A 54,442-nucleotide genomic window follows, 5' to 3' on the forward strand; every position below is an offset into this window, starting at 1 on the left:
TTTTTTTTCTTTTTTAAGGGGGGGGGGGGGGGGGGCCCCCCGGGGGGGGGGGCCCCCCCCGAGGCTTTACAGCGTGCATGAAAAAAAGTTCCCTCGTGAAACACTTGCGCCGGCGCCGGCTGGCGCTTGGCGAACCCCCATTCCAGAGCCCTTCGTTCACCTGGGTATGCTTTGGATATATCACCAATATCCGGTTGTGACCTGGCCTCCCCGCAACTAGCCTCACAGCTCGTCACCCATACTTTTAACACCCGCAGCGCATCTGGGAGGGAGCCCGGCGCTCATCAAGGGGTTTTGCCATCATGCCGTTCAGTACCGACGCATTGAATGTCCTGGTACGAGAAATCTCCCCCACGCTGCGCTTCGCAACACTCCACCAATTGGTGCAGCAGTTGGGCTTCGACTTTTTCGGCTTCACCTGCTGGACCAGCTTCGACCACCGCCCGTTGCTCTTCAGTACCTTTCCGGTGGGCTGGATCCAGAACTACAAGCGCAGGCAATACATCGACACCGATCCGCGGATCGAGCATTGTCGACGCTCGATCATGCCGATCTTCTGGACCGAGGAGTTCTTTCGCCCGGTGTCCGGCATGTGGGAGGACGCCCAGGCGTTCGGCCTGTGCAACGGCTGGTCGCAGGGGGCTCATTCGGAAGGGGTGTTCAGCATCCTCGACGTAGCCCGTGAAAAGGGCAGCATCTCCGATGAGGAGTGGTACGAGAAGGCTGGACAGGTCTTGCTGCTGTGCAACCTGATCCACATGAACCAGGCCGAGGAACTCAAGCGCAAGATCGGCACCCTGCACTTGAGCGAACGCGAGATTGAAGTGCTGCGCTGGTCCGCCACCGGCAAGACGGCCGAGGAAGTGGCCGACATCCTCAATCTGTCGGAGTCGACGGTGAATTTCCATGCGCGCAACACCATCGTCAAGCTCGGCGTGCAGAACAAAGTGGCGGCCATCGCCCGTGCCGCCCGATTGGGTTTGTTCATGACCCGGGAAACCCACCCGAGCGCGGAAGTGACCGACTACGGACGCCGGGCAACGGACTGGCCGCTGGCTGCCGGAGCTTGAGCCAGAGCCTTTTATTGCACCTTTATGACGACTGGCGATAACCATATGCCCCGGTTTGGGGCATTTGTTTTAAGTCTGCTCAAGAGTCACTCTCATCTACGAGCGCTGCGATAGCATAAAGCCAGCCTTAAACCATTCAGTTAGTTAGCAAGCTTTCAGTTGGCCTGGTAGTTGCCTCTCAAAATCCATTGGGATGTCGTCATTGGAGAGGTCTATGTCGCTTACAAGCAACTCCATGCATTTATCAGGGGAAGAGCGCCGCTGGCTGCCGTGGTTCGGCAAGACCGGCAAACTGGCCATGGGTTGGGCTTGCCGGGTCAACCGTTCGGCCTATCCGGTCATCGAGCAGACGTTCGAAGCCATTGCTGAAACCCGGGTCAAGCTGCTCAACAGTTGGGCCCTGGAACAATGGGAACACCTGGCCGAACTGGCCCAGGGGCTGGGCGACCTGAGCGGCATCGACCCTCACGCCCTGCAGGAAAAACTGCAACAGGCCGAGGATTTTTCCGAACTGTTCGTCGTCGATCCAGCGGGCAAGCTGCTGGCTTCGACCTGGAACAGTCAGGACCGCCGCAGCGTCAACCCGGCAGCCCTTGCCGAAGGCCTGAAAGCGCCGTTCCTGCACGGGCCTTACAGCGATCCGCTGACCCAGGCCATCGGCCCGTCCTCGTCGCGCTTCCATGACGAAGTGACGCTGATGTTCTACCAGCCGGTGAAAGTGGCGGGCAAAGTGCTCGGCTGCCTCTGCGGGCGGGTGCCCAACGACGTGCTCGGCGACCTGATCCAGCGCGAGGCCGGGCATATCTTCGCCGAGTCCGGCGACAACTACCTGTTCATGGTCCAGTCGCGCTTCGACCCCAGCCTGCAGCCGGGCGTGGCGCTGTCGCGCTCGCGCTTCGAAGACGGCACCTTCAGCCATGGCGAGAACCTCAAAAGCGGGGTGCACACCGCCTGGAAGACCGTGCAGGTACAGCGCCACACCGAACTGGAACTGCGCTTCACCGATCCTGCGACCCAGCAACTGCACCCCGGCGTGCGTGAAACCATCCGCAACGGTTCGAACCTGTTCGTCACCTACCCGGGCTATTCCGACTACCGCCATATCCCGGTGGTGGGCAAGGGCGTGACCTTCCAGATGCCGGGCTCGCCGGACCGCTGGGGCATGATGTGCGAGGCCGACCTGGAAGAAGTCTATCGCCGCCGCTCGCTCAGCTACGGCCTGATGAAACCGTACCTGGCGACCATGCTCGGCCTGTTCGCCTGCAACTACCTGGTCCAGCACTACAGTGGGCTGTCGCAACACCTGATCGATCTCTGCGAGGCCGGCAGCCTGGTGGTCGCCGCCGTGATCTTCAGCACCCTGGGCCCGAAACGCCTGGCCGTGCGCATCAACGAAATGACCGGGGTCATCCGCACCATCGCCGAGGGCGAGGGCAATTTGCGCCAGCGCCTGGACACCTCGCGCATGGCCAACGACGAAACCGGCGACATGGGGCGCTGGATCAACAGCTTTATCGACCATCTGGACTCGGTGGTCGGGCAAGTGGTCAAGGCCAGCCACAGCGTTGGCACCACCAACCAGATGATGCTCGGCCGCAGCCGAGAGGCCAGCAGCACCTCGATGGAAGTGGCTGACGCCATCCACCGCATGATGGTCATCGTCGAAGAGCAACTGGGCGAGATCCAGCAGGCGTCCGCCGGTGCCGAACAAATGAAGCAGGCCATGGACGAAGTGGTTGAGCGCGCCCGCAAACAGTTCCACACCGTGCAGGAGGGCACCCAATCGATCCGCGATGTGGTCGAGCGCTCGGCGTCCAGCGTGCAACTGCTCGACAGCCGCATGGCCGAGATCGGCAAGATCAGCGGCCTGATCAGTGACATCACCAACCAGACCAACCTGCTGGCCCTCAACGCCGCCATCGAAGCGGCGCGGGCGGGGGAACATGGCCGTGGCTTCGCCGTGGTCGCCGATGAAGTCCGCAGCCTTGCCGCCCGCACCTCCAGCGCCGCCGAAGAAATCCGCCTGACCGTGGAGAGCCTGCAAGGCGAAACCCAAAAGGCCGTGGGCTTTATGGAAGATGGCGTAAAGAACGTCGACCAGAGCCTCGGCCTGGCCGAGCAAGCGTCCTCGGAAAACGTGCAACTGCACCAGGCCGTGGAAAACATGTTCAGCATCATCCAGCAGCTCAACCAGCGCAGCCTGGATTACGGACGGACCATCAAGGAAGTCGACCAGTCCTCGGTGGAAATGCACCAGACCGTCAGCGTCCTGCACGCCAGCGCCGAGACCGTGCGCCTCAACGCCAATAAACTGCAAAAACTGGTGGGCCTGTTCGAAGTCACCCGCGCCAGCAGCGGCCAGCGTGCCGCCGCCTGAAACGAACCCTTGGAGCAGGGCGGTTACGTAGGAAAAACCGCCCGCTTCCAGGACGAAAACTTTTTTAAATCAGGGGGTTGCCAGCATGGGTGAATGCACGCATAATTGCGTCCATCGAAAGCGACGAGAAATAAAATTCTCAACGTTTTCAAAGAGTTAGAGAAATCAACGATTTCCGAAACTCATCAGAGGCCGAGTAGCAAAGTGGTTATGCTCCGGATTGCAAATCCGTCTACGCCGGTTCGATTCCGACCTCGGCCTCCATATTCGAAAGCCCCGCAGATTAACGTCTGCGGGGTTTTTTCTTGTGGGCGGGAAAAGTGCGATCGTTTCCGCATTATTAGGCATCGTTTCCGCCTCAGGCGTTTATTTGGAATTGTAGGTAATGAGGCGCGAATTGCGGGCACCTTGAATCTTTCGCCTCTCAAGTAGTGCATCTATAAATAGGCCCAAACCCGGGGGCGTGGTTCATAGCACCGCGCGAGACGAACTTTACCCAGTGGCTGCTCAACGAGTTATCAGAATCACCGGTGACGGCGACCAAGGACTGATCGCACCGGCTGCATGCCAGGATTACATCCAGGCTCTAAAGCATTAATAAACCTCAGGATTTTAAAGTAGGGCCATTCCTGTACAGGACAAACGCCCTGTGCTTGCTTGATCAGAGAAACCTTACTGTCTATAGTGGCTTTCGCGCTCGACCGTCACGGTGCGTACGAGGCTTGTCCTTACTTATGGAAGATTCAAAAACATGGAGTTGTCATGAAAAAACTATTCTCAAGTGCTGCGCTTGTTTCATTTGTCATGCTTGCTTCTTCGCAAGTTATGGCGTCGCAAGACTATACGGTGCACTTCAAGAATTCGAGTAATACGACAAAGTACGTGAGGCAAATTAGCAGCCAGTGCATGTACAGTCCGAAGAGCGGTAACTATACCGTTCCGCCTCGGGGAGATGTGTCAGTCGGAATGACCGACTCAAATAACATTTTTAGCCTTTGCACGAATGGTCCAAAGGAAGTCAGCTGGGCTGTAGAAGACGATAAAGGCAACAGGTTTGGCAATTTGACTTTTAGGCATATAAAGGACGGTGGCACGTGGTATACGAAAGTTGTCCCTTCTCTTGGGTTGTCCGCGACTATCACTTGCAATAATGGAGGCTGTTCAACGTCTGGCACTCCTGGTATGCCTGGTGAGCCTTCCCCTATTGTTGTTACGTTTAACTAATAATCTTTCGCTCTGTCCCTGGACATGTTCAAGTGTCTGGGGGTGGTTCTGGTTTTATCTGGAATCATCTTGTTGAGTCTAGCAGGTGGGCATCTTGGTTTTGCGTGTTGCCCACAGCAACTTCAATACGGACGGAAAAGGCGGAAAAGCAGGCGGAAAAGAAGGTGCTCAGCGCTTTTTCCAGCAGTCCAGCGCTGAGCAGTAAACGAACTGCCTCGGATATTTGGGTCGCCGCATCTACGGGATTTGCTTCGTATGCTGGATTCCCGTACATCCTGGCGATACGCACAGTTATCGAAACGCCAACATTCCAGAAAAGTGCCTCCAGACTGTGGTCTGACGACGAGCGCGTTGCATTCATTGACTCGATTGCACTCAACCCGCTGGCTGGCGATGTGATACCCGGTGCAGAGGGCGCTGTTGGAGTGGCACTCATCGCAGCATGGTTCTGCGCGCTGCAACGTTGGCCTGACGTGAACCTGAGTCCTGTTGGATTTGTCGGATTCTTTCTGGCATGGCCTTACTTGATAGCTCCGCCCAAGAAGAAGCAGTGACGTACTGACGGTGGGATATATGCTTGGTCATCCATTATTCCGGCGTTACTGCCGCACAAGTGACGCCTCCTTTGGGGACAGACTTGCACGGATACTTTTTATTGTGTTGACGGAGAACAAAGGAGTACGTCATGGAAAAAACAATCAGGCTCGCCGACCTGTCCGATATCGATGCCATTTTTGATATTCGGACGAGTGTTCAGGAAAATCATCTATCCCATGATCAGTTAGCTGAAATGGGTATTACTCCCGAAGCTATCCAGCAGGCAATTTTAGAGACCCCGTGCGCGTGGGTCGCTGAGGTCGATGGTGTCCCAGTAGGTTTCTCCATGGCTGATATCGAGGATGGCTGCGTGTTTGCCGCTTTCGTCCTCCCTGAGTTCGAGGGGCGCGGATTGGGGCGCAGTTTGATGGATAGAGCAGAGACTTTCCTGTTTCAACACCACCAGACGATATGGCTGGAAACCGCTGAAGCCAGTCGTGCGAGTGGTTTTTATAGAAAGCTCGGCTGGAAGCCCGTGCAGCATTTACCCGAAGGTGATATTCGCTTCGAAAAGTGCCTTGATCGTCACTAGGGCAGGAGAAGGGGGGCCGAATAGGCGACAAATTTAAGATGGTTGGAGCGACTGAAAAATCAATCCCTCGCCTTTTTCATCAGTCACCTTTTCCGTGGACTAATTCTGAAGCCGCTTTTCCATAACGACGGTACGCTCAGCCCCATGAAACGCGTCGCGAATTTTCTGATAACCCAACGCGGCATAAAACGCTTCGGCTGTAATCGAGGCGGGCACACGCACCGCTTTAACGCCGGCGCGGGCAGCAGTTGCATGAATGACATCCATTAAATGCCGGCCGATACCGCCTTTTTGATGCCCAGGGTCAACGAAAACACTTCTGACGACGTCGCGGTCGAGACTGGCCGTGCCGATAATATTTCCGTCCAGTAAGGCTACGAAAACCTTGCGCTTATGGAGTTGTGCGGTAATGGCTTCAGGAGTAAAGCTCTGCCCAACCTGAGCGATAACGTCAGCCGGGTAGTCCTGTGAATTTGACTCACGCAGGGCAGCAAGAACTACACGGCTAATCGCGGCTGCATCGTTGCTCGTGGCGGGACGAACGTGACATTCCATGCTGAGCCCTCAATCCTGAAGAATTAGCGCTTTCTCGCTGCTTGTATCGGCTGGAAAATTATTGGTATGCGCCGCGCCCGGCCTTATTTAGTACTGACCTGCCCCCGCGCATACATAAAAATCGAACCATGATCCGGGATCTTGCACGTAATCACCCCCGGCGCGCCCGGGACTTTTTTATCGTCCAGGGTAATGACGTTGGCGAGGTGGAAATATTGGTGGTCTTCGAGATTTTTGGCGGAGGCGGCCGAGAATGCCAAGCGGCTTAGTACGGCGGTAAACGCTTCGTAGCACTGGTCTTCTTGGCTCAGTTTCATTTCGGCCAGTTTGCGATCACTCATGACCGCCATTTCGACGAGCACCGGTTCGGCGGATGTTGACTTGGGGTCGGCTTCGACGCTGTCCATTGCGTAGCTGATTTTCATCTTGCGCGGATTGGTGTGATAGCGCTGGAACTTGGGATTCTTCAACGCATAGGCCAAGCCTTTCTCGGGGTCCAGGTAGAGCGTTACGTCGTAGGTATTCTGCACGCGCTTGCCGATCAGATCTGATGCCGCCTGGGCGCTTTGCAGGCTGGCAGTCAACATTGCTGCAGTGAGCGCGCTGGTGATGAGGGCGATTTTCATTGTTTGCTTTTCGATCCGTGGTGGCGAGTGTTAAGCGGTCGGGGATGCTTTGATGCACCCGTAGGGCGGCAAAGTAGGGACATAAGCGAACAGTGTTACGCCCCCGGTGTGTTTGATCGCGAGTTCTTTGCAAGTTCAATGGCTGCGTTAATAGCGGCCCGGGCCTGGGGGCTGTTTTTCCAGCACGTCGAGCCCACTGTTGCCGATGCTTGAGCCAGGATGTCACTCGTATTCGCTTCGCTGAGCACCGCGAGTGAGTCGATGCCGGGCGATCACGGTCGGCCCTACGCCCTTCAAGGCCAGCAACGCATTGTGTTCCGTGGGTGGAAATGGCATCCGTAAACTCCTGTTATCGGCCAATCCAAGTCAGCGGAGTTTGCCCGACGGGGGAGGGCATCTCAATGTTCCTTTCGCCATCCACACGCAACCCTGGCGTGATTCGTTGAAAACAGCTATTGCTGAAGCTTCAGCATTTGACCGATTCAGGAGTTGGCATGAAGCAATTATTACTGGGCGCTGTACTGGCTTGCGCCGCGGGGTTTGCCAATGCCGGGATCCCGCTGATTAACGCCACCTGCCCGGGTAACCTGGAGGTGCACGCCGACGAAGGCGGCCCGGTTTATATCAACGGTAAAGAGGCCAAGCTGAAGAAGTTCAGCGATAGCTACTTTGAGGCAAAAGGCGGCGGGGTGACTGTTTCGCTCATGATCAAGCCAGACGGCTCGCCTGATCTGTCCTATACCGGTAAAGGCGGCGTCCACGGCGTTTGCGAGTTGGTCGAGCAGGACTGATGTCTCTATAAAAAGAAAGAAGGAGCTTTCCCTGATGATCGCGAAGCTGTTGGTCACCATTGGCGTGGTCTTTTATGCCGTGCTCGTGCCTATCCTCGAAATTAATGAAACCCATGTTTTCAATCAGGCGTGGGCGCCCCATGCGCGATTGCATGAGACCTGGCAGTTGTTCACGAATACGGCAATTGGCGTTTACAGCGTCTGGCTCGTCTGGATCAGGGGCGACCTCAAACTGGCGAGCCTTCTTACCTTGTTCGTTACTGGCGGGTTCTTGATGGCCTATTGGCTGAGGGACGGTTACGGCGGGTCGATGGTGCTTACCGACGGTTCGGAGAAGATGATTCTGGGCATCAATCTCGGGCTCTTTGCGTATACGCTGGCGATCGTGCTGGCGGGCATTGCTATTGCAATGGAACGAAGGCATCGCGGTGTACAGTCGGACGCCTGAGTTAGTTGATCAGCGCACATGATGACAATGGACTGAGGAACGTTTCATGGCTGAAGAAGACGCGCAGTACTCGAAAAAAGTATATGACGGCCTCCTGCAGAATCCGCTGTCGGTTCTCAAGCAGGCCAGTATCGAAGTCAACAGCCTTGATCCTGCCAGCAGCCCCATGGCCCGCACACTGGCGTTTGCCGCCGCTGGCACAAACATCGTCATCGATAAGTCGCCGATGATCGCCAGCGGCATGTTGAAGATCGAAATAGACGGCGCAATCGAGCGTCCAATGATTGTTTCGCCAATGCGTGGTCATGGATTACCGGTCGGGAACGGTGTGGGCGATCGCCACCAGGCTGCCGAAGTGTTTGATGCGACGGTGGGAGAGGAACAACTCTGGGTTACCGAGTTGCAGACGGGATGTACCACCCTGATGCTGGACTGGGGGAGCAGCCGGTATTCGTTGGTCCATCTTCAGCCAAGTGAGGACGCGCAATTCAATCGTGCAAGCCAGGCGATCATGTGGGTGGGCAACAAGACGACGTATGCCTACAAGAACACCTGGCTCAAACAGGAAATGACCACGGTCGTGAACAACACAACGACGACCAAGAGCACGCCGCAGCGATACATCATGGTGCAGTCGATGTTTGAGTCCTCGCGCAAACATTCGACGCAAGTCATCGGTATTCGCCGGAAAACCGAGTTCGATTTCTACCGGCAGCGGCGGGTAGATAATAAAAACGTGGTGGAGAAGCTGACCTGGAGTACATGGCGCTCGTACCTGCCTTATTTCTCTTACTGAACGTTATTCCCCTCGCGTGATGGGTGGCCTGTAGAATCGCGAGATATTTGAGACGTGAATTCAGGAGTCAGGGTGAGAGGCATAGAAAAATTCGTATCACTGCGGTTCGGTCTCACGATCGTATTTATTGTGTTGGGCGCTTCCCTTCATAGCGCGGGCAAGGTCGGTTTCTGGGGGATGTTCGCCGTCATGATGCTGCCGAATATCGCCTTTGCACTGCTCCGGTTCAGAAAGTCCCCGGCGAGCACATCGAGAGATTTACAGGAGTAATCGATATGGCCAGCAACACCCGAAACCCGTTCAGCTTTGCCGGCGTACCGCTGATTGCAATCGGCGCCGCGTTCGCGGCCGTTGGTGCGTCAGGCCAACCGGCATTTGGTTATACCGCTGTGGGGCTGCTGATTCCGGGCGCGGTCTTGCTGATTGTTGGCGCATGGCGAAATCGCAGGCAGTAGAAGTCGGGGAGCAACGGATAACCATGCAATTCATCAATATCCTGCACTCAGACGCCACTGTTCAGCAGCAAGTCCGGGCGTTGCGCAATCATCGTGATGTCCGGCGGTTCATGTACAGCGCTCACGAGATCTCTGAAGAAGAGCATTTGAACTGGCTGAGCACGCTGGTGGGAAGTACGAGGCAAACCGTGTTCGTCGTATTGCGTGATGACACGCTGGCCGGAGTCGTTTCGCTGAATGCGATCAGTACCGCTCACCGCACGGCGGATTGGGCGTTTTATCTCGATCCTGAACTGCAGGGCAAAGGCCTGGGAAGTGTTGTCGAGTTCTGGATGCTGGACCATGCATTCAATGCCGCCGGTCTTGAGAAACTCAATTGCGAGGTGCTTGAAAGCAATGCCGCCGTTGTGAAGATGCACCAGAAGTTCGGATTTACGGTTGAAGGTGTTCGGCGGCAGAACATCGAGAAGGATGGCGAGCGTATTGATGTGGTGTTGTTGGGGATTACCAGGGATGAGTGGCGGGTGCAGCGTCCGGCGATGTTGAGCCTTATCGAGCGGGTATCAAGGTAATAAGCCTTGTCTCGCTCAGCAAAGAGCCGCCAGGTAGTCTGATGCCCCTGTTGGTGCCCTTCGCGAGCAAGCTCGCTCCTACAGTGTAGGAGCGAGCTTGCTCGCGAACGGCTGCAAAGCAGCCCCAATAGGGTTAACCGGCGGCCTGCTTTTTCGCAACGTTTTCCAATAGCGCCTCAGACAGCGCCTGGCAGATTTCCAGTGACTGGTAAGTGCTCCAGGCGACGTCTGCCACGGGCCGGGAAAGCATCTCGCACAGTTGCGCATTGGTTTCGAATGCCGCGGTGAGTGCCGCTGACAGGTGGGCCAGCGCGTCCTGGATATCGACGTCTGCACGCACGGCAAACAGCGGGGCATGCGCGCCGTTGCATGACCCGAAGTGACCGAGGAAGGGCGTCGGAATGGGTGGATCTGGAACAATCTTTTTCATTTGAGGCTCCTGAATCGGTGGAGCCGCCACTTGCGTGACCAAACGATGGGTGGCGACTGTACGCAGGTTGGTCAACCGAGGATCCAGGAACCCGGCGCGCCCGAGGGCGCCCCGCGCACAGCCGCCATAACTCAAAACAGCGGCCGCAAAAAAGCGCCCGCAGAATCGGATGGGCGCTTGTGCGCTCTGGATCTATCAGGTGACCAAACCTGATCGCTGAATTGGCAGCGACCAGCGCAGACTAGGCACCGATTCCCATGAGCGCAACCGCTGAGAAGGCGCGAAAGTATGATTGGGAAACTGCCTACACGAAAGTCGGACGTGGACTAATTTTCGTTGCGTTATGCAACACCTGGCAGTCCGAAATTTCCCATTACGCGCCACACAAGGATCAGGGTTCGTCACCACCCGCATCATTCTGCTGATTAGCAAACTTGCGAATGTCCGGGGTGAAGGTTGTCACCATTCCGGTTTTACTGCAGGTGAGGGTGACCTCTGCTTCCAGGTCCAGATCAAGGTCTTCGCCGCGCAAGCCTTGCCATTGGGCCAGATAGCGCAATGAACCGAACTTTTCGCGCTTCTTCAGTTGCTTGGCCACGCCTCCTTTCCAGTTCAGCGGCGGTAGCTCGCCGGCCTTCGCTGACGCCGCCAGGGCCGGTTTTTGAAGCGCAAGTTTGCGGCCGATCTCCCAGGTCTTGATGACGCCACGGTCGGCGCCTTGCCAAATTTCGCTCCAATCAAGCCCCGTACGCTCGGGTTCTGTGTAACGGCGGTGAACTGTTCGACTCATGTCTGCCTGCTCGTCCTGAGTGCTGTGAGAAATAACGTGAGTATCCGCGTTCTGGTAGTGTCTCATTGGTGATGGCTATGCGCCATATTGCGGCCATGTTCATCCGACGGCCTGTCGGCGCATCTTTTCTGTCGCATTGTTTGCGAAGCTCAGGTATTTAGCTTGCGCTGGCACAAGGTCAGTTAAAGGAGAGTCAACATGAGCAAAGGCGGGAAGTTCATCGGAGTTGCGGTTGTAGTTAACGTCCTGTTGTGGGGCGTTGTTATCGCCAACCTGAAAATTGATAAAGCGTGCAGCACGGTCGATCAGACTTGCGAAACAGTCCGGTATTCCCTGATGGGCGCAACGCTCTGGGAAGCGCCAGGCAAGTAAGGCGGCGAGCCGTGCGGTCGAAAAATGCTGCATTATTCTGCCCCAACGCATCCTCTTTCTTTATCGCTCAGCGCTGACGAGTATCCCATGATCGACATCCATAACGTGACCGCCTACCAGCAGCAGACCCGCGTGCTGGACGGTTTTTCCCTGCATATCGGCGCCGGCGAGAAAGTCGCGATCCTCGGCCCCAACGGGGCCGGCAAGAGCACTTTGCTCAAGCTGATCACCCGCGAGTTGTACCCGGTGGAGCGCGAAGGCAGCCACTTGAAGTTGTTCGGCAGCGACACCGTCAACCTGTGGGCACTGCGCAGCCGCCTCGGGTTTGTGTCCCAGGATTTGCAGGAAGACTACACGCCGTCCACCCAGGCGCTGGATGTGGTGGTTTCGGGGTTCTTCGGCGCCATCGGCGCCCACGGGCATTTGCAGCCGAGTGCCGAGCAGATCGAACAGGCGCGGGCGTTGCTCGCGGTGGTGGAGATGTCCGGGCATGAGCAGACCATGTTCCAGCGTTTGTCCACCGGGCAGAAGCGCCGTCTGCTGCTGGCGCGGGCGTTGGTTCATCAGCCCGCCGCGTTGATTCTCGACGAGCCGGCCAACGGCCTGGACATGGGCGCGAGCTTGGGCATGCTCAAGCTGATGCGCAATTTCTGCGGTGCGGACCACGCGATGATCATCACCACCCACCATATCGACGAGATCATCCCGGAGATCGAGCGGGTGGTGCTGCTTCAGCAGGGCCGCATCGTCGCCGATGGCCCCAAGGCCGAGGTGCTGACCAGCGCCGCGCTGTCCGACCTGTATCAGACCGAACTGCGCATCAGCGAAGAAGACGGTTGGTATCGTTGCTGGCACGCGTGAGGCGTTTCGCGAGCAAGCTCGTTCCTACAGGGGAAGGGGGTAACGCGGCTGTAGGAGCGAGCTTGTCGGGGCGCCGAACCGTCGCGATAGCCCACCCACATCGATTCACGCGCGCATCCCATGAACCCGGTTGGCGCTGGACTTCTTGCTGACAATGCACGTCCAGCGGTGATCTTCGCGGTAGGGCGCGCGGGTGAAGTCGATGTCGCAGATTCGGTTCATCCCGCATTTCTTCAGGGCTTCGGTCAGTTGTACGAGTGTCTCTGCTTCGATAGTCATCGCTGTTACCTCGTCAGATTGACTGCGTTCATAGGTCTGGACCGAGGCCCCTCTCGGCGAATTCAATCTTTTTGAGATTTATCCGGGGAACGGGGCCGCGCAGCGACCTCGGCGGCGGTCTGCTGTTTCTGGTAGTCGAGGTATTCGCGGTTCATGACGTAGGCCTTGATCTTCTCGACGTCGTCGGCACTGAGGCTGTCGCCGAAGGCCGGCATGCCGAGCGGGCGCAGGACGCCTTCGCGGACGATCTGCTGGAACATGGCGCGGCGGCTTTCGTCGGTCTTGCGCAGATCGGGGATCAGGCCGCCGCTCTGCGCGCCAACGCCGTGGCACACCGAGCAGTAGGCGCCATAGAGCTGTTTGCCGGTGCTCAGGTCGGCGGCGCTGGCGTGGACCGCCTCGGGCACGCGGGCGGCGGCGACGGCCGGTTTTTCCGGCAACGCCGGCAGCGAGGCCTTGCCGCCGAGCTTGAACACCAGCAGGCGACTGATGTTGCCGACCCCCGGCGCCTTGGCCGCGTCACCGCCGATCAGCGGGGCGACACCGCCCCAGCCGGCCATGATCGCCACGTATTGCTCGCCCTGGAAGCTGTAGGTGATGGGCGCGGCGACCAGGCCGGTCTGGGCGTCGAACGACCACAGTTGCTGGCCCTTGTCCGCCGAGTAGGCGATCAGGTTGCCGGCGGCGGTGCCCTGGAACACCAGGTTGCCGGCGGTGGTCAGGGTGCCGCCGTTCCAGTAGTGCGGGTAGGGCACGCGCCAGGCTTCTTTCTGTTTGACCGGGTCCCAGGCGAGCAACGCGCCGGACACCACCTCGCGTGGCACTTCCTCGCCGTCGGAGAAGCCGGCGCCGGTGTTGAAGGCCTTGCGTCTGACGAATTCCTTCGATTCGTTGCGGTAGACGCCGGGAATTTCCTGATAGGGGATATAGACCAGTCCGGTGTCAGGGTTGTAGGACATGGAGTGCCAGTTGTGCGCGCCGAACGGGCTCGGCCACATCACGATGGGCTTGTCTTCGTAGCGCACGCCGGGGGCTTCGACGGGGCGACCGGTTTTCAGGTCGACCTTCTCGGCCCAGGTGACCTTGCCGAATTTCTCTGCGGAGAGCAGCTCGCCGGTCTTGCGGTCGAGAATGTAGAAGAAGCCGTTTTTCGGCGCCTGCATGATGACTTTGCGCGGCTTGCCGTCGAGTTCCAGGGTCGCCAGGCTCAGTTGCTGGGTGGCGGTGAAATCCCAGCTATCGCCGGGGGTGACCTGGTAGTGCCAGGCCAGTTTGCCGGTGTCCGGGTGCACGGCGAGGATCGACGACAGGTACAGGTTGTCGCCGCCGCCGGGGCTGCGGATCTCGCGGTTCCACGGCGAACCGTTGCCGGTGCCGACGTAGAGCAGGTCCAGCTCCGGGTCGTAGGCCATGCCGTCCCACACCGTGCCGCCACCGCCGCCTTTCCAGTATTGATCGCCTTTCCAGGTCTTGGCCGCGTCGATCAGCTCGGGGTGTTCGTAGGGCTGGTTGGGGTCGCCCGGCACGGTGTAGAAGCGCCAGGCCATCTTGCCGGTCTCGGCGTCATAGGCCGAGAAGTAGCCGCGCACGCCATATTCGGCGCCGCCGTTGCCGATGATGACCTTGCCCTTCACCACGCGCGGGGCGCCGGTGATGGTGTACGGCTTGCTGTTGTCGGTGGTTTGCTGGCTCCAGAGTTGCTTGCCGGTCTTGGCGTCGACGGCGATCAGGCGGCCGTCGAGGGTGCCGATGTAGACCTTGCCGTTCCACAGGGCGACGCCGCGGTTGACCGCGTCGCAACAGGCGTCGCGGGCCTTGCCGCGGTCGAGTTCGGGGTCGAAGGTCCAGAGCACTTTGCCGGTGGCGACATCCACGGCAATGGCGCGGCTCCAGGACAGCGAGGCGTAGAGCACGCCGTCGTGGAACAGCGGCGTGGCTTCGAGGCCGCGATGGTTGTCCAGGTCGATGGACCAGGCCAGGCCGAGGTCCTTGACGTTCTGTTCGGTGAGCTGTTTCAGCGGGCTGTAGCGAGTTTCGTCATAGGTGCGGCCGTGGCTCAGCCACTCGTTGCCATCGGTGTTGCTGGCGACGATGGCCGCCTGGTTGACGGGGGCCGAGACGGCGATGGGGCCCATCAGGCACAGCAGCACGGCGGTGGCAAGGCAGGTTCGGCGGTGACGCGAGGACTGCAAACGGTTCATGTAGGCATGACTCCTTGATTATTCGTTCTTGTGCGGAGCAATGGCCGATCCGCGACGGATCGGCGGGACATCAGAAAACCTGCAGGATGCGCAGGTTGAGGCGGTTGTCTTCCTTGAAGCCGTTTTCCACGGACATGTCCTGCCCGTAGTTGACCAGCAACTGGGTGCCCGGGGTGACGAAGTAAGAGGCGCCGACGCTGAATTTGCTGGTGTCCGGCTCGTCGTCCTGGCGCAGGCCGTCGACCTTGGTTTCGCCGCCCCAGAGCCGGGAAACGCCCAGGCGCACGTCGAAGGCATCGGTGAAGTTGTAACGCAGGAATGCCTGGCCCTGGAAAAGCTCGGACTGCTTCAGGGTGGCCTTGGCCGGGCCGTATTCGTCGTTCTTGCCGAAGAAGGTCACGTCGGCGACCAGGTCGAGGGTGAGCTTGTCGGTCAGGCCCTGGATGTAGCCGGCCTGCAGGGTGTACTTCCAGCGGTTCTCGCCGAGGTTGAGCGCGTGATCGTTGTCGTAGCTGCCGGTCGGGACATAGACATAGGGCGTAATACCGAAGTAGCGGCGCTTGGCCGGTTCGTTCACCAGCCAGACGGTGGACGCGAGGATCAGGTCGCCGATGCCGCTGTCGTCGCCCAGCGACTTGGTGTCGTCCTTGCCCCGGAGGCTGCCGAACGGCAGGAGAAACTGCGGGTCGATGATGTAGTCGCCAAGCTGCATGAAGTGCACGCCCCGCAGGATGCCCACATCCGAATCCAGCCGTGCATCCAGCGGCGCTTTGTGGCCGTCGGCGTACAGCGATTTGCGCTCTGCGTGCTGGTAGTACACCAGGCCGAGGTTGGTGCCGGCGGGCATGGCGGTGTAGTCGCCGGCGTCCACATCCACGGCCCGGGCCGAAGGTACTATTGCCGTCGCCAGGCCAAGCGCGGTAGACACTCCGACAATCCTGGCCAGTTTCCGTGTGTTGAAGACAGTGGCGAGGCGCGTATCAACGCTCTTCGTCATGACATCACCTTTATTGTTTTTGTTTATGATCGAGTGGTGTATCCCGGCCGTTGAAGCGCATGGCGGGCCGGAGACGAAGAAGGCTTGAGCAGAACCTGTGCCAGTTATTTTGAATGGATGGAAATCCATTCAAGATCAACGGTTTATAACAAGATCAATGTGCGGCTTGAGACTTTCCGAAACGCGCTTTCACCGCACTGTCTCATGATGAGGCAGTTGTCTTGAGTGAGGCTGTACCGGACTGAGACAGCCGTTTCGAGGCAATGTAATGAACAAGCCCGATGACCCTTTTTCTGCCCAGCGTGAAGTGAACGTCATTACCGCGATCGAAGCGCGCAACCGTGCTTTTGGTTCGCAACTGGTCGAGCGTTCCTGGGAGCGTTCGCAGCGCTACGGGATCCGCACCCGCGACCGGGTGTTGTTCGACGCGCCGGTGGCGGTACGCCCTGACCATCTGCGCGATTACGGCGGCTCGTTGCTGGAGGCCGCGCGGCCGGAGATGGAGCAGTTGCATGCTTCGCTCGCGCCGCGGGACTGGGTGCTGGCCTGCATCGATCTGGACGGCGTGGTGCTGAGTTCGATGGGCAAGTCCAACGGTGCCAGCCAGGAATTGAATCAGGTGTTCCGCCAGGGCGCGCAGTTTCTGGAAACCCTGGTGGGCACCACGGCGCCGAGCTGCGCGCTGGCCGAGCAGGAGTCGGTGATCATCGCCGGCTCCGAGCATTATCTGGAGGAAGCGCGCGCCTTCACCTGCATGGCCACGCCGATCTTTGGCGTCGACGGCGGCATCGTCGGGGTGCTGGATGCCAGCCGCAAAGGCGTGGAAACCTCGCTGTATACCCTGGAGTCGCTGGTGATTGCCGCGCGGGCCATCGAGCGTCGCTTGTTCAGCCAGTTGGGCAGCGTGCTGCTGGTGCACTTGCACGGTCGCCTGGATATTCTCGGCACGCCCATGGAAGGGCTGCTGGCGTTCGATCAGGCCGGGCAGCTCAAGGGCGCGAACCGGATCGCCCACCAGCTTTTCCAGCCGCCGGGGCTCAAACCGGGCATGGACTTCAGCGAGCTGTTCGACATGCCGTTTGCCCATGCCCTGTGTTATCGGCGCTACGACCTCAGTGTTCCGTTCCGGTTGCAAACCCATTGCGGCGCTCTGTTCAACGCGTGCCTGACCGCCGCGCCGGGCAACGCCTCGGTGCAGTCGCGACGGCCAGCGCTCCCGCCGGTCACCGCCGAGCGGCGCGAGCCAGCCGCGCATGGGCCCTGCCTGGAAGACCCGACGGTCAGCGCGGCACTCGAGCGCGCGCGCAAAGCCTTTGCCCGCAATATCCCAGTGTTGATCAATGGCGAGACCGGCACCGGCAAGGAAGTCTTCGCCCGCCTGTTGCATGACGGCGGCAGCCGCGCCGCGGGTCCGTTCGTGGCGATCAACTGCTCGTCCATTCCGGCCAGCCTGATCGAGTCGGAGCTGTTCGGTTATGTCGAAGGGGCGTTCACCGGCAGTCGCAAGGGCGGCGCCTCGGGCAAGATCGAACTGGCCGATGGCGGCACGCTGTTCCTCGATGAAATCGGTGATATGCCGCTGGAGTTGCAGGGGCGGCTGCTGCGGGTGCTGCAGGAACGCAACCTCAGCCGGCTGGGCAGCAACAGCGTGGTGAAGGTGGACTTCGCGCTGATCTGCGCGACCCACCGCGACCTGCTTCAGCTCGCCCAGGAACAGGGCTTTCGCGAAGACCTCTACTACCGCGTCAACGGTCTGCGGGTCAGCCTGCCGGCGCTGCGCGAGCGCAGCGATCTGGCGCAACTGATCCAGCACCTGTTGCTCAGCGAGTCGGCCGGGTCAACGCCCCCGGTGCTGGACATGCCGGCCTTGCGCGCGCTGCTGGCGTACGCCTGGCCGGGCAATATTCGCCAACTGCACCAGGCGCTGCGCCTGGCCGTGGCACTGGCCGATGAGGACGGGCGGATCGGTTTGCAGCACCTGCCGGATGAGGTGCTGCGGTTTGCGCCGGAGCCGATTCGCGAGACGCTGGACGTCGATGTCGAGAGGGGGCCGGGCGACACCTTGCAGGCGTCCGGGCAGCGGGCGATTCGCACGGCGATCGCCGCGTGCAACGGCAACCTGTCCGCCGCCGCACGGCGACTGGGGATCGGGCGGGCGACCTTGTACCGGAAGATGAAGGAGATGGAGCAGGGCGCTTGAGGATTGGCCCTTTCGCGACGAGCCGTCGCGAAAGGGCCGGCGTAGCATCAACCCTTGAGTTGCGGGAAATCTTCCTCGAAATGCTCGTGTTCACCGCGGCTGTCGCCTTGCCGGCGCTGCACTTCCATCTGCCGCAGTTCGACCCGGCGGATCTTGCCGGAGATGGTCTTGGGCAACTCGGTGACGAACTCGATGCGCCGCACGCGCTTGTACGGCGCCAGGTGTTCGCGGGCGAAGGCGAGGATGCTGTGCGCCAGCTCCGCGCTGCCCACCTGGTCGTGGGCCAGGATCAGAAACGCCTTGGGCACCGCCAGGCGCACCGGGTCATGGCTGGGCACCACCGCCACTTCCATCACCGCCGGGTGTTCGATCAGCGCGCTTTCCAGTTCGAAGGGGCTGATGCGGTAGTCCGAGGCCTTGAACACATCATCGGCGCGCCCGACGAAGGTGATGTAGCCGTCGGCATCGATCTGCGCGGTGTCGCCGGTGCGGTAGTAGCCGTCGCGCATGACCTCGGCGGTTTTCTCCGGGCTGTCTTCGTAGCCGAGCATCAGGCCCAGCGGCCGTATCGCCAGCGGCAGGGCGACTTCGCCTTCGTTGCCGGGCAGGCCGTCGGGATCGAGCAGGCTGACTTGATAGCCGGGCAGCGGGCGACCCATCGACCCGGGCTTGAGGACCTGGCCGGGGGTGTTGCCTACCAGCGCGGTGGTTTCCGTCTGGCCGAAGCCGTCGCGCAGGTCGAGGCCCCAGGCGTGCTGCACTTGCTCGATGATTTCCGGGTTGAGCGGCTCGCCGGCGCCGACCAGTTCCCGCAGGCGCAGGCGGCCACGGTAGGCGGCGAGGTCTTCCTGGATCAGCATCCGCCAGACCGTGGGCGGCGCGCACAGGCTGGTGATGCCGTAGCGCTCCAGCACCTGCAGCAGCGAGATGGCATTGAAGCGCGGGTTGTTGTGGATGAACACGCAGGCGCCGGCGTTCCACGGCGCGAAGAAACAACTCCAGGCGTGCTTGGCCCAGCCGGGAGACGAAATGTTCAAGTGCAGGTCGCCGGGTTGCAGGCCGATCCAATAGAGGGTGGACAGGTGCCCCACCGGATAGCTCTGGTGGCTGTGCAGGACCATTTTCGGCTTCGACGTGGTGCCTGACGTGAAGTACAGCAGCATCGGGTCGGTGGCGCGGGTCACGCCTTCCTCGATGAACGCGGCGCTGTGGTGCTCGGCGTCGGCGTGGGGCACCCAGCCGTCCGACTGGGTGCCGACGCTGATACGGGTGAAGTCGCCACCGATGCCGGCGAATTTTTCCAGGTTGGCGGCGCCGACGATCAAGTGGCGAACGTTGCCGCGTTCGATGCGGTCGCGCAGGTCTTCCGCAGTCAGCAGGGCGGTGGCGGGGATCACCACGGCGCCGAGCTTGAAGGCGGCGAGCATGCTTTCCCACAGGGCGATGTCGTTGCCGAGCATCATCAGAATGCGCTCGCCGCGCTTCACGCCAAGGGCGCGCAAGTGGTTCGCCACACGGTTGGAGCGTTGCGCCATCTCATGAAAGCTGTAGCGGCGTTCGCTGCCGTCTTCCTCGACGATCCACAGGGCTGGGGCCGGGTTGTCGCTGGCCATGTGATCGAAGTAATCCAGCGCCCAGTTGAAGCGCTCCAGCCTGGGCCAGCGGAAATCCCGTACGGCGGTTTCGTAGTCGGTACGGTGGGCGAGCAGGAAATCACGGGCGGCAAGAAAGGCGTGGCGTTCTGAGTTCATGAGGGGCGTGCCTTGATTGTTGTTGTCGGTCCCGCCTGGTCAGGAAACCGGGGGTTGGGCCGAGTATAGGCGCGCGTTTATGAGAGCAGAATTCACATAAAAGCCGGTGCAATGTGCAAATTTGCAGGGTGGGCGAGGGGGTGTTTCAAAGTGGGACAGTGGCGGATCGCGAGCAAGCTCGCTCCTACGGGGGCACTACAATTTGTAGGAGCGAGCGATTCGTCCGACTCAACGGTGCCGATGACGACGCTTGTGCTTGCGCTTGCCGGTATCACGGTTGTCATCTGCCAGGTGGTTGCCCAGCGCACCACCGGCTGCGCCGCCCAGGCCCGCGCCAACGGTAGAGCCGGTCGAGCCGCCCAGTTTGCCGCCGATCAGCGAGCCGCCCGCCGAGCCCAGTCCGCCGCCCAGGGCCGCTTCGGTGCGGTTGCCCTTCTTCGCGCCGACGGCGCTGCCGGCTGCGCCACCCAGGCCGGCGCCAATGGCCGCGCCGGTGCTGCCACCGATCTGTTGACCGACGACATTGCCAAGCGCGCCGCCAAGGCCGCCGCCGATCGCGGTGGTGCCGTCACCGGCCAGTGCCGCCTGGGACATCAAGATACCTAGAGCGAGGGTAGGCAGTGAAAAACGCATGGTCGAAACCTCTGGCAGTGGGGGCAGTCAGGAAAAAGTGGAAGGCAGCCGGTCAGTCGTCGTCACGGTAGCGGCGATCATCGCGGCGATGGTCATAGCGGTCGTCGTAGCGGCGATCGCGGCGGTCATCCTGCCAGCGGTGCTGGTCACGGTCGCCACGCCAGCCGTCGTTACGGTCATGGTGGTGATGATGGGCGCAGCCGGCGGAAACCAGGATCGCGGCCAGCAGGGACAGTTGAGCAAGACGGGTCAGCACGGTCATTTCCTCTAACCGCGGGGGCGGTATTCGATGGCGCAGGTATGACCGCGTTTTTCAGGATTTGTTGCAGAGGGACAGCCAAGTGATTGGCAGATATGAAAAAAGCGCCATGAAGGCGCTTTTCTCGAGAGGTGGTGCGAGTGGCGGGACTCGAACCCGCAAGGCTCACGCCGACAGATTTTAAGTCTGCTGTGTATACCAATTCCACCACACTCGCAGGTTGATCGAGATTCACGAGGTCTCTCAAATCAAGCGCGCTTTATAACTCATCGTTATATTCGCGTCAACGGGTAAGACGAATACTCACCGCGCCATGTAACGTTGCACCCACCGCCTGGGAATCATCATCGAGGCCAGTCCGAGCATGGCTGCCAGGACGCTGCTGGCCAATAGTGCGGCAAAACCCAGGTGGTGTTCCAGCCAGCCGCCGAGCACCGCGCCGAACAGCATCCCGCTCCACGGCACCAACTGCATGCGCCAGCCAGGGCGTCGCTCGCCCATCAGCCAACGGCCGAGGCCGCGACCGAAGCGCGACAGGGCGCCGGTGACGTAGGTCAGGCCGATGGGCAGGCCGTTCACTTCTTCGACCGCGGCATTGAGCATGCCCATGGACAGGATCGCCGCCAGCATCGCCAGCAGTTCCAACTGTTTGCCGCACAACGCGGCGGCGAGCAGCAGCAGGGCGGTCAGCGCCAGCAACGGCCAGGCGCGCTTGCGGCTGGAGCGGGCGATCATGACGCCCAGTGCGTTGCCGATCACGAAGGTGGCAATGAGCAGCGCCAGGCGTGCAACCAGATCGAACTGGCCGTCGCTGAATGCCACGGCCAGGCGGGTGGTGTTGCCGCTCATGAAGGAGACGAAGTCGCCGCTGGCCAGGAAGCCAATGGCGTCGGTCATGCCGGCCAGTACCGAAAGGCCGCCGACGAAGAACAGCCCGACCCGGCCGCGCAGTCGGTACAAGCGCAGGGCGTGGGGTCTGCGCTGGCCTGCGGGGTGTTCTGGCAGCATGCCGGGCGGGTCAGCTGGGTTCGATGGCGCTGGCTACGGCGCGCAGTTCGTTGATCGAGGCGGTCAGGCCGCTGACCCGTTCGTTGACCTCGACCGCGTCGGCGGCGTGGACCGAGTTTTGCAGGTAGACAGCGTGCCCAGCCAACCCTTTCGCCAGGCGTTCCATCCCGTCGGCCGTGTGCTCCAGATCATCATGAATACGTTGCATGCGCGTGTTTATTACCAAGATCCCTTCCTCGACCGCTTGTCTGTTGTACCTGCCGGACCTAGCGACTATAGCAACTTGCCGGCATTCTCAGGAGGCAGTGTGCAGTCAATGGCGCTATACCTTGATCCAGCGCAGTGATTGCAGGCCCTGTTCATGGTCGGTGCAGGAGTGCATGTAGGAGTTGATGAGCATGGATGTAGGAATACGGCTCACTAAGAGTCATCCTCAGCGTATGCTGTAGCTACACTTCACTCATCATCAGCGGACTCAGCAATGGCTCCATCCGAGCGACTGGACCTGCACAGCATGCACACCAGTCTGTACGAACAGCTTGTACAGACCGTGGTCGACTACGCCATCTACATGATGGACCTCAACGGCTACATCATTTCCTGGAACGCGGGGGCCGAGCGCATCAAGGGCTACCGTGCCGAGGAAGTCATTGGCCAGCATTTCTCGTTGTTTTTCACCGAGCAGGATTGTGCCGATGGCCGTCCGCTGTTCCTCTTGAACAAAGCCTTGAGCAGCGGCGGTTCCCAGGATGAAGGCTGGCGCGTGCGCAAGGACGGCACGCAGTTCTGGGCGTTGGTGGCGCTGGATGTGGTGCGCTCGCCTGAAGGCGAAGTGATCGGCCTGGCGAAGATCACCCGCGACATTACCGACCGCCGCGAAGCCGCCCTGCAACTGGATGCGATGCGCGCGCAACTGTTCCAGTCGCAGAAGCTCGAAGCGCTCGGCCAGTTGACCGGGGGCATGGCCCACGATTTCAACAACCTGCTGACCATCATCATCAGCTCGGCGAAGCTCGCCATGAACAGCCAGGACCCGCAACGCACCCAGCGGTTGCTTGAGCATGTGCTCGATGCCGGGCAACGCGGCAGCCAGATGACCCAGCAATTGCTCAGCTTCGCCCGCCGCAAGGCGCTGGAGGTGGTGAGCGTCAATTTGCCCGAGGTGATTGAGGCGATCCGCGCGCTGTTGTACCAGGCGCTGCCCAAAGGCATCGAACTGCACGTGCAGTGCGACGAGGACCTGCTGCCGGTGGAAGTGGATGCCGGTCAGTTGCAGATGGTGTTGCTCAACCTGGTGCTCAATGCCCGGGATGCCATAGAGGACGGTGGCGAGATTCGCCTGTGGGCGCGCAATCAGGTGTTGCTGGGCGAACGCGAAAACCTTAATGGGCCGTTCGCCTTGATCAGTGTCATCGATTCCGGCAAGGGGATTCCCGCAGAGGTATTGCCGCGGATTTTCGAACCGTTCTTCACCACCAAGGGCTTCGGCCAGGGCACAGGCCTGGGCCTGAGCCAGGCGTATGGATTTGCCAAGCAGAGCAATGGCGGCATCTGGGTCGACAGTGAGCCGGGACAGGGCACCTGTATGACCTTGTGCCTGCCGCTTTCGGACAACGGGGAGGGCAATGCGCCGTGGAACAGCTCCAGCGTGTAGCGACAGGTATCAGAGGCCTCGATGACCTGCTCAAGGGCGGCCTGATCGCGGGTTCTGCCTATATCGTCCAGGGCCGTCCCGGCTCCGGCAAGACGGTGCTGGCCAACCAGTTGGCGTTCAACCATGTCCGTCATGGTGGCCGGGTGTTGGTCGCGACCTTGTTGAGCGAGTCCCACGAGCGGCTGTTCCAGTACCTGTCGACCTTGTCGTTTTTCGACGCAACCAGGATCGGCGACCAGATCCAGTTCATCAGTGCGTTCGACACCCTCGATCAGGACGGCCTCGAAGCCGTGGTGCGCGTGCTGCGCGGCGAGATTGCTCGCCAGGGCGCTTCGTTATTGATCGTCGATGGCCTGCTCAACGCCCGCTCGCGGGCCGAGACCGTGCTCGACACCAAGAAATTCATCTCCGAGCTGCAGGCCCACGCGGCCTTCGCCGGCTGCACATTGCTGTTGCTGACCAGCAGCCACCTGGAGGACGACAGTCCCGAGCACACCATGGTCGATGGCGTGATCGAGCTGGGTGAAGACCTGCATGGTGCCCGTGCGGTGCGCCGCATCCAATTGCGAAAAACCCGAGGCAGTGGCGCGCTGTCGGGGCTGCATGAGTGCGAGATCACTGGCGATGGCCTGCAGGTCTATCCGCGGCTGGAAGCGCTGTACGCTCGCCCCTCAGGCATGGGCAGCGAGACCTTCAAGCGTGTCGGCAGCGGCGTGGCGTGCCTCGACCGGTTGTTGCTTGGCGGTCTGGCGCAAGGCTCGGTGACTTTGGCAATGGGCCCGTCGGGCAGCGGCAAGACCTCGCTCGGGCTGAGTTTTCTCGGCGCCGCCACACCAGAGGCGCCTGGGCTGCATTTCGGATTCTATGAGCCGGCGCCGCGCTTGCGGATGAAAGCGGCGGCCCTGGGCCTGGACTTCGCGGCGATGGAACGCGACGGCGCCTTGCAGATTGCCTGGCAGCCGACCACTGAAGGCCTGCTGGATGATGTTGGTGCACGCTTGTTGCGCCAGGTCAGCGAGCAGGGCATCAAGCGGGTGCTGATCGATAACCTTGGCGCCTTCGCCCGGCTGGCGACCCGGCCGGAGCGCTTGAACGAATTCTTCCGCGCCCTGATGGGCGAACTGCGGGCCCGCGACGTGACGGTGCTGGCCACCTGGGAAATGCGCGACATCTTCGGCTCGGAAATCAACGCCCCGGCGCCGGAGCTATCGAGCATCGTCGACAACCTGCTGTTGATGCGCTTCGTTGAGCTGGGCTCGGAGCTAAAGCGGGTGCTGTCGATCTTGAAAGTGCGCGACAGCCGTTACGACCCGGCGCTATTGGAAGTGGTGATTGGTGCAGGAGGGGTGGAGCTGCATGAGGCGTTCAACGAGGCAACCGCAGTGCTGTCCGGCACGGCGCAGCCACTGGAACGGTCCTGAGGGCCGCGGTCTGAAATCATGAGCACAATTCTGGTGGTCGACGACGAATACATCATTTCCGACATCCTCGGCTTTGTGCTGGAGGATGCGGGCTTTCAGGTCGAGAAAGCCGCCAACGGTGCGAAGGCACTCGAAGTGCTGCAAAAAACACGGGTCGAACTGCTGATCACAGACTGGATGATGCCGGTGATGAATGGCGAAGAACTCGCCCGAAAACTACGCGCCGACCCACAATACAAAGGCATGCCCATCATTCTCATGAGTGGCGCACAGAGCGATATCGCTCGCAAGAGTCCCGAATTGTTCGACGGTGTGCTGGATAAACCCTTCGATCCTGAAACGCTGATTGACATGGTTCAGGGGCTCGTCCGGCCACCTGGGGGATGAAACCCCTCAGTTCAATCCGCAGGACCGGCGAGGCGGGACCAAGCGCATCCGTGCGACTCGATTCATGCAAACAGCTTATGAATGGTCTTCTCCTTTTTCCGGCGCCGGGCTGCCGGCCTGAATGCGTTTGTAGATCTCTTCACGGTGCACCTGAACGTGTTTCGGTGCATCGATGCCGATCCTCACTTGCATCCCCTTGACACCTAGAATGGTGACTTTGATGTCATCGTCGATGACGATGCTTTCGCCAACCTTGCGGGTGAGTATCAGCATGTATTTCTCCTTGGTAACTTGAAATGCCTCGCAGGCGGTACCCACAGAGGACGGGGGCGCTGGGAGACGCTTCCCTCTTTCCCTTCATTAAAGACGCATTCGTTGAAAATTAATTCCCCGAATAAAATATTTGCGAGTGTCTTTTTTAGGTTGGGCGTCGACTGGGCAGGTGGGAATTTCGCGACGCGAGATTTTCCACCCGGCAAGCATAGGGGTGTTGAACGCATATGGGAAATTTCTCTTATAAAAAGAGAAACTTTCGACATTTAGCGTTCAATTTGTGGGGGTATTAAGAAGTTCAACAAATGAGATTGATTCTTGATTGCTGCGCACTCTTTCTCCGCAATAGCGCCGCAACATTTTCAGGCGCTGTGACCCAGCAACGCCACACCCTTGATTTGCGCCCACAACTGCTGGCCTTCGTGCAGCCCCAACTGATCGCTGGAAAACCGCGTGACCCGCGCCAGCAGCGGATGGCCTGCAGCGTCCAGGCTGACCAGTACCTGCGCCGGGTTGCCGAGGTGGCTGAGGGCGCGAAGGGTCACCGGCAGGCGATTGATGATGCTCGATTGGGTGTCTTCGGCGAGGCTCAGGCTAATGTCGCGCGCCTGGACCTTGATTCGCAATGAAGACCCTGGCGGCAGCGGTGTGTGCGGGATGCGCAGGCGCAGTTGGCTGTCGGGCAGGTGCAGGTCGAGGAGTTGGTAGGCGGCGTCGTAGGCGCCGGTACGGCCTTCGATGATCACCCCGGCGTCGTCATCTTGTGCCAGCGGCAGGTCGAGGCGGGCGAGGGTCTGGTTGATCGGCCCGCTGGCCAGGACCTTGCCCTGTTCCAGCAGCACCAGATGATCGGCGAGGCGGGCGACTTCTTCCTGAGCATGGCTGACGTAAATCAGCGGAATCTGCAGCTCGTCATGCAGGCGCTCCAGGTACGGCAGGATCTCGCGCTTGCGTGGGGCATCGAGCGCCGCCAGCGGCTCGTCCATCAGCAGCAACCGCGGGCTGGTGAGCAAGGCCCGGGCGATGCCGACACGCTGGCGCTCGCCGCCGGAGAGGGTATCGGGCTTGCGCGCCAGCAAGTGGTCGATACCCAGCAGTTCGCAAGCCTGTTGCAGGCTGATCCGCCGCGTGGCCGGGTCGATGCGGCGCCAGCCGAACTCGAGGTTGTCGCGCACCGAAAGGTGGCTGAACAGGCTCGCTTCCTGGAACACGTAGCCGATCGGGCGTTGGTGCGGTGGGACGAAGACGTTGTTGCGGGAGTCTTGCCAGACCGTGCCGCCGACCTCGATGTAGGCATCTTCGGCACGCTCCAGCCCGGCCAGGCAACGCAGGCAGGTGGTCTTGCCGGAGCCGGAGGCGCCGAACAGCGCGCTGACGCCCTGGCCTGGCAGGCTGAGGTCGACATCCAGGGTGAAGTCGTCGCGGGCCACTTTCAGCCGGGCTTGGATCATTGCAACCATCATTCAGCTCCAGGCCGATTTGCCGCCGCGGCTGCCATACAGCGCCAACAGCACCAGAAACGAGAACACCAACATTGCCCCCGCCAGCCAATGGGCCTGGGCGTATTCCATGGCTTCGACGTGGTCGTAGATCTGTACCGAGACCACCCGGGTCTTGTCGGGAATGTTGCCGCCAATCATCAGCACCACGCCGAACTCGCCGACGGTATGGGCGAAGCCGAGGATGCTGGCAGTGATGAAGCCGGGCTTGGCCAGCGGCAGCACCACGCTGAAAAATGTGTCCCACGGACTGGCGCGCAGGGTCGCGGCCACTTCCAGCGGACGGTCGCCGATGGCGGTGAAGGCGTTCTGCAACGGCTGCACCACAAAGGGCATGGAATAGACCACCGAGCCGATCACCAGCCCGGTGAAGCTGAAGACGACCGTGCCCAGGCCCAGGGCCTCGGTGGTCTGGCCGACCAGCCCGTGAGGGCCGAGGGTCAGCAGCAGGTAGAAACCGATCACCGTCGGCGGCAGCACCAGCGGCAATGCCACCACCGCACCCACCGGGCCACGCAGCCAGGAGCGGGTGCGGGCCAGCCACCAGGCGATCGGCGTACCGATCAGCAGCAGGATCAGGGTCGTCAACGACGCCAGCTTGAGCGTCAGCCAGATTGCGCCGAGGTCGCTGGCGTCCAGTGGCATCAGAGTTCGTAGCCGTAGGATTTGATGACCGCAGCGGCTTTCGGACCTTTCAGGTAATCAACCAGTGCCTTGGCGGCCGGGTTGTCCTTGCCTTTCTCGAGGATCACCGCGTCCTGGCGGATCGGGTCATGCAGCTCGGACGGAACGATCCAGGCCGAACCGCTGGTGACCTTTCCGTCCTGGTAGATCTGCGACAGCGCGACGAAGCCCAGCTCGGCGTTGCCGGTGGAAACGAACTGGAACGCCTGGGTGATGTTCTGGCCTTCGACGATCTTGGCCTTGGTGGCTTCGGTCAGTTTCAGCTTGTCCAGCACCTGGGTGGCGGCCAGGCCGTATGGTGCGGCTTTCGGGTTGGCGATGGAGAGGTGCTTGAACTGGTTGGCCTTGAGCACGGCGCCTTTGTCATCGACATAGCCTTCCTTGGCCGACCACAGCGCCAGGGTTCCGACCGCGTAGGTGAAACGCGAGCCCTTGACGGTGGCGCCTTCGCTTTCCAGCTTGGCCGGGGTGCTGTCGTCGGCGGCGAGGAAGACTTCGAACGGCGCGCCGTTCTTGATCTGCGCGTAGAACTGTCCGGTAGCGCCGTAGGCGGCAACCAGTTTGTGGCCGGTGTCTTTTTCGAAGTCCTTGGCAATCGCCTGGATCGGCGCGGTGAAGTTCGCCGCGACGGCGACCTGGACGTCATCGGCCCAGGCGCTGTTGAGGGTCATGAAGGCGAACAAAGTAGTCAGGGCAAGACGAGGTGCACACTTACGCATGAAACAGCTCCGTGGGTGAGTAAAGGCCAATCGCTATATAGGCGAATATATAGCGATTGTCTTGTATACGGAAAGTCCTGTTTTTAGCGACCAATCAATGCGAGAGCTTCGTCCGCCAGTTTGCGGGTCAATTGTTCGGCGGGCAGTTCGACGCCAAGACGCAGCGCCTGACCGGACCAAAGGTTACTGAAGTCGCTGTTGCCTTGCGGTTCGCTGATCGCGCGAATCGGCGCCAGTGCACCGCCTGCGAGGGGGAAGGCCGGGGCGAGGGCGTTGATCGGGCCCAGTTCGCGCATGATCCGCGTGCTGATGCCGCGGGCCGGGCGGCCGGTAAACAGGTTGGTCAGCGCCGTGTCGCTTTCCTGCGCGGTGTGCAGCGCGCGGCGGTGGGCCGGGGAAATCTTCGCCTCGGGGCAGAACAGGTACGCAGTGCCCAGTTGCACCGCCGAGGCGCCCAGGGTGAACGCCGCAGCGATCCCGCGGGCATCACCGATCCCGCCGGCGGCGATCACCGGCAGGCGCACCGCGTCGGCAATCTGCGGGACGAGGGCCAGGGTGCCGACCTGGCTGTTCAGGTCATCGCTGAGAAACATCCCGCGATGGCCGCCGGCCTCGAAGCCCATGGCGATGATCGCGTCGCAGCCGTGTTGCTCCAGCCACAGCGCCTCGGCGACGGTGGTGGCGCTGGACAACACCTTGGCGCCGCTGGCCTTGACCCGCGCCAGAAGGCGCGGCTCGGGCAGGCCGAAGTGAAAGCTGACCACCGCGGGCTTGAACTGCTCGACCAGCGCGCAGGCGGCTTCGTCGAAGGGCGCGCGGCTGGAGACCGGCGTCGGCGCAGTGAAATCAGCGCCGACTTCGTCGTAGTAAGGCTTGAGCGCCTGTTTCCAGCGCTCGGCCTTTTCGGCATCGGCTTGCGGCGGGGTGTGGCAGAAGAAGTTCACATTGATCGGACCCCGGCTGGCCTGGCTGAACGCCTCCAGCTCCTGGCGGATCTGCTCGGCGCTGAGCATGGCGCACGGCAGGGCACCCAGGCCACCGGCATTGCTCACGGCAATCGCCATGGCCGAACCGGTGGCACCGGCCATGGGCGCTTGCAGGATCGGCAGCTCGATGCCGAGCAGATCAACAATGCGGCGGTCCGGCCATTGGCTCATCGTCTGTGTTCTCCTTGCTGCGTTCGGCGGGTATCAGAGTGCCTTGCTGACCTGGATCTCGGTGATCTTGTCGGCGTCGTCGCCGTGGATTTTGCGCAGCGCTTCCAGCGCCTGTTCCTGCGAGTTGTCCGGCAACTGGGCGAAGTCCCAGCGGCGTTCGCCGTCGAGCTTGTACTTGATGACGTATTTGATGGTTGCGGTCATGGGACTTATCTCAGTTGCGACGACGAGCGGCGAATGAACTTGATCTTGTAGGTGAACGTCGGTTTGCGCGTTACCGAAATTGCCCGAGGGCTGACGGTATCGAGGGTGATATTCCAGAAACCGGTACTGGGCACCGTGATTTTCGCCGGGAAATGGTCGAAAGCGCCGCCATGATAGGTGTGTCGGCCGCCATTCTTGAAACTGCGAAAGTTGGCGTCGTTCATCAGACGGATATTGCAGCGCTGGGAACATTCGATGACGACAATATCGTCTTCATTCAGGTGTTCGCGCTGGTGTACGAATTTCATGTTACGGCTCCGCAAGGGGATATTTCGGCAGTGCGAAACGATAACAGATGTCAGCCGAATGTAGGACTTCATCACAGTCTTGATGAGAAAACTGTCAATGCAGGGAGCAAAACGGCCTAATAGTGGTCGAAGTGTTTTTATTTGGGAGATGGGATTCAATGAAATGGTTTGTACCTGCCTTGGCGTTGACGCTGACCGGATGTGCCAGTGTGGCCGAGTTGGAACAGAGCCCTGAAACCCTGGATGTGATTTCCGGCAAGTCGCCAGAGCACTATCTGCTGTGCGTGCAGGAAAGGCTCAAGGACAGCCGCGGTCCGCTGCAAGTGACCCGCGACAAGAATTCGATCCGGGTGATCGTGCCGCAGAAATTGTCTGAATCGCCCGCGGCGGTGTTGGACATCAGCGAACGCTCCAGCGGCAGCGGCATCAAGCTGCACGAGCGCTTGAACAACTTCCCCCTGCGCCTTTCCGATGTAAAGAACGCGGCGACGCGCTGCATTTCTGGCTGAGTCCCTGTACCCCGCGCTTCAACGGGTCGTTTTCATCCCTGCTGATTAATCGATTCACTGAGCTGGATGCTCCTTTTCGGTGCATTTCGCCGTTGTAGTGGCGAAAGGATAGACCTACTATCCATAGGCTTATATTTTTTAAGTCTAAGCATATAACCAGAAGATGGAGCTCCGTGATGATTCCACTGGATCGAATCCTGATCAGTAGCCTGTTGTTGTTTTCCCTCCCGGCAGCCCATGCCGACCAGGGCCAGAAAGTCTTTACCCAAGGAGGCCAGAACCCCGCTGCCATGGCCTGCCAGAGCTGTCACGGCCCGGATGGCCTGGGCATGGCAGCCGCCGGCTTTCCGCGATTGGCGGGCTTGCCGGCCGGTTACCTGAGCAAGCAGTTGCAGGACTTCCGCGACGGCACCCGCAAGAACCCGATCATGGAACCGCTGGCCAAGGCCCTCGCCGACGAAGAAATCGCCGCCGTGAGCAAGTCCCTGGCGGCCATGCCGGCACCGGCAACACCGGAGGTGCGCCGTCAGCAGATGGCCAGCAGCCCGGTGGAACAACTGGCGCTGTACGGCGACTGGGACCGGCAGATCCCCGGTTGCGTGCAATGCCATGGCCCGGGCGGTGTCGGTGTCGGCGAGCACTTCCCGCCGCTGTCACACCAGCCGGCGGCTTACCTGACCGCGCAGCTCAACGCCTGGCGCGATGGCAGCCGACACAACGATCCCAACCAGTTGATGGTCGGCGTGGCCAAGGCCATGACCGATGAAGAGATCAAGGCCATCGCCGACTATTTCGCCGGCGGACAGGGGGTCAAGCCATGAAAGCATTCATTTTTTCCGCACTGGCCCTCTCGCTGGGTTCGGCTCATGCCGCGCAGGTTGCCATGGAAGACCAGTCGCAACTGAAAGTGCCGGCGGCAAGCAAGACGCCATTCTTCGTTCCTCCCGCACAAAGCGAACTGCCTGACAACGCCTTCGGCAAGATGGTCCGCGACGGTTATGCGCTGTTCGTTGACACCAAGCGCCTGGCCCCGGACTACGTCGGCAATGGCATGAAGTGCAGCAACTGCCACCTGGATCAAGGCCGCATGGCGCACTCGGCACCGTTGTGGGGCGCGTACCCGATGTACCCGGCCTATCGCAAGAAAAACGACAAGGTCAACACCTACGCCGAGCGTATCCAGGGCTGCTTCCAGTTCAGCATGAACGGCAAGGCGCCCGCGGCTGACAGCAAGGAGATCACGGCGTTGTCGGTGTATTCGTACTGGCTGTCGACCAAGGCGCCGATCGGTGTCGAGCCTCCTGGCCGCGGCTACCCGGATGTGGCGCAGCCGGCCCAGGGCTACGACATCGCGCGTGGCGAGAAGCTCTACAAGGAGCAATGTTCCATTTGCCACGGCGATCAGGGTGAGGGGCAGAAAATCGCCAATGACTACGTGATGCCGCCCTTGTGGGGAAAAGACTCCTACAATTGGGGCGCAGGCATGCACCGGATCAATACGGCGGCATCCTTCATCAAGTACAACATGCCGCTGGGCAAGCCGGGCAGCCTGAGCGATCAGCAGGCCTGGGACGTGGCGGCCTACATCAACAAGCATGAACGCCCGCAGGACCCGCGTCTGGTCGAGGGTTCGGTGGAGAAAACCCGGCTCAAGTTCCATGCCAATGATGGCGTCAACCTCTACGGCCAGACCGTCGAGGGCGTGCTGATCGGGCAGGGCACCGGGAAGTGACCGACGCGACCGCCGAGGCGGTCGCACAATGATGGCCAGGGCGCCGCTTCCGACACTGGAAGCGGCGTCTTTCTGTCAGCGTCAGGCGCCGGATTACAGGCGTCGGAGCAATATTTGCAGCGTGCGGGAACTATCTCCCGCCGGTTTTCTCTATGATGGCAACGGTTGCCGTCGGGTGGGGCATTGTAAGGTGCTCGCCGCCTGATTAGACTGCGCCGAATTTCGCACGCACAGCCCTTCGTTAAGGACTTATATGATCAAGAAATGCTTGTTCCCGGCAGCCGGCTACGGCACTCGCTTCCTGCCAGCCACCAAAGCCATGCCCAAGGAAATGCTGCCGGTGGTAAACAAGCCACTGATCCAGTACGGCGTCGAGGAAGCCCTCGAAGCCGGCCTGACTGAAATCTCCATCGTTACCGGCCGCGGCAAGCGCGCCCTGGAAGACCACTTCGACATCAGCTACGAGCTGGAAAACCAGATCAAGGGCACCGACAAGGAAAAATACCTGGTCGGCATCCGTCGTCTGCTGGACGAGTGCTCCTTCTCCTACACCCGTCAGACCGAAATGAAAGGCCTGGGCCACGCCATCCTGACCGGCCGCCCGCTGATCGGTGACGAGCCGTTCGCCGTGGTCCTGGCGGACGACCTGTGCGTCAACCTCGATAACGATGGCGTGCTGACCCAGATGGTCAAGCTGTACAAGCAGTTCCGCTGCTCGATCGTCGCCATCCAGGAAGTCGATCCGCAGGAAACCCACAAGTACGGCGTGATCGCCGGCGAAATGATCCGCGACGACATCTACCGTGTGCACAGCATGGTCGAGAAGCCGAAGCCGGAAGACGCGCCGTCGAACCTGGCGATCATCGGTCGCTACATCCTGACCCCGGACATCTTCGACCTGATCGAACAAACCGAGCCGGGCAAGGGCGGTGAAATCCAGATCACCGACGCACTGATGAAGCAGGCGCAGAACGGTTGCGTCATGGCCTATAAATTCAAAGGCCGTCGTTTCGACTGCGGTGGCGCCGAAGGCTACATCGACGCGACCAACTTCTGCTTCGAGAACTTCTACAAGACTGGCAAAGCCTACTGATCCGGTAGCGCTCGCCTGTACGAAAAAAGCCACCTTCGGGTGGCTTTTTTGTTTATGGCCATCGCCGGCGTTATGCTGGCGAACTGCCGAGGAGACTGATATGGCCTACGATTTTGATCTGTTTGTGATTGGCGCCGGTTCCGGCGGTGTACGGGCCTCGCGTTTTGCCGCGGGCTACGGGGCGAAAGTGGCGGTTGCCGAAAGCCGCTACCTGGGCGGTACCTGCGTCAACGTCGGCTGCGTGCCGAAAAAGCTGATGGTGTACGGCGCGCATTTCGCCGACGACTTCGAGCAGGCCTCGGGGTTCGGCTGGTCGCTGGAAGATGCACAGTTCGACTGGTCGCAACTGATCGCCAACAAGAATCGCGAAATTGCGCGGCTCAATGGCATCTACCGCAACCTGCTGGTCAACAGTGGCGTGACCTTGCTCGAAGGTCATGCGCGGATCACCGGGCCGCATGAAGTGGAAGTCGAAGGCAAGCGCTACAGCGCCGGCCACATCCTCATCGCCACCGGCGGCTGGCCGCAGGTGCCGGACATCCCCGGCCGCGAACTGGCGATCAGTTCCAACGAAGCCTTCTTCCTCAAAGACCTGCCCAAGCGCGTGCTGGTGGTGGGCGGTGGCTATATCGCCGTCGAGTTCGCCGGCATTTTCCAGGGCCTGGGCGCCGACACCACCTTGCTCTACCGCGGCGACCTGTTCCTGCGCGGTTTCGACGGCTCGGTGCGCACCCACCTCAAGGAAGAACTGGAGAAGCGCGGCCTCGACCTGCAGTTCAACGCCGACATCCAGCGCATCGACCAGCAGCCGGATGGCAGCCTCAAGGCGACCCTCAAGGATGGCCGCGAGCTGATTACCGACTGCGTGTTCTACGCCACCGGGCGCCGGCCGATGCTGGACAACCTCGGCCTGGAAAACACCGAGGTGCAACTGGACGAGCGCGGCTTCGTGCGGGTCAACGATGAATTCCAGACCGACGAGCCGTCGATCCTGGCCATTGGTGACGTGATCGGCCGCGTGCAGTTGACCCCGGTCGCGCTGGCCGAAGGCATGGCGGTGGCGCGGCGGCTGTTCAAACCGGAGGAATACCGCCCGGTGGACTACCGCAACATCCCGACCGCCGTGTTCAGCCAGCCGCCGATCGGCACCGTCGGCCTGACCGAGGAGCAGGCACTGGAAGCCGGACACCAGGTGAAGATCTTCGAAAGCCGTTTCCGGCCGATGAAGCTGACCCTGACCGACGTGCAGGAAAAGACCTTGATGAAGCTGGTGGTCGATGCCGAAACTGACCGCGTGCTGGGTTGCCATATGGTCGGGCCGGAGGCCGGCGAGATCGTCCAGGGCCTGGGCATCGCCCTCAAGGCCGGGGCGACCAAGCAACAGTTTGACGACACCATTGGTGTGCACCCGACGGCGGCGGAAGAGTTTGTGACGATGCGGACCGTGACGCGCTGAGTGAGGCGTTTTTGCGAGCAAGCTCGGTCCTACAGAGGTGCAACACCGACCTGTAGGAGCGAGCTTGCTCGCGATGAACCAATCCCTTCTATTAATACCCACCTGTTATAGCCAAAACCAATCACCAGCATGACTTTTGCCAATGAGCATTAACCGGGTCTATTGGCTAGGATCTCTCCATCAAGTTTTTACAAACCCTGAAGGAGAAACATCCGATGCCTATCATCAACAGCCAGGTTAAACCGTTCAACGCAACTGCTTACCACAACGGCAACTTCGTTCAGGTCTCCGAAGCGGATCTGAAAGGCAAATGGTCCGTTGTGTTCTTCTACCCAGCCGACTTCACTTTCGTCTGCCCGACCGAGCTGGGTGACCTGGCCGACAACTACGCCGAGTTCCAGAAACTGGGCGTCGAGATCTACGGCGTGTCCACCGACACCCACTTCACCCACAAAGCCTGGCACGACACCTCCGACACCATCAGCAAGATCCAGTACCCGCTGATCGGTGACCCGACCCACGTCATCTCGCGCAACTTCGACGTGCTGATCGAAGAAGCCGGTCTGGCTGACCGTGGCACCTTCGTCATCAACCCAGAAGGCCAGATCAAGATCGTCGAACTGAACGACGGTGGTGTGGGCCGTGACGCCAGCGAGCTGCTGCGCAAGGTCAAGGCTGCCCAATACGTCGCCGCTCACCCTGGCGAAGTCTGCCCGGCCAAGTGGAAAGAAGGCGAAGCCACCCTGGCGCCATCGCTGGACCTGGTCGGCAAGATCTAAGACCGTGAAAAAGCCGAGGGCGGTCCTCCGCACCTAGTCGCTGTACCGCCCCGCAAAACGCCCGGGCGCTTTCGCCCGGGCGTTGTTATTTCTACCGTTTGAAAAGGAATCGCCCGTATGTTGGACGCCACGCTTAAAACTCAGTTGAAAGCCTACCTGGAACGGGTCACTCAGCCGATCGAGATCGTCGCCTCCCTCGATGACGGCGCGAAGTCCCGCGAACTCCACGACCTGCTGAGCGAAGTCGCCAGCCTGTCGAACCTCATTACCCTGCGCGAGGACGGCACCGACGCCCGTCGCCCGTCGTTCTCGCTCAATCGCCCTGGCGGTGAGATCAGCCTGCGTTTCGCCGGCATCCCCATGGGCCACGAATTCACCTCGTTGGTGCTGGCGCTGCTGCAAGTCGGCGGCCATCCCTCCAAGGCCAGCGCCGAGCTGATCGAGCAGATCGCCGGGCTGGAAGGCGAATTCAATTTCGAAACCTACTTCTCGTTGTCCTGCCAGAACTGCCCGGATGTGGTCCAGGCGCTGAACCTGATGGCGGTGCTCAACCCCAACGTGCGCCACGTGGCGATCGACGGCGCGCTGTTCCAGGCGGAAGTCGAGTTGCGCCAGGTGATGGCGGTGCCGAGCGTTTATCTCAACGGCGAAGTCTTCGGTCAGGGCCGCATGGGCCTTGAAGAGATCGTCGCCAAGCTCGACACCGGCTCCGATGCGCGCCAGGCCGAGAAGCTCAATGCCAAGGATGCCTTCGACGTGCTGGTGATCGGCGGTGGTCCGGCCGGTGCCGCGGCGGCTATCTATGCCGCGCGCAAAGGCATCCGTACCGGCGTCGCCGCCGAGCGTTTCGGCGGCCAGGTGCTGGACACCATGGCGATCGAGAACTTCATCTCGGTGCAGGAAACCGAAGGGCCGAAACTGGCCACGGCGCTGGAAGAACACGTCAAGCAGTACGACGTCGACATCATGAACCTGCAGCGCGCCGATGCTCTGGTGCCGGCCACCGATGGCGGCCTGCATGAAGTGCGCATGGCCAGCGGCGCGACGTTGAAAGCCAAGACCGTGATCCTCGCCACCGGCGCTCGCTGGCGCGAAATGAACGTGCCGGGCGAGAAGGAATACCGCAGCCGTGGCGTGGCTTACTGCCCGCACTGCGACGGCCCGCTGTTCAAAGGCAAGCGTGTGGCGGTGATCGGCGGTGGTAACTCCGGTGTGGAAGCGGCCATCGACCTGGCGGGTATCGTCGCCCAGGTAACGTTGATCGAGTTCGACAGCCAGTTGCGTGCCGACGCCGTGTTGCAACGCAAGCTGCACAGCCTGCCGAACGTCAAGGTCATCACCAGCGCCCTGACCACCGAAGTGCTCGGTGACGGGCAGAAGGTCAACGGCCTGCGCTACAAGGACCGCACCACCGACGCCGTGCATGACCTGGCGCTGGAAGGGATCTTCGTGCAGATCGGTTTGCTGCCGAACACCGACTGGCTCAAAGGCACGCTGGAGCTGACCCCGCGCGGCGAGATCATCGTCGATGCCCGTGGCCAGACCAACCTGCCGGGCGTGTTCGCCGCGGGTGACGTGACCACCGTGCCGTACAAGCAGATCGTGATTGCAGTGGGTGAGGGGGCCAAGGCGTCGCTGGCGGCGTTCGATCACCTGATCCGGACTTCGGCGCCAGCCTGAGGTCTCTGGGCCTGCTTTAACCAATAAAAATCCCGGCCATGCGCCGGGATTTTTGTGTTCAGCGATCAGGGCATCAATGCGCCCCCGCCGCCTTGTTCAAATCACTCTCCTGCCACTCGGTGTACACACAGGCATCCGCCACCGCCCAGCGCACTTTCACTTCATCCCCCGGTTTCATCGACATGCCTGCCGCCGACAGCGCTTTCACGGTCATGGCAGTGCCGCCTGTAGTCACCACGCTGCAGGTCTGGCTTTCGCCGAGGAACAGCACTTCGCCAACCTTTGCCGTGACTTCGTTCCAACCTGCCGGCAGCGCCTCGGTTGCGGCCTGTTCGCGGCTCAGGGCCAGGGCTTTTTCCGGGCGGACCATCAGTAGCACGTCCTGGCCTACCGCCAGGCCCGGGGTCAGGCGCATCGCCACCGGCTGGCCTTCGAAACTGGCCGCGCCGTTGCCCTGAGCCTTCACCCGGAGGAAGTTGGAGTTGCCCAGGAACGAGGCGACGAACGCATTCGGCGGGTTCTGGTAGAGGTCGTAGCCGGTGCCGAGGCCGACGATCTTGCCGTGGCTGAAGATGGCGATGCGCTGGGACAGGCGCATGGCTTCTTCCTGGTCGTGGGTCACGTAGACGATGGTGATGCCGAGCCGACGGTGCAGTTGACGCAGTTCGTCCTGCAAGTCTTCACGCAGTTTTTTGTCCAGCGCGCCGAGAGGTTCGTCCATCAGCAGGATGCGTGGTTCGTAGACCAGCGCCCGGGCAATCGCCACACGCTGCTGCTGACCGCCGGACAGTTGCGCCGGGCGGCGGTGGGCGAATTTGTCCAGTTGCACCAGCTTGAGCATGGCGTCCACTTGCTTGTCACGCTCGGCGGCGCTGCGCTTGCGGATCGCCAGGGGGAAGGCGATGTTGTCGCGCACCGACAAGTGCGGGAACAGCGAGTAACGCTGGAACACCATGCCGATATCGCGTTTGTGAGGCGGCACGTTGACCAGCGACTGGCCGTTGACCAGGATCTCGCCGCTGCTCGGCGTCTCGAAACCTGCCAGCATCGACAGCGTGGTGCTCTTGCCCGAGCCGCTGGAGCCGAGGAAGGTGAGGAATTCGCCGTCCTGGATGTCGAGGCTGATGTTGTCCACCGCGGCGAAGTCGCCGTAGTGCTTGTTCAGGTTGCGCAGGCTGACGAGGGTCTTGGCCTGGGCGGCATCGTTGATGACTGCACTCATTGTTGTTTTCTCCGGGCGCTCAGGCGCTGACTTCGTTGCGCCGGCGCAGGGCGGCGGCGATCACCATGACCAATACCGACAGGCCGATCAGCAGCGTCGAGGCGACGGCAATCACGGGTGTCAGGTCCTGACGCAGGGTGGTCCACATTTTCACGGGAAGGGTCTGCAGGTTCGGGCTGGCCATCATCACGCTGAGCACCACCTCGTCCCACGAGACCAGGAAGGCGAACAGGCCGCCGGCGATCATTCCCGGGCGAATCCCCGGGAAGGTCACCTTGACGATCGCTTGCAGGCGCGAGGCGCCGCAGATCACCGCGGCGTCCTCGATCGACTGATCGAACAGCTTCAGCGAGTTGATGATGGAAATGATGGTGAAGGGCAGGGCGACGATGACGTGGCTGACCACAAAGGAAAACAGCGTGCCGGTGTAGCCCAGTTTCAGGAACAGCGCGTACACCGCCACGGCGATGATCACCAGCGGCACGATCATCGGCAGGGTGAACAGGCCGTAGAGCATTTCGCGGCCGGGGAAGCGGCCGCGCACCAGAGCGAACGCGGTGGGCAGGCCCAGGGCCACGGCGACCACCGTGGTCAGCAGCGCGACCTTGAGGCTGGCGAAGGCAGCGTCCATCCATTCAGCGTTGGAAAAGAACTGGCCGTACCACTTCAGCGTCCAGCCCGGCGGCGGGAACACCAGCCACTGCGAGGAGCCGAACGACAGCAGGACAATGAACACGATCGGCAGCAGCAGGAACAGCGCGATCAGCCCGGTGGTGGTGTAGAGCCCGAAACGCAGGCGCCGGCTCATGGCATTGGGGGTCAGGAGCATGGTCGCTTACCTCGCGTTGCTGTTGCCGACCGGGGATTCCGGTTGCAGCTTCAGGTAGAAATAGAACAGCACCAGGGTGATCGCGATCAGCAACGCCGCGGCGGCACTGGCCAGGCCCCAGTTGAGGAACGACTGCACCTGCTGAACGATGAATTCCGGCAGCATCATGTTCTGCGCGCCGCCGAGCAGGGCCGGGGTCACGTAGTAACCGAGGGACATCACGAACACCATCAAGGCGCCGGAAAACAGCCCGGAACGGCACAGCGGCAGGAACACCTTGAAGAAGTTGGTCCACGGGCTCGCGCCGCAGATCGAGCCGGCCTGCAGGACCATCGGGTCGATGGCCTGCATGGTCGCCTGCAGCGGCAGGACGATGAACGGAATCATGATGTAGCTCATGCCGATCACCACGCCGGTGAGGTTATGCACCATTTCCAGCGGGGCATCGATGATGCCCATTGCCATCAACGCCTTGTTGATCACCCCTGATGCCTGCAGCAGCACCAGCCAGGAATAGGTGCGGGCGAGCAGGCTGGTCCACATCGACAGCAGCACGATGTTCAGCAGCCAGCGGCCCCAGCCACGCGGCACCAGAGTGATCGCCCAGGCCAGCGGGAAGCCCAGCAACACGCTGATCAGGGTGACCAGGCCGGCCACCGAAAAGGTGTTGAACAGCACCCGGGCGTAGGCCGAGTTGGCGAACAGTTGCTCGTAGTTGCCCAGCCCCGGCACCGGTTCCAGCACGCCGCGCAGCAGCAGGCCGATCAGTGGCGCGAAGAAGAACAACCCGAGAAACAGCAAGGCCGGCAGCAGGTTGCGGCTGCCGCGCCAGCGTTGGCGCAGCGACGGCGTGGGGTTCATGGCCGCTCCCTTGGCGCCGCCGCCACCGGCAGCGGACGCGGTTTGCAAGGCGTTGATGGCGACTTTCATTTGACCAGCCACTCATTCCAGCGGGTCGCGATGGCTGGACCGTTCTTCGCCCAGTAGGCGAAATCCAGGGTGACCTGATCTTGAGCGTAGGCGGTGGGCAGGTTCGGTGCGAGTTCAGGCTTGAGCAGGCTGACGCTGTCCAGATTCACCGGGGCGTAGGCGGTCTGGTTGGCGAACTCGGCCTGGCCCTTGGCGCTGGCGGCATTGGCGATGAACTTCATGGCCGCGTCCTTGTTCTTGGCGCCTTTGGGCACCACGAGGAAGTCCGCCATGACCAGGTTCTGCTTCCAGCTCACGCCCACTGGCGCGCCGTCCTGTTGCAGGGCGTAGACGCGGCCGTTCCAGAACTGGCCGAGAGTGGCTTCGCCGGAGGCCAGCAGTTGCTGCGACTGCGCGCCGCCGCCCCACCAGACGATGTCTTTCTTGATGGTGTCGAGTTTCTTGAAGGCGCGGTCCAGGTCCAGCGGATAGAGCTTGTCGGCGGGGACGCCGTCCGCCAGCAGGGCCAGTTCCAGGACGCCGGGGCTTGGCCATTTGTACAGGGCGCGTTTGCCGGGGTAGGTCTTGGTGTCGAACAGCGCGCTCCAGTCCACCGGCTTGTTGCCGCCCAGCTTGCCCTCGTTGTAGCCGAGGACGAAGGAGAAGAAGAACGAGCCTACGCCGTGGTCGGAAACGAAGCGCGGGTCGATGCGATCACGCTGGATGGTGTTGAAATCGAGGGGTTCGAGCAGGCCTTCGCTGGCGGCGCGCAGGGCGAAGTCGGCTTCGACGTCGACCACGTCCCACTGCACATTGCCGCTTTCGACCATGGCTTTGAGTTTGCCGTAGTCGGTGGGGCCGTCCTGCACGACCTTGATGTTGCTGCTCTTGCTGAAGGGCTCGGCCCAGGCGGCTTTTTGCGCGTCCTGGGTGGTGCCGCCCCAACTGACGAAGTTCAGGCTGTCGGCGGCCTGGGTGGCCTGACAGGCCAGGGTCAGCAGGCTGATGGACAGCACTGCGGTTACACGTTTGCTAAACAGCATGGTTACGCCCTCGTTGCTTTTGTTATTCGAGGCGGGCTTTCTGTCGCCCGCCAATCAGTTCGGGGAGCAGCTTTTACAAAGTGTGAGTGGCCGTTTGTGATTGTAGGTGCCGGCCTGCAGGTTTTAAGGTCTACGGGATATCATATTATGGTATTCCAAACTTTTGGCAAGAGGTGTGGGGTTACCGGCTATCACTCCGGGGCGCCGAACCGCAGCGATTAGGCCCCGAAGGTCAGCCCACCAACCCCGGCTCGAACGGAATGCTCTGCACCACCTCCAGGTCATACCCCGTCAGCCCGGCATATTTCAGCGGCGGCCCCAGGTGACGCAGTTTGCCGATCCCCAGGTCCTGCAGAATCTGTGCCCCGGTGCCCACTTCCGAATAGGTCTTCGACTGCCCGCGCTGATACGGCCGAGGCGGCTGGGTCAGGTGCGGCACGCGTTCCAGCAGGGCCTGGGACGATTCATGGTTGGCCAGCACCACGACCACGCCGGTGCCTTCGGCGGCGACTTTCTGCAAGGCCGCCCACAGCGTCCAGTTGGCCGGCCCGGCATATTCGGCGCCGACCAGATCGCGCAACGGGTCGATCACGTGCACCCGCACCAGCGTCGGCTGGTCGCGGCGGATGTCACCCATGACCATCGCCATGTGCACGCCGCCTTCGATACGGTCCTCATAGGTCACCAGGCGGAAGGTGCCGTGCACCGTCGGCAGCTCGCGTTCGCCGATGCGCTTGACGGTCTGTTCGGTGCTCAGGCGGTAGTGGATCAGATCGGCGATGGTGCCGATCCTGATGCCGTGGCGGGCGGCGAAGATTTCCAGGTCGGGGCGGCGGGCCATGGTGCCGTCGTCGTTGAGCACTTCGACGATCACCGAGGCCGGGGAGTAGCCGGCCAGCCGCGCCAGGTCGCAGCCGGCTTCGGTATGGCCGGCGCGGGTCAGCACGCCGCCTTCGCGGGCGCGCAGGGGGAAGATGTGGCCCGGCTGGACGAGGTCGTCCGCCGTGGCATTCGGCGCCACGGCGGCGGCGACGGTACAGGCGCGGTCGGCGGCGGAAATGCCGGTGGTGACGCCGCGCGCCGCTTCGATCGACACGGTAAAGGCGGTGCTGAAGGCACTGCCATTGGCCGGCACCATCTGCTCCAGGCCCAGGCGCTGGCAGTGTTCGTCACTCAAGGTCAGGCAGATCAGGCCACGCGCCTCGCGGGCCATGAAGCTGATGGCGGCGGCGTCGCACCGCTCGGCGGCGATCAGCAGGTCGCCTTCGTTTTCACGGTCTTCGTCGTCCACCAGCAGGACCATCTTGCCCTGGCGGTAGTCGTCGAGAATCTCTTCGATGCTGTTGAAAGCCATGCTGCGCGCTCACTGTGGTTCGGTGGAAATTATGGTATACCATAATACGAATTTCCCCCGTTGAGGAGCCTGAGCGATGAAGGCCTATTGGATTGCCCACGTCGATGTGACCGACCCGCAGCAGTATCAGCAATACACCCAGCGCGCCCCGGCGGCCTTCGCCGCGTTTGGTGGCAAGCTGCTGGCCCGTGGTGGGCGCAGTGAGGCGATGGAAGGGCGGGCCACGCCGCAGCGCAGCGTGGTGATTGAATTCGAATCCTACGATAAGGCGGTGGCGTGCTACCGCTCGGCGCAGTATCAGGAAGCCTGCGGCTTTCGCCAGGGAGTGGCGAAAGCCGAGGTGATTATCGTGGAAGGCTACGAGCCCTGATTTCAGGGCTCGCTGCGGTTCAGGCCATGCCCGGCAGTTCGTGAGGGCGCAGGTCGAACACCAGCACCTCGGCATCCACGCCGTGGCTCAGCTCGATCAGTTGCTCCTGGCGCAAGCGCACGCCGTCGCCTTCCAGCAGGGCCACGCCGTTGAGCTCGACACTGCCGCGGGCCACGTGGACGTAGGCGTTGCGACCGGCGGGCAGCTTCAGGCTGGCGCTTTCGTCGCCGTCGAACAGGCCGGCGTAAACCCGGGCGTCCTGGCGGATTTCCAGCGAACCGTCCTTGCCGTCCGGCGAGATGATCAGTTTCAGCCGGCCGCGTTTGTCGTCAGCGCTGAAGTGCGCTTGCTGATAACGCGGTTCAGCCCCGCCGACCGCTGGCACGATCCAGATTTGCAGGAAGTGCACCGACTCGTCGTGCGAATGGTTGAACTCGCTGTGGGTCACGCCGCGGCCGGCGCTCATCAGTTGCACATCGCCAGGGCGGATCACGGAACCTGTGCCCATGCTGTCTTTGTGTTCCAGCGCGCCTTCCAGCACGTAGGAGAAAATCTCCATGTCGCGGTGCGGGTGCTGGCCGAAGCCTTTGCCGGCGCTGACGCGGTCATCGTTGATCACCAGCAGGTCGGAGAAGCCTTGCTCGTCCGGGTTGCGGTATTGAGCGAACGAGAAGGTGTGGAACGATTTCAGCCAGCCATGGTTGGCCAGGCCACGATCAGACGCTTTGCGCAGGGTAAGCATGGTGGTTCTCCTTTTGAGGGGGCGGCTGCTGGAGCAACCGTCGATTCGATGGGAGAAGATTAATGGTTACTGAGCGGCGCAATAAGTAGCTGGAAATGGAATTACTGTCCCGTTGAAGTGGACAATGCGTCAGGACATTCCGATCACGGAGTAGGGGCGGTAATAATGTGCCGCGCGTTATTTACCTGGACTTGCGGTGACCCGACTCGATGAAAAATGTGGCCATGGTGCTGTTTCCCGACTTCCTCCTGCTCGACATGGCAGGCCCGATGGAAGTGTTTTCCATCGCCAACCGCTATCTGAAGGCCGAGGACCATTACCGGCTGACCACCCTCGGCGCGGTGCCGGGGGCGATACGCGCGTCCAATGGCGTCAGCCTGTTGCCGGACCGGGTCATCGACCCCGACGATGCCGGCTGGGACTTGCTGCTGGTGCCTGGCGGTCCCGGCGCCTACAACGAAATCTGCCCGCCGCTGAGCCTGTGGCTGCAAGGCGTCGCCGGGCGCTCGCGGTGCTACGGCTCGATCTGCACCGGCTCGTTCATCCTCGGCCATGCCGGGCTGCTGGATGGCTACCGGGTCACCACCCATTGGCACTACACCGAACGCCTGATCCGCGCCTTTCCCACTGCGCAGGTAGAAACGGACCAGATCTACGTGCGTGACCGCCAGTTGATCACCTCCGGCGGCGTCACCGCCGGCATCGACCTGGCGCTGGCGGTGGTGGCCGAGGATCACGGCAAGAAAGTCGCCCAGGACGTGGCCAAGGTGCTGCTGGTGGTCATGAAACGCCAGGGCGGCCAGGCGCGTTTCAGCCCGCTGGCCGGCGCCGTGGCGAAAGAAGAAACACCCATCACCCGCGTGCAGAATCACGTGCTGGAGCACCTGGAAGAGCCGTTCGGCATCCCGCGCATGGCGGCGCTGGCGGCCATGAGCCCGCGGCATTTCTCCCGGGTGTTTCTGCGCGAAGTGAACATGACGCCCATGGTCTTCCTGCAGAACGCCCGCATCGACCGCGCGCGCGAGATGCTGGAAAGCAGCGACCTGCCCTTGAAGACCGTCGCCTACCGCAGCGGATTCGGCAGCGTCCGCTATATGCGGCAGGTCTTCAGCGAGCGATTGGGCGTGACCCCGGCGGAGTATCGCGAGCAACTCTCTCCTTAGGCACGTTCGTTGTAGGTGACCCGCCCATCAAGGCTGAGCCAGACCAGAATCAGGATTGCTTGCGCTTGAACAGCTTGCCGAGGACGCCGGCGATGGCCACCAGGCCGAGGATGATGAACTTCTTGAACGCCAACAAGGCAACACCGATCTTGGCGAACAGACCCGCCTTGGCGGCGATGCCACCGGCGACCAGGGCGGCCAGGCCGTAGGGCGCCAGCTTGTCGGTCTTGGCGTCGTAGTCGGCGTAGCGGTTGCCGTCGGTGAAGTTGGTGAAGGCGAGGATCTTCGGCGTTTCCTGCTTGATTGTCTGCAGGTCAGCCATCGCTGCCACGGCGTTGAGTTCCAGCACGCCTTCGCGGCCCAGCACGCGGATGCTGTAGTTCAGCGTGGTCTGCTCGGCGTCGTCGGCCTTCAACTCTCGCGCCCAGTACATCTTGTGGGTAGCCTGGTCGTAGCTCGGCGGCTCGGCCCAGCCCAGCAGTGTCAGGCCGGCATAGCCTTCCTTGCGACGCTCCTTGTTGTCTTCCTCGTCATCGGCCTTCATCTGCTTGAGCAGGTCGGCGTAGTCGATCTTGGCGGCGTCATCATCGGAAATGTGGCCGTCGTTCTTGTAGCTGATGATCACGCCCCAGCCGTTTGCCGCCAGTGGGCTGACGGCGGTCGGGATGATCATGCCGAGGGTCTTGAAGCCCCGTGGGTTGCCCCAGGCTTCGGTCAGCAGGCGCTCGGTGTCGTCTGGCGACAGGTAGTAGAACTCGTTGTTGAGTTGCAGGCTGGCGATGCCGCTGGGCAGGGTGATGTTGCCGTGCTGTGGCTTGAGCGTGGCCAGCCACTGTTCGGCGGTCTGCTGCGGTTGTTCGCTGGCGGTTGGCGCAGACGCGGGAGTGCTGGCGGCGATGGCGGGCAAAGTGGTTGCGCAGAGCAACACTGCCGCCAATAGCTGGCGCAGGTGTTTCATCGTAATCCCTTACAATTTGAATTAATTTGGTCGCGCAGGATAGCTTAAAGGACTGGTAGATCGCCATGGTCTAGTGCTAGCTGCCTGCTGCTGCGGCTGCTCCACTTGGCTCTGCATGAAGAGCCTGATTCACCGTTGTTGTCCGTCCCCGACACTCATTTGGCCGCCTGGCGCCCCTTCGCACGGTTGTCCTGAAAGCTTGCCCTGCCACTATTCCCTATCAGGTCTTTCAGCGGCAGGAGGTGGATGGTTTGGGCGCACTCGCCAGGGTTTCCAACAACGATGAGGTGCTGCGCTTCGGTCGTTATACCGTGCACTCGGGACAGCGCTTGATGCTCGCCGACGAGCGTCGGCTACCCATCGGTGGCCGGGCTCTGGACATTCTCCTGGTGCTGCTGGAACAGGCCGGTTCGCTGGTAGACAAGCCGACGCTGCTGGCGCGGGTCTGGCCGGACACGGTGGTCGAGGACATCAATCTGCGGGTGCACATCGCCGCGCTGCGTCGGGTGTTGGGCGATGACCAGCGTTTCATCGCCAACGTGCCCGGCCAGGGCTACGCGTTCGTCGCGCCGGTACAGCGCGAAGGCGCTGCCGCATCCGCATCTGCGACGACCCACAACCTGCCAACCCGCCTGAGCCGGATCATCGGCCGCGATGAGGAGTTGGCAGCACTCGGCCTGTTGCTGTCGCAACGCCGGCTGGTGACGCTCAGTGGCCCGGTCGGCGTGGGCAAGAGCGCCCTGGCCCTGAGCGCCGCCGAAACGCAGACGCCGCGTTGGCGCGACGGTGCCTGGCTGATCGACTTCGCCGAGGCGCAATGCCCACGCGAGGCGGTCACCGGCCTGCTGCGTGATCAGGGCCTGGCGCCTTGTGACGAGTGTCCGCTGGCGGGTTTACCGGGCTACCTATTGAATCGGCAACTGCTGCTGGTGCTGGATCACTGCGAGGCGATGCCGCAGGGCAGTCGCCGGCTGGCCGAAGCGCTGCTGGCGCTGGCGCCGGGGGTGACGATTCTGGCGGTCAGTCGCGAGCCGTTGCGCATTCGCGGTGAAACCCTGTTACCCGTGGCACCGCTGGCGGTCCCGCCCAGCAGCGACGCGCACAGCGTGGAGCAGTTCATGAGCTATGCCGCGGTGCGCCTGTTCGTCAGGTGCGCCCAGGCCCGGCAGGCGGATTTCGTCCTGCGCCCGCAGGACCTCAAGGCGGTCTGGGAAATCTGCCGGCAGCTCGACGGGTTGCCGCTGGCGTTGGAGCTGGCGGCGGCGCAGATCGATGTGTTCGCCCTGGTCGGCTTGCGTGCGCAGTTGAGTGAAGGTCTGCAGGTGCTCAATCGGGGACGGCGCACCGCCCAGGCCCGGCATCAATCGCTGAAGGCGGCGCTGGACTGGAGTTTCCAGCGCCTGCCGGCGATCGAGCAGCAGGTCTTGCGCAGCCTCGCGCAACTGAGCCGGCCATTCAGCCTGGAACAGGCGGTCGCCCATGTCGCCGCCGCCGGCATCGGCCCGCTGCCCGCCGTGCGGGCGGTGGAGCGACTGGCCGCCAAATCGCTGCTGGCGGTGCATTACGCGCCGCTGCGTTACCGGGTGCTGAACAGCACCGGTTGGTACCTGCGCCAGAGCGTCGAGGACGGCGCGCTGCTTCAGCCGGCCTGAGTGCTTTCGTAGCGGCTGCGTGGTTGTTCACGGGCGGGCAGTTGCTCCAACAACTGGCGCGCCCGCAGCACCTGCGGCGTGGCGAACCCTTCGCTAAAACGGGCAAGCACCGGCGCCAGTAACTGCCGGGCGGGCAGCGGTCGGCCGTCTTCCAGCCAGAGCTGCGCCAGGGCGCTGGCGCTGCGCAGTTCCCAGGCCAGCGCCTGTTGTTTGCGGGCGATGCCGAGGGCCTTGAGCAACAGGACTTCGGCTTCCTGACGAGCATTCGCGCCCGCCACCATAAGCTGCTCGGCCCGTGAGCAGAGCAGGGCGGGGCCGGCCCAGCCGGCGTCGCCGTTGTGTGCTCTTTCCAGCAGCGCGGTATCGACCCGCCCTGGCACCTGCGTCGCCAGCAGGTCGCCGATCAAGCCGGTGGCCGGCTTGCCGGGTTCGCCATCGAGTGCCCGGGCGTAGTGTTCGGCCCAGTCCTGGAATACACCCACGGAATGGCGGATGGACTGCTCGCGAAGCAGCGCCACGCGCTCCCGGGCCTGTTCCGCGTCGCCGTTGTACCAGGGAATGACGCAGCCGCTGAGGGCGAGGGTGTAGCACAGCGTGGTGCCATGGTTGATCTGGCGCGCCAGGTCCAGCGCCTGCTCGGCGGTGCACGTGGCCTGTTCCGCCAGCCCCTGCAGCCAGAGAATGCGCGCCAGCAGGGTGAGGGCGGCGACGCTCTGGTCATATTGCACACCGAAACCTTGGGTGAAGCGGTTGAGGCGGCCGCTGTGGGCCATGCGTTGCAGCGCGTCGGCGGCCTCGGCGCGGGCGCCGGCCTGATCGCCGCTGAAGTGCAGGCCAAGCCCGCGCAGGCGCTGGGCGCTGAGGGCCAGTTGCGGGTCGTGGCTGAGGCCGCGCTGGTCGAAGTCGCGGCTCAGGTGCAGCGCTTGCTGGTATTCGCCCCGGCTCAGGTTGACCGCCATATGCCCGGAGATCGCCCGCAACTGGCCGGGCATGTCGCCGTGGCGCTCGGCGAGTTCGCGGGCGCTACCGAAGGCGTCGAGGGTTTCCTGGTTGCCGCCATGGTCGTGGTAGCTGAAGGTGCCCATCGCCAGCTTGAGGTTGATGTGCAGGTGTGCGGCGGGATGGGCGTCGGCGTCCAGGTGCAACAGCGCCTTGCGGATATGCCGGCCATGCTCCGAAAGCAGCGACAGTTCCTGCCACAACGGTGCCGACGCGGCGGTCAGCCGGGCGCCGAGCAGGCCCGCGTCGCTGCTGGCGAAACCCCATTCCAGCGCCGCGCGCAGATCGTCGAGGGCCCGCGAATAGCGCTCCAGCCACTGCTCGGCGCTGGTCTGCGGCCACTCGCGTTCGGCCTGCTGCATGATCACCAGATAGCGCTCGGCATGGCGCTTGAGCGCCGCCGGCAACTCGCCGGCCTGTTGCAACCTGGCCATGGCGTAGCTGCGGGTGGTGTCGAGCAGGCGGTAGAACACCTCTTCATCACCGACATCGACATTGAGCAGCGACTTGGTCACCAACTGGCTCAGCGCATCCAGCACCTGCTCGCGGCCGAGGCGTTCGTCGGTGACCAGGGCCAGCGCCGAGGCCAGGGTGAAGCCGCCGCGAAACACGCTGAGCCGGCGCAGGCAGGTGCGCTCGCTGTCGTTGAGCAACTGAAAGCTCCAGTCCAGCGTGGCGCCGAGCAGGTGCTGCGGGGCCGCGTCAATCTGCGGCTGGGCCAGGTGTTTGCGCAGATCGCCGAGCAGACCGTCGAGGTCGAGGGTCGCCAGTTGCGCCGCGGCCAGTTCCAGGGCCAGCGGAATGCCGTCGAGCTGACGGCAGATAGCGAGCACCGTGGTCAGGTTGGTGGTGTCGAGTTCGAAGCTGTCCTGGCTGGCGATGGCCCGTTCGACGAACAGTTGCACGGAGCTGTAGCGCAGCGCTTCGGCGGGGTCGAGCAGGGCGTCGGCCGGCGGGCATTCCAGCGCGTCGAGGCGCTGCAGCCATTCACCTTCGGCACGCAGGCTCTCGCGGCTGGTCACCAGGATCTGCAAGCGCGGGGCGCAGCGCAGCAGGTGTTCGCAAAGGCTGGCGACCGAGTCCACCAGATGCTCGGCGTTGTCGATCACCAGCAGCACCTGACGTTCGCTCAGGTAATTGCACAGGGCGTCCAGCGGCGCCTGGTCGGGCAGGGCCAGACCGAATACGCCGGCGAGGTTGCTGACGATCATCGACGGGCTGCTCAGCGGGCTCAGGTCGAGCAGGCGAACGCCGTCGCGGTAGTGCCCGAGCAGTTGCTCGGCGACCCGCAGCGCCACGGTGGTCTTGCCGATGCCACCGGGGCCGGCGAGGGTCAGCAGGCGTTGCTGCGACAGTTGATCGAGCAGTTGATTGACCAGCACCTGGCGGCCGATTGGCCGAGTGCGCCGCAGTGGCAGGTTGTGCGCGGCGTTGACCCGGTCGGGCGACAGCGGCGGCGGGGTCTTTAGCGTCAGCGGCGCGACGAAGCTGTAGCCGCGCTGGGCCACGGTGACGATGTAGCGCTGCCCGCCCTGGCCGTCGCCGAGGGCCTTGCGCAAGGCGGCGATGTGCACGCGCAGGCTGATGTCCTCGACTACCGTGTCGGGCCAGACCAGCGCCATCAGTTGCTGTTTGCCCAGCACTTCGCCGGGCCGCGCCAGCAGCGCGAGGAGGATGTCCATGGCGCGCCGGCCGAGGCGCAACGGCCGTTCGTTCTCGACGATCAGGCGCTGGCCGGGAAACACCCGGTAAGGGCCGAACTGAATGGCCTGTTCGCTGTTGTTGCTCACATCGTGCTCCTGACGCTGTTCCGACTACCGGCAGCGGCCCTGAAAGGGCTCTGCCGCGTGGCTTTGGCGCATGTTGGGCAGGTTCGGGCAGCAACGCAATGGCGGCGTCGCCGGTGCGCTTCGGTACGCGGTCTACGCTTGTACAGCTGTGCACGGTGCAGGCCCTGTTTGCGGGCGCCTGCCCGCAGTCGAGGGAAAAACACTACGCCGCGCAGGGGAATAATTAACAACGATTAACTCGTCCATGATCGCCTCACGCCCAAGAATCAACGGGATCAAGTGCCAGGGGAGTCCGACATGACTGAATCATCCACAGTGCGGCCCGGTGAACGCCACGCCGTCGCGACCGACGGTGACGAGGAGCGCGGCCATGACTGACCGCGATGACCACACCGACCCGGCCCGCCGACGCCTGCTGGCCGCCGGCTCTCTCCTGACTGCGGCGGCGACGCTGCTGCCGCGGTTGTCCTTCGCCTCACTCACTTCTGACCAAGGACCTGCAATGAATGCCGACCTGATTCTGTTCAACGGCCAGTTCCACACCGTGGACCGGGAAAATCCGCAAGCCACCGCAGTCGCGATCAAGGATGGGCGTTTCATCGCCGTGGGCAGCGATGCCCAGGCCATGGCCGCGCGCAGCACCGGCACCCAGGTCATCGACCTCAAGGGCCGCTGCGTGATCCCCGGCCTCAACGACTCGCACCTGCACCTGATCCGTGGCGGCCTCAACTACAACCTCGAACTGCGCTGGGAAGGCGTGCCGTCGCTGGCCGACGCCCTGCGCATGCTCAAGGACCAGGCCGATCGCACACCGACCCCGCAATGGGTGCGGGTGGTCGGTGGCTGGAACGAATTCCAGTTCGCCGAAAAACGCATGCCGACCCTGGAAGAGCTGAACCAGGCCGCGCCCGACACCCCGGTGTTCGTCCTTCACCTGTATGACCGCGCCTTGCTCAACCGCGCCGCGTTGCGGGTCGCCGGCTACACCCGCGACACGCCCAACCCGCCGGGCGGCGAGATTGTCCGCGACAGCAAGGGCGAGCCCACCGGCATGCTGGTGGCGCGGCCCAACGCGATGATTCTCTACTCGACCCTGTCCAAGGGGCCGAAGCTGCCGTTGGAATATCAGGTCAACTCGACCCGCCAGTTCATGCGTGAACTCAACCGCCTCGGCCTGACCAGCGCCATCGATGCCGGCGGCGGTTTCCAGAATTACCCTGACGACTACGAGGTGATCGAGCAACTGGCCAAACAAGACCAGTTGACGGTGCGCATCGCCTACAACCTGTTCACTCAGAAGCCCAAGGACGAACTGGCCGATTTCAAGAACTGGACCAGCAGCGTCAAGCTGCACCAGGGCGACGACATGCTGCGCCACAATGGCGCCGGCGAGATGCTGGTGTTCTCCGCTGCCGACTTCGAGGACTTCCTCGAACCGCGCCCGGACCTGGCGCCGAGCATGGAGCAGGACCTTGAGCCGGTGGTGCGCCACCTGGTTGAGCAGCGCTGGCCGTTCCGCCTGCACGCGACTTATGACGAATCCATCAGCCGCATGCTCGATGTGTTCGAGAAGGTCAACCGCGACATTCCGTTCAACGGCTTGCCGTGGTTCTTCGACCACGCCGAAACCATCACCCCGCACAATATCGAGCGGGTGCGGGCGCTGGGCGGCGGCATCGCGATCCAGGACCGCATGGCCTTCCAGGGCGAATACTTCGTCGAGCGCTACGGCGCCAAGGCCGCCGAGGCGACCCCGCCGATCAAGCGCATGCTCGCCGAAGGCGTGCCGGTCGGCGCCGGCACCGACGCCACCCGGGTTTCCAGCTACAACCCGTGGACCTCGCTGTACTGGATGGTCAGCGGTCGCACCGTCGGCGGCCTGGCGTTGCATGAGGAAGGGCTGTCGCGCCTCACCGCGCTGGAGCTGTTCACCCACGGCAGCGCCTGGTTCTCCTCGGAGCAGGGCAAGAAGGGCCAGATCAAGGTCGGCCAGTTGGCGGACGTCGCAGTGCTCAGCGCCGACTACTTCAGCGTCGATGAAGAAGCCATCAAGTGGATCGAGTCGGTGCTGACCGTGGTCGGCGGCAAGGTGGTGTTCGGCGCCGACGACTTCCGCAACCACGGCCCGCTGGACATTCCGGTGCTGCCGGACTGGTCGCCGGTGGTCAAGGTGCCGGGTCACTGGCGTCCGGCCTCGCCGTTGCAGGCGCAGGTGCACCAGTGCAGCGGCCCGTGCGGCGTGCATGCCCACGGCCATGAGCGGGCGCGCCTGTCAAACGTGCCGGTCAGCGACTTTCAGGGCTTCTGGGGTGCGTTCGGCTGCTCCTGCTTCGCCTTCTGACTTCACCTCGGCGCGGGCTTCAAGCCCGCGCCATCCCGCGTCATTCAACCCCTGGGAGTCATGTAATGAGCGCCAACTACAAACGCCTGAACAAAGACGATGCCGTGGTATTGCTGGTGGATCACCAGACAGGTTTGATTTCCCTGGTGCAGGACTTCTCGCCCAACGAGTTCAAGAACAACGTCCTGGCCCTGGGCGACCTGGCGAAGTTCTTCGGCTTGCCGACCATCCTCACCACCAGCTTCGAACAGGGCCCCAACGGCCCGCTGGTACCCGAGCTGAAAGCGCTGTTCCCGGACGCGCCGTACATTGCCCGCCCTGGTCAGATCAACGCGTGGGACAACGAAGACTTCGTCCAGGCAATCAAGGCTACCGGGCGCAAGCAACTGATCATTGCCGGCGTGGTGACTGATGTCTGCGTGGCGTTCCCGACCCTGTCGGCGCTGGCCGAGGGCTTCGACGTGTTCGTGGTGACCGACGCTTCCGGCACCTTCAACGAAACCGTGCAGCAAGCGGCCTGGGCGCGCATGACCGCGGCCGGCGCGCAGATGATGAACTGGTTCTCGGTGGCCTGTGAGCTGCACCGCGACTGGCGCAACGACATCGAAGGCCTGGGTAACTTGCTGGCCCAGCGCATCCCCAACTACCGCAACCTGATGAACAGCTACGCGGCGCTGACCGCCAAGTAAGCGCATTCGGCGGTTCTTCCAGCGGGCTTGTCGCGGATGCGGCAAGCCCGTTGTCGTTCACGGGGTATCAGGTCAGGCAACGCTGCCAATGAAGTTCGCCAGCTCCGGCGTTTGCGGCGCGTCGAACAGCACCTTCGGATCACCCATTTCATGCACCTTGCCCTGGTGCATGAACACCAGTTTGTCGCCGACCTCGCGGGCGAAGCGCATTTCGTGGGTGACCATCACCAGGGTCATGCCTTCGCGGGCCAGTTCACGCACCACGCTGAGCACTTCGCTGACCAGTTCCGGATCAAGCGCCGAGGTGATTTCGTCACACAGCAGCACCTTCGGCGACATCGCCAGCGCCCGGGCGATCGCCACCCGTTGCTGCTGGCCGCCGGACAACTGGTCGGGGTAGGCGTCGAAGCGATTGCCCAGGCCGACCCGGTCCAGCATCTGTTGCGCCAGCGTGCGGGCGTCGGCGTTGGAGGTCTTCTTCACCAGTTGCGGCGCGAGCATCACGTTCTCGCCGACGCTCAGGTGCGGGAACAGGTTGAACTGCTGGAAGATCATCCCGACTTTCTGCCGCAGCGAACGCAGGTCGGCGCGCGCGGCGTCGAGGTATTCGCCGTCCACTTCGATCACCCCGTCGTTGATCGATTCGAGGCCATTCAAAGTGCGCAGCAATGTGCTCTTGCCCGAGCCGCTGCGGCCGATGATCGCCACCACCTCGCCTTGTTCGATGCTCAGGTCGACGCCCTTGAGCACGTGGTTGTTCCCGTAGTACTTGTGCAACGCAGACACTCTAACCAGCGGCATGCAGCCTCCTCTCCAGGTAACGGGCACCCAGCGACAGTGGAAAACACAGAATGAAGTAGCCCAGGGACACCAGGCCGTAGATCAGGAAGGGTTCGAAGGTGGCGTTGGCCAACATGCCGCCGGTCTTGGTCAGCTCGGTGAAGCCGATGATCGAGGTCACCGCGGTGCCCTTGACCACCTGCACCGAGAAGCCCACGGTCG

56 protein-coding genes, 2 tRNA genes and 1 pseudogene (1 of these 59 cut by a window edge) are annotated in these 54,442 nt (G+C 62.1%); 27 read left to right on the forward strand and 32 right to left on the reverse strand.

Translation table 11 applies throughout. The features are described 5' to 3' along the window. Window positions 1-302: 302 nt before the first annotated feature. The 5 genes from NTD88_RS03725 (at window position 303) to NTD88_RS03750 (ending at window position 5,800) form a co-directional block, all read left to right on the forward strand. On the forward strand, window positions 303-1,070 hold the full coding sequence (locus NTD88_RS03725) for an autoinducer binding domain-containing protein (protein WP_262153791.1): 768 nt from the start codon (window positions 303-305) through the stop codon (window positions 1,068-1,070). Between the two features lie 1,723 nt (window positions 1,071-2,793). Further along, a complete protein-coding gene (locus tag NTD88_RS29070; protein WP_410017086.1) occupies window positions 2,794-3,447 on the forward strand; it encodes a methyl-accepting chemotaxis protein in 654 nt (217 codons plus the stop codon). Between the two features lie 190 nt (window positions 3,448-3,637). Further along, window positions 3,638-3,711 (forward strand) — tRNA-Cys (locus NTD88_RS03735). Between the two features lie 1,067 nt (window positions 3,712-4,778). Further along, window positions 4,779-5,225 carry a hypothetical protein gene (locus tag NTD88_RS03745; RefSeq protein ID WP_262153789.1) on the forward strand — a complete coding sequence of 149 codons (447 nt, stop codon included), beginning with the start codon at window positions 4,779-4,781 and terminating at the stop codon, window positions 5,223-5,225. Window positions 5,226-5,356: 131 nt separating this feature from the next. After that, on the forward strand, window positions 5,357-5,800 hold the full coding sequence (locus tag NTD88_RS03750; RefSeq protein ID WP_262153788.1) for a GNAT family N-acetyltransferase: 444 nt from the start codon (window positions 5,357-5,359) through the stop codon (window positions 5,798-5,800). Window positions 5,801-5,899: 99 nt separating this feature from the next. On the opposite strand, the gene NTD88_RS03755 is transcribed toward NTD88_RS03750, so the two are convergent. From NTD88_RS03755 to NTD88_RS03765, 3 genes and pseudogenes are all read right to left on the reverse strand, one after another. Continuing rightward, complete coding sequence (locus NTD88_RS03755; RefSeq protein ID WP_262153787.1) at window positions 5,900-6,355, reverse strand: GNAT family N-acetyltransferase; 456 nt, start codon at window positions 6,353-6,355, stop codon at window positions 5,900-5,902. Window positions 6,356-6,438: 83 nt separating this feature from the next. Next, window positions 6,439-6,981, reverse strand: a complete 543-nt coding sequence (locus NTD88_RS03760; protein ID WP_262130464.1) for a hypothetical protein — start codon at window positions 6,979-6,981, stop codon at window positions 6,439-6,441. Between the two features lie 95 nt (window positions 6,982-7,076). After that, window positions 7,077-7,317 (reverse strand): annotated as a pseudogene (locus NTD88_RS03765) (helix-hairpin-helix domain-containing protein). A gap of 158 nt (window positions 7,318-7,475) precedes the next feature. Here NTD88_RS03765 and NTD88_RS03770 point away from each other — a divergent pair. From NTD88_RS03770 to pseH, 5 genes are all read left to right on the forward strand, one after another. Beyond that, on the forward strand, window positions 7,476-7,772 hold the full coding sequence (locus NTD88_RS03770; protein ID WP_262153786.1) for a hypothetical protein: 297 nt from the start codon (window positions 7,476-7,478) through the stop codon (window positions 7,770-7,772). Window positions 7,773-7,806: 34 nt separating this feature from the next. Next, a complete protein-coding gene (locus tag NTD88_RS03775) occupies window positions 7,807-8,220 on the forward strand; it encodes a hypothetical protein (protein WP_262153784.1) in 414 nt (137 codons plus the stop codon). Between the two features lie 46 nt (window positions 8,221-8,266). Further along, the gene (locus NTD88_RS03780) at window positions 8,267-9,016 is read left to right on the forward strand and encodes a hypothetical protein (RefSeq protein WP_095153811.1); all 750 of its coding nucleotides are present in this window, start codon (window positions 8,267-8,269) and stop codon (window positions 9,014-9,016) included. Between the two features lie 275 nt (window positions 9,017-9,291). Next, window positions 9,292-9,471: a hypothetical protein gene (locus NTD88_RS03785; RefSeq protein WP_262153783.1), complete on the forward strand. Its 180-nt coding sequence runs from the start codon at window positions 9,292-9,294 to the stop codon at window positions 9,469-9,471. Between the two features lie 23 nt (window positions 9,472-9,494). Then, window positions 9,495-10,043, forward strand: a complete 549-nt coding sequence (gene pseH / locus NTD88_RS03790; RefSeq protein ID WP_262153782.1) for a UDP-4-amino-4,6-dideoxy-N-acetyl-beta-L-altrosamine N-acetyltransferase — start codon at window positions 9,495-9,497, stop codon at window positions 10,041-10,043. 133 nt (window positions 10,044-10,176) lie between these two features. Here pseH and NTD88_RS03795 read toward each other — a convergent pair whose 3' ends face one another. From NTD88_RS03795 to NTD88_RS03805, 3 genes are all read right to left on the reverse strand, one after another. Next, complete coding sequence (locus NTD88_RS03795; protein ID WP_262153781.1) at window positions 10,177-10,473, reverse strand: DUF3077 domain-containing protein; 297 nt, start codon at window positions 10,471-10,473, stop codon at window positions 10,177-10,179. A 391-nt stretch (window positions 10,474-10,864) separates the two neighbouring features. Next, window positions 10,865-11,263, reverse strand: a complete 399-nt coding sequence (locus NTD88_RS03800; RefSeq protein WP_095153806.1) for a hypothetical protein — start codon at window positions 11,261-11,263, stop codon at window positions 10,865-10,867. Window positions 11,264-11,362: 99 nt separating this feature from the next. Next, window positions 11,363-11,668, reverse strand: a complete 306-nt coding sequence (locus NTD88_RS03805; RefSeq protein WP_262153780.1) for a hypothetical protein — start codon at window positions 11,666-11,668, stop codon at window positions 11,363-11,365. Window positions 11,669-11,722: 54 nt separating this feature from the next. Here NTD88_RS03805 and NTD88_RS03810 point away from each other — a divergent pair, with 54 nt between their 5' ends. Continuing rightward, window positions 11,723-12,496: an ABC transporter ATP-binding protein gene (locus NTD88_RS03810; protein ID WP_095153805.1), complete on the forward strand. Its 774-nt coding sequence runs from the start codon at window positions 11,723-11,725 to the stop codon at window positions 12,494-12,496. Window positions 12,497-12,601: 105 nt separating this feature from the next. On the opposite strand, the gene NTD88_RS03815 is transcribed toward NTD88_RS03810, so the two are convergent. The 3 genes from NTD88_RS03815 to NTD88_RS03825 form a co-directional block, all read right to left on the reverse strand. Then, a complete protein-coding gene (locus tag NTD88_RS03815) occupies window positions 12,602-12,775 on the reverse strand; it encodes a hypothetical protein (protein ID WP_177431551.1) in 174 nt (57 codons plus the stop codon). A 62-nt stretch (window positions 12,776-12,837) separates the two neighbouring features. Then, entirely contained in the window at window positions 12,838-14,976 is a 2,139-nt protein-coding gene (locus NTD88_RS03820) for a PQQ-dependent dehydrogenase, methanol/ethanol family (protein ID WP_262153779.1), read from the reverse strand. Between the two features lie 70 nt (window positions 14,977-15,046). Then, window positions 15,047-15,904 (reverse strand): transporter, encoded by an 858-nt coding sequence (locus tag NTD88_RS03825; protein ID WP_262153778.1) that lies wholly within the window; start codon window positions 15,902-15,904, stop codon window positions 15,047-15,049. Window positions 15,905-16,241: 337 nt separating this feature from the next. Between NTD88_RS03825 and NTD88_RS03830 the strand changes: the two genes are divergently transcribed. Continuing rightward, complete coding sequence (locus tag NTD88_RS03830) at window positions 16,242-18,173, forward strand: sigma-54-dependent Fis family transcriptional regulator (protein ID WP_262153777.1); 1,932 nt, start codon at window positions 16,242-16,244, stop codon at window positions 18,171-18,173. Between the two features lie 47 nt (window positions 18,174-18,220). Here NTD88_RS03830 and NTD88_RS03835 read toward each other — a convergent pair whose 3' ends face one another. The 6 genes from NTD88_RS03835 to NTD88_RS03860 all read right to left on the reverse strand — a co-directional run bounded on the left by NTD88_RS03835 (window position 18,221) and on the right by NTD88_RS03860 (window position 22,032). Next, window positions 18,221-19,924, reverse strand: a complete 1,704-nt coding sequence (locus tag NTD88_RS03835) for an AMP-binding protein (protein WP_262153776.1) — start codon at window positions 19,922-19,924, stop codon at window positions 18,221-18,223. Window positions 19,925-20,152: 228 nt separating this feature from the next. Next, the gene (locus tag NTD88_RS03840) at window positions 20,153-20,557 is read right to left on the reverse strand and encodes a bacteriocin (RefSeq protein WP_095153800.1); all 405 of its coding nucleotides are present in this window, start codon (window positions 20,555-20,557) and stop codon (window positions 20,153-20,155) included. A gap of 52 nt (window positions 20,558-20,609) precedes the next feature. Continuing rightward, window positions 20,610-20,819 (reverse strand): hypothetical protein, encoded by a 210-nt coding sequence (locus NTD88_RS03845; RefSeq protein WP_371929269.1) that lies wholly within the window; start codon window positions 20,817-20,819, stop codon window positions 20,610-20,612. Between the two features lie 129 nt (window positions 20,820-20,948). Then, window positions 20,949-21,033: transfer RNA gene (locus NTD88_RS03850), tRNA-Leu, on the reverse strand. An 86-nt stretch (window positions 21,034-21,119) separates the two neighbouring features. Then, window positions 21,120-21,824 carry a YoaK family protein gene (locus tag NTD88_RS03855; protein ID WP_095153799.1) on the reverse strand — a complete coding sequence of 235 codons (705 nt, stop codon included), beginning with the start codon at window positions 21,822-21,824 and terminating at the stop codon, window positions 21,120-21,122. Window positions 21,825-21,834: 10 nt separating this feature from the next. After that, complete coding sequence (locus tag NTD88_RS03860) at window positions 21,835-22,032, reverse strand: hypothetical protein (protein WP_175649985.1); 198 nt, start codon at window positions 22,030-22,032, stop codon at window positions 21,835-21,837. A 273-nt stretch (window positions 22,033-22,305) separates the two neighbouring features. On the opposite strand from NTD88_RS03860, the gene NTD88_RS03865 reads away from it, so the two are divergent. From NTD88_RS03865 to NTD88_RS03875, 3 genes are read left to right on the forward strand one after another with little or no spacing between them, the layout of a single operon-like run. Next, the gene (locus tag NTD88_RS03865) at window positions 22,306-23,478 is read left to right on the forward strand and encodes a two-component system sensor histidine kinase NtrB (protein WP_262156031.1); all 1,173 of its coding nucleotides are present in this window, start codon (window positions 22,306-22,308) and stop codon (window positions 23,476-23,478) included. Beyond that, window positions 23,457-24,899, forward strand: coding sequence for an ATPase domain-containing protein (locus tag NTD88_RS03870; RefSeq protein WP_262156030.1), 1,443 nt, complete (start codon window positions 23,457-23,459; stop codon window positions 24,897-24,899). The genes NTD88_RS03865 and NTD88_RS03870 overlap by 22 nt, the downstream gene beginning before the upstream one ends. Before the next feature lie 18 nt (window positions 24,900-24,917). Further along, a complete protein-coding gene (locus NTD88_RS03875) occupies window positions 24,918-25,286 on the forward strand; it encodes a response regulator (protein WP_262156029.1) in 369 nt (122 codons plus the stop codon). Window positions 25,287-25,361: 75 nt separating this feature from the next. Here NTD88_RS03875 and csrA read toward each other — a convergent pair whose 3' ends face one another. From csrA to NTD88_RS03910, 7 genes are all read right to left on the reverse strand, one after another. Further along, on the reverse strand, window positions 25,362-25,559 hold the full coding sequence (gene csrA, locus NTD88_RS03880; protein WP_095153794.1) for a carbon storage regulator CsrA: 198 nt from the start codon (window positions 25,557-25,559) through the stop codon (window positions 25,362-25,364). Window positions 25,560-25,921: 362 nt separating this feature from the next. Continuing rightward, a complete protein-coding gene (gene modC / locus NTD88_RS03885) occupies window positions 25,922-27,019 on the reverse strand; it encodes a molybdenum ABC transporter ATP-binding protein (protein ID WP_262156028.1) in 1,098 nt (365 codons plus the stop codon). A gap of 3 nt (window positions 27,020-27,022) precedes the next feature. Further along, window positions 27,023-27,703 (reverse strand): molybdate ABC transporter permease subunit, encoded by a 681-nt coding sequence (modB, locus tag NTD88_RS03890; protein WP_110970534.1) that lies wholly within the window; start codon window positions 27,701-27,703, stop codon window positions 27,023-27,025. Further along, the gene (gene modA / locus NTD88_RS03895) at window positions 27,703-28,461 is read right to left on the reverse strand and encodes a molybdate ABC transporter substrate-binding protein (RefSeq protein WP_110970533.1); all 759 of its coding nucleotides are present in this window, start codon (window positions 28,459-28,461) and stop codon (window positions 27,703-27,705) included. The genes modB and modA overlap by 1 nt, the downstream gene beginning before the upstream one ends. Window positions 28,462-28,544: 83 nt before the next feature. After that, window positions 28,545-29,618 carry an NAD(P)H-dependent flavin oxidoreductase gene (locus NTD88_RS03900; protein ID WP_262156027.1) on the reverse strand — a complete coding sequence of 358 codons (1,074 nt, stop codon included), beginning with the start codon at window positions 29,616-29,618 and terminating at the stop codon, window positions 28,545-28,547. A 33-nt stretch (window positions 29,619-29,651) separates the two neighbouring features. Beyond that, complete coding sequence (locus NTD88_RS03905; protein ID WP_262156026.1) at window positions 29,652-29,822, reverse strand: hypothetical protein; 171 nt, start codon at window positions 29,820-29,822, stop codon at window positions 29,652-29,654. A gap of 5 nt (window positions 29,823-29,827) precedes the next feature. Next, the gene (locus tag NTD88_RS03910; protein WP_095153789.1) at window positions 29,828-30,130 is read right to left on the reverse strand and encodes a DUF1883 domain-containing protein; all 303 of its coding nucleotides are present in this window, start codon (window positions 30,128-30,130) and stop codon (window positions 29,828-29,830) included. A gap of 158 nt (window positions 30,131-30,288) precedes the next feature. Here NTD88_RS03910 and NTD88_RS03915 point away from each other — a divergent pair, with 158 nt between their 5' ends. The 7 genes from NTD88_RS03915 to ahpF all read left to right on the forward strand — a co-directional run bounded on the left by NTD88_RS03915 (window position 30,289) and on the right by ahpF (window position 37,379). Further along, window positions 30,289-30,639 (forward strand): hypothetical protein, encoded by a 351-nt coding sequence (locus NTD88_RS03915; RefSeq protein ID WP_095153788.1) that lies wholly within the window; start codon window positions 30,289-30,291, stop codon window positions 30,637-30,639. A gap of 176 nt (window positions 30,640-30,815) precedes the next feature. Further along, window positions 30,816-31,460: a c-type cytochrome gene (locus tag NTD88_RS03920; RefSeq protein ID WP_262130480.1), complete on the forward strand. Its 645-nt coding sequence runs from the start codon at window positions 30,816-30,818 to the stop codon at window positions 31,458-31,460. After that, window positions 31,457-32,371 (forward strand): c-type cytochrome, encoded by a 915-nt coding sequence (locus NTD88_RS03925; protein WP_095153786.1) that lies wholly within the window; start codon window positions 31,457-31,459, stop codon window positions 32,369-32,371. Before NTD88_RS03920 ends, NTD88_RS03925 begins: the two co-directional genes overlap by 4 nt. 253 nt (window positions 32,372-32,624) lie before the next feature. Continuing rightward, complete coding sequence (galU, locus tag NTD88_RS03930) at window positions 32,625-33,464, forward strand: UTP--glucose-1-phosphate uridylyltransferase GalU (protein WP_095153785.1); 840 nt, start codon at window positions 32,625-32,627, stop codon at window positions 33,462-33,464. Between the two features lie 100 nt (window positions 33,465-33,564). After that, a complete protein-coding gene (gorA, locus tag NTD88_RS03935) occupies window positions 33,565-34,920 on the forward strand; it encodes a glutathione-disulfide reductase (protein ID WP_262156025.1) in 1,356 nt (451 codons plus the stop codon). A 215-nt stretch (window positions 34,921-35,135) separates the two neighbouring features. Beyond that, window positions 35,136-35,699: an alkyl hydroperoxide reductase subunit C gene (gene ahpC / locus NTD88_RS03940; RefSeq protein ID WP_095153783.1), complete on the forward strand. Its 564-nt coding sequence runs from the start codon at window positions 35,136-35,138 to the stop codon at window positions 35,697-35,699. 117 nt (window positions 35,700-35,816) lie between these two features. Beyond that, window positions 35,817-37,379 (forward strand): alkyl hydroperoxide reductase subunit F, encoded by a 1,563-nt coding sequence (gene ahpF, locus NTD88_RS03945; RefSeq protein ID WP_262130483.1) that lies wholly within the window; start codon window positions 35,817-35,819, stop codon window positions 37,377-37,379. Between the two features lie 73 nt (window positions 37,380-37,452). Here ahpF and NTD88_RS03950 read toward each other — a convergent pair whose 3' ends face one another. The 5 genes from NTD88_RS03950 to ribBA all read right to left on the reverse strand — a co-directional run bounded on the left by NTD88_RS03950 (window position 37,453) and on the right by ribBA (window position 42,736). Continuing rightward, window positions 37,453-38,601, reverse strand: coding sequence for an ABC transporter ATP-binding protein (locus NTD88_RS03950; RefSeq protein WP_095153781.1), 1,149 nt, complete (start codon window positions 38,599-38,601; stop codon window positions 37,453-37,455). Between the two features lie 19 nt (window positions 38,602-38,620). Beyond that, complete coding sequence (locus NTD88_RS03955; RefSeq protein WP_095153780.1) at window positions 38,621-39,430, reverse strand: ABC transporter permease; 810 nt, start codon at window positions 39,428-39,430, stop codon at window positions 38,621-38,623. A gap of 6 nt (window positions 39,431-39,436) precedes the next feature. Continuing rightward, window positions 39,437-40,360, reverse strand: a complete 924-nt coding sequence (locus NTD88_RS03960; RefSeq protein WP_095153779.1) for an ABC transporter permease — start codon at window positions 40,358-40,360, stop codon at window positions 39,437-39,439. Further along, entirely contained in the window at window positions 40,357-41,382 is a 1,026-nt protein-coding gene (locus NTD88_RS03965; protein ID WP_262130484.1) for an ABC transporter substrate-binding protein, read from the reverse strand. Before NTD88_RS03965 ends, NTD88_RS03960 begins: the two co-directional genes overlap by 4 nt. A 232-nt stretch (window positions 41,383-41,614) precedes the next feature. After that, on the reverse strand, window positions 41,615-42,736 hold the full coding sequence (gene ribBA / locus NTD88_RS03970; RefSeq protein ID WP_262156024.1) for a bifunctional 3,4-dihydroxy-2-butanone-4-phosphate synthase/GTP cyclohydrolase II: 1,122 nt from the start codon (window positions 42,734-42,736) through the stop codon (window positions 41,615-41,617). A 76-nt stretch (window positions 42,737-42,812) separates the two neighbouring features. Between ribBA and NTD88_RS03975 the strand changes: the two genes are divergently transcribed. After that, entirely contained in the window at window positions 42,813-43,106 is a 294-nt protein-coding gene (locus tag NTD88_RS03975; protein WP_262156023.1) for a DUF1330 domain-containing protein, read from the forward strand. 19 nt (window positions 43,107-43,125) lie between these two features. Here NTD88_RS03975 and NTD88_RS03980 read toward each other — a convergent pair whose 3' ends face one another. Beyond that, a complete protein-coding gene (locus NTD88_RS03980) occupies window positions 43,126-43,848 on the reverse strand; it encodes a pirin family protein (protein ID WP_262156022.1) in 723 nt (240 codons plus the stop codon). A gap of 209 nt (window positions 43,849-44,057) precedes the next feature. Here NTD88_RS03980 and NTD88_RS03985 point away from each other — a divergent pair, with 209 nt between their 5' ends. Beyond that, complete coding sequence (locus tag NTD88_RS03985) at window positions 44,058-45,011, forward strand: GlxA family transcriptional regulator (RefSeq protein WP_262156021.1); 954 nt, start codon at window positions 44,058-44,060, stop codon at window positions 45,009-45,011. Between the two features lie 49 nt (window positions 45,012-45,060). Here NTD88_RS03985 and NTD88_RS03990 read toward each other — a convergent pair whose 3' ends face one another. After that, window positions 45,061-45,969, reverse strand: a complete 909-nt coding sequence (locus tag NTD88_RS03990; RefSeq protein WP_095153773.1) for a DUF2167 domain-containing protein — start codon at window positions 45,967-45,969, stop codon at window positions 45,061-45,063. Window positions 45,970-46,220: 251 nt separating this feature from the next. Between NTD88_RS03990 and NTD88_RS03995 the strand changes: the two genes are divergently transcribed. Next, window positions 46,221-47,621, forward strand: coding sequence for an ATP-binding protein (locus tag NTD88_RS03995; RefSeq protein ID WP_262156020.1), 1,401 nt, complete (start codon window positions 46,221-46,223; stop codon window positions 47,619-47,621). On the opposite strand, the gene NTD88_RS04000 is transcribed toward NTD88_RS03995, so the two are convergent. Then, window positions 47,609-50,410, reverse strand: a complete 2,802-nt coding sequence (locus NTD88_RS04000) for an ATP-binding protein (RefSeq protein ID WP_262156019.1) — start codon at window positions 50,408-50,410, stop codon at window positions 47,609-47,611. The two genes, NTD88_RS03995 and NTD88_RS04000, sit on opposite strands and share 13 nt — an antisense overlap. 502 nt (window positions 50,411-50,912) lie before the next feature. On the opposite strand from NTD88_RS04000, the gene NTD88_RS04005 reads away from it, so the two are divergent. Further along, window positions 50,913-52,751, forward strand: a complete 1,839-nt coding sequence (locus NTD88_RS04005; protein ID WP_262156036.1) for an amidohydrolase — start codon at window positions 50,913-50,915, stop codon at window positions 52,749-52,751. A 65-nt stretch (window positions 52,752-52,816) separates the two neighbouring features. Further along, the gene (ycaC, locus tag NTD88_RS04010; RefSeq protein ID WP_262156018.1) at window positions 52,817-53,440 is read left to right on the forward strand and encodes an isochorismate family cysteine hydrolase YcaC; all 624 of its coding nucleotides are present in this window, start codon (window positions 52,817-52,819) and stop codon (window positions 53,438-53,440) included. A gap of 72 nt (window positions 53,441-53,512) precedes the next feature. On the opposite strand, the gene NTD88_RS04015 is transcribed toward ycaC, so the two are convergent. Both NTD88_RS04015 and NTD88_RS04020 read right to left on the reverse strand, forming a co-directional pair. After that, window positions 53,513-54,241, reverse strand: coding sequence for an amino acid ABC transporter ATP-binding protein (locus NTD88_RS04015; protein WP_095153769.1), 729 nt, complete (start codon window positions 54,239-54,241; stop codon window positions 53,513-53,515). Next, window positions 54,228-54,442, reverse strand: the end of a protein-coding gene (locus tag NTD88_RS04020; protein WP_177454391.1) for an amino acid ABC transporter permease. It continues 436 nt past the right edge of the window; only the last 215 of its 651 coding nucleotides appear in the window; the start codon falls outside the window, past its right edge; its stop codon occupies window positions 54,228-54,230. The genes NTD88_RS04015 and NTD88_RS04020 overlap by 14 nt, the downstream gene beginning before the upstream one ends.

The sequence above is a fragment of the Pseudomonas sp. 20P_3.2_Bac5 genome, assembly GCF_025466035.1.
GTDB lineage: Bacteria > Pseudomonadota > Gammaproteobacteria > Pseudomonadales > Pseudomonadaceae > Aquipseudomonas.

Excerpts from the sequence above, each read along its gene's own strand:
- NTD88_RS03900 (WP_262156027.1), bottom strand. The coding sequence starts at position 29,618 with ATGAGCCAATGGCCGGACCGCCGCATTGTTGATCTGCTCGGCATCGAG.
- NTD88_RS03785 (WP_262153783.1), top strand. The coding sequence starts at position 9,292 with ATGGCCAGCAACACCCGAAACCCGTTCAGCTTTGCCGGCGTACCGCTG.
- NTD88_RS03865 (WP_262156031.1), top strand. The coding sequence starts at position 22,306 with ATGGCTCCATCCGAGCGACTGGACCTGCACAGCATGCACACCAGTCTG.
- ahpC (WP_095153783.1), top strand. The coding sequence starts at position 35,136 with ATGCCTATCATCAACAGCCAGGTTAAACCGTTCAACGCAACTGCTTAC.
- NTD88_RS03985 (WP_262156021.1), top strand. The coding sequence starts at position 44,058 with ATGAAAAATGTGGCCATGGTGCTGTTTCCCGACTTCCTCCTGCTCGAC.
- NTD88_RS04005 (WP_262156036.1), top strand. The coding sequence starts at position 50,913 with ATGAATGCCGACCTGATTCTGTTCAACGGCCAGTTCCACACCGTGGAC.
- NTD88_RS03820 (WP_262153779.1), bottom strand. The coding sequence starts at position 14,976 with ATGAACCGTTTGCAGTCCTCGCGTCACCGCCGAACCTGCCTTGCCACC.
- NTD88_RS03955 (WP_095153780.1), bottom strand. The coding sequence starts at position 39,430 with ATGCTCCTGACCCCCAATGCCATGAGCCGGCGCCTGCGTTTCGGGCTC.
- NTD88_RS03860 (WP_175649985.1), bottom strand. The coding sequence starts at position 22,032 with ATGCAACGTATTCATGATGATCTGGAGCACACGGCCGACGGGATGGAA.
- NTD88_RS03925 (WP_095153786.1), top strand. The coding sequence starts at position 31,457 with ATGAAAGCATTCATTTTTTCCGCACTGGCCCTCTCGCTGGGTTCGGCT.
- modB (WP_110970534.1), bottom strand. The coding sequence starts at position 27,703 with ATGCCACTGGACGCCAGCGACCTCGGCGCAATCTGGCTGACGCTCAAG.
- NTD88_RS03855 (WP_095153799.1), bottom strand. The coding sequence starts at position 21,824 with ATGCTGCCAGAACACCCCGCAGGCCAGCGCAGACCCCACGCCCTGCGC.
- NTD88_RS03950 (WP_095153781.1), bottom strand. The coding sequence starts at position 38,601 with ATGAGTGCAGTCATCAACGATGCCGCCCAGGCCAAGACCCTCGTCAGC.
- NTD88_RS03830 (WP_262153777.1), top strand. The coding sequence starts at position 16,242 with ATGAACAAGCCCGATGACCCTTTTTCTGCCCAGCGTGAAGTGAACGTC.
- NTD88_RS03960 (WP_095153779.1), bottom strand. The coding sequence starts at position 40,360 with ATGAAAGTCGCCATCAACGCCTTGCAAACCGCGTCCGCTGCCGGTGGC.
- modC (WP_262156028.1), bottom strand. The coding sequence starts at position 27,019 with ATGGTTGCAATGATCCAAGCCCGGCTGAAAGTGGCCCGCGACGACTTC.
- NTD88_RS03810 (WP_095153805.1), top strand. The coding sequence starts at position 11,723 with ATGATCGACATCCATAACGTGACCGCCTACCAGCAGCAGACCCGCGTG.
- NTD88_RS03980 (WP_262156022.1), bottom strand. The coding sequence starts at position 43,848 with ATGCTTACCCTGCGCAAAGCGTCTGATCGTGGCCTGGCCAACCATGGC.
- NTD88_RS03965 (WP_262130484.1), bottom strand. The coding sequence starts at position 41,382 with ATGCTGTTTAGCAAACGTGTAACCGCAGTGCTGTCCATCAGCCTGCTG.
- NTD88_RS03775 (WP_262153784.1), top strand. The coding sequence starts at position 7,807 with ATGATCGCGAAGCTGTTGGTCACCATTGGCGTGGTCTTTTATGCCGTG.
- ycaC (WP_262156018.1), top strand. The coding sequence starts at position 52,817 with ATGAGCGCCAACTACAAACGCCTGAACAAAGACGATGCCGTGGTATTG.
- NTD88_RS03920 (WP_262130480.1), top strand. The coding sequence starts at position 30,816 with ATGATTCCACTGGATCGAATCCTGATCAGTAGCCTGTTGTTGTTTTCC.
- NTD88_RS03795 (WP_262153781.1), bottom strand. The coding sequence starts at position 10,473 with ATGAAAAAGATTGTTCCAGATCCACCCATTCCGACGCCCTTCCTCGGT.
- NTD88_RS03725 (WP_262153791.1), top strand. The coding sequence starts at position 303 with ATGCCGTTCAGTACCGACGCATTGAATGTCCTGGTACGAGAAATCTCC.
- NTD88_RS03755 (WP_262153787.1), bottom strand. The coding sequence starts at position 6,355 with ATGGAATGTCACGTTCGTCCCGCCACGAGCAACGATGCAGCCGCGATT.
- galU (WP_095153785.1), top strand. The coding sequence starts at position 32,625 with ATGATCAAGAAATGCTTGTTCCCGGCAGCCGGCTACGGCACTCGCTTC.
- NTD88_RS03845 (WP_371929269.1), bottom strand. The coding sequence starts at position 20,819 with ATGACCGTGCTGACCCGTCTTGCTCAACTGTCCCTGCTGGCCGCGATC.
- NTD88_RS03990 (WP_095153773.1), bottom strand. The coding sequence starts at position 45,969 with ATGAAACACCTGCGCCAGCTATTGGCGGCAGTGTTGCTCTGCGCAACC.
- NTD88_RS03910 (WP_095153789.1), bottom strand. The coding sequence starts at position 30,130 with ATGAAATTCGTACACCAGCGCGAACACCTGAATGAAGACGATATTGTC.
- NTD88_RS03760 (WP_262130464.1), bottom strand. The coding sequence starts at position 6,981 with ATGAAAATCGCCCTCATCACCAGCGCGCTCACTGCAGCAATGTTGACT.
- NTD88_RS03800 (WP_095153806.1), bottom strand. The coding sequence starts at position 11,263 with ATGAGTCGAACAGTTCACCGCCGTTACACAGAACCCGAGCGTACGGGG.
- NTD88_RS03905 (WP_262156026.1), bottom strand. The coding sequence starts at position 29,822 with ATGACCGCAACCATCAAATACGTCATCAAGTACAAGCTCGACGGCGAA.
- ahpF (WP_262130483.1), top strand. The coding sequence starts at position 35,817 with ATGTTGGACGCCACGCTTAAAACTCAGTTGAAAGCCTACCTGGAACGG.
- NTD88_RS03750 (WP_262153788.1), top strand. The coding sequence starts at position 5,357 with ATGGAAAAAACAATCAGGCTCGCCGACCTGTCCGATATCGATGCCATT.
- modA (WP_110970533.1), bottom strand. The coding sequence starts at position 28,461 with ATGCGTAAGTGTGCACCTCGTCTTGCCCTGACTACTTTGTTCGCCTTC.
- csrA (WP_095153794.1), bottom strand. The coding sequence starts at position 25,559 with ATGCTGATACTCACCCGCAAGGTTGGCGAAAGCATCGTCATCGACGAT.
- NTD88_RS03840 (WP_095153800.1), bottom strand. The coding sequence starts at position 20,557 with ATGCGTTTTTCACTGCCTACCCTCGCTCTAGGTATCTTGATGTCCCAG.
- NTD88_RS03835 (WP_262153776.1), bottom strand. The coding sequence starts at position 19,924 with ATGAACTCAGAACGCCACGCCTTTCTTGCCGCCCGTGATTTCCTGCTC.
- NTD88_RS03875 (WP_262156029.1), top strand. The coding sequence starts at position 24,918 with ATGAGCACAATTCTGGTGGTCGACGACGAATACATCATTTCCGACATC.
- gorA (WP_262156025.1), top strand. The coding sequence starts at position 33,565 with ATGGCCTACGATTTTGATCTGTTTGTGATTGGCGCCGGTTCCGGCGGT.
- ribBA (WP_262156024.1), bottom strand. The coding sequence starts at position 42,736 with ATGGCTTTCAACAGCATCGAAGAGATTCTCGACGACTACCGCCAGGGC.
- NTD88_RS03770 (WP_262153786.1), top strand. The coding sequence starts at position 7,476 with ATGAAGCAATTATTACTGGGCGCTGTACTGGCTTGCGCCGCGGGGTTT.
- NTD88_RS03975 (WP_262156023.1), top strand. The coding sequence starts at position 42,813 with ATGAAGGCCTATTGGATTGCCCACGTCGATGTGACCGACCCGCAGCAG.
- pseH (WP_262153782.1), top strand. The coding sequence starts at position 9,495 with ATGCAATTCATCAATATCCTGCACTCAGACGCCACTGTTCAGCAGCAA.
- NTD88_RS29070 (WP_410017086.1), top strand. The coding sequence starts at position 2,794 with ATGGACGAAGTGGTTGAGCGCGCCCGCAAACAGTTCCACACCGTGCAG.
- NTD88_RS03815 (WP_177431551.1), bottom strand. The coding sequence starts at position 12,775 with ATGACTATCGAAGCAGAGACACTCGTACAACTGACCGAAGCCCTGAAG.
- NTD88_RS03805 (WP_262153780.1), bottom strand. The coding sequence starts at position 11,668 with ATGCAGCATTTTTCGACCGCACGGCTCGCCGCCTTACTTGCCTGGCGC.
- NTD88_RS03915 (WP_095153788.1), top strand. The coding sequence starts at position 30,289 with ATGAAATGGTTTGTACCTGCCTTGGCGTTGACGCTGACCGGATGTGCC.
- NTD88_RS03780 (WP_095153811.1), top strand. The coding sequence starts at position 8,267 with ATGGCTGAAGAAGACGCGCAGTACTCGAAAAAAGTATATGACGGCCTC.
- NTD88_RS04015 (WP_095153769.1), bottom strand. The coding sequence starts at position 54,241 with ATGCCGCTGGTTAGAGTGTCTGCGTTGCACAAGTACTACGGGAACAAC.